The sequence below is a fragment of the Microvirga solisilvae genome (assembly GCF_022808595.1).
GTDB classification, from domain to species: Bacteria; Pseudomonadota; Alphaproteobacteria; order Rhizobiales; family Beijerinckiaceae; genus Microvirga; species Microvirga solisilvae.
Genome location: NZ_JAKUCN010000003.1, coordinates 1 through 55,933, shown reverse-complemented (window position 1 = coordinate 55,933; position 55,933 = coordinate 1). Strand labels below are relative to the sequence as shown.

The following is a 55,933-nucleotide window of genomic DNA, read 5'->3' as shown; positions in this document are numbered from 1 at the left end:
GCGGCCCTGGCGCGTTTCATGTTCCGGGCCGATGCGGCGCTGCAGCTCGTGTCGACCTTGAGCGGCGGGCAATTGCTGCGCGCGGGGCTCGCCTGCGTGCTCGGCGGATCGACCCCGCCGCCTTTCCTCATCCTCGACGAACCGACGAACCACTTGGATATCGAGTCGATCGAGGCCGTGGAAGCCGGACTGCGCGCCTATGACGGCGCCATTCTGGTCGTCAGCCACGACGAAGCCTTCCTTCAAGCGATCGGAATTTCGCGCCGGCTGGATCTGCCCGGCAAGCACGTTTGACGGGCATGCGGCTATGGAATTTCGGGCTTTTCCCGGGGTGCGCGCACCACCGTCACCGAACAAGGCGCCTCGGCCACCACCTGCGACGAGACGCTGCCGAGATAGCGCCGGAGCGCCGAGGCGGCCCGGGCGCCGATGACGATATGGTCCACATGGTTGTGGCGCGCGTAATCGATGATGGCGGCAGCGGGATCGGTTGCCTCCAGCACGCTGTAGGTGACCCGCTCCTTCGGAACGTCGAGGGCCGCTCCCCAATGCTTGAGCTGAACGAGCCGCTGCACGTGGAGGCTTCTGCCCTCTTCGTCCTCCAGAACGTCGACGGCGATGCGCGAGAGCTTGAGCACGTTCACGCAGGAGAGGCGCGCTTGGCTGTCAGTGGACAGGATGCGTTCGATGAGCACGCGCTGCGCCTCCACCAGATCCTCGTTGCCGGGGGAGAGATCGATGGCGGCGAGAACGATCGGGGCGCGGGAGAGCTGGCCGACGATATTGGGCGTCTCGAGCGGCTTGGCGTTGCGCGCCTTCAGCCAGCGGCGGAAGGTCTGCAATCCGCTGTCGCGCTCAAGGCGCTGGGCCCGCTCGGTAAGCCTCACCTGCTCCGGATGTTCAAGATCGAGCGCGAGCTGCGCGGCGGTCGCGTAGCGGTCGTTCGGGTCGACCTCCAGGCAGCGCAGGATGATCTCCTGCAGCCAGGGCGGGCATTCGGGATTGAGGGCGCGCGGCGGGACCGGATCGCGCCACAGGCGGCGACGGATCTGGCCGCCCTTGGGCGTGCCGAAGGGGCGCTCGCCGGTGACGAAGAAATACAGCATCACGCCGAGGGCGAAGAGATCGCTGCGTGGATCGGCGCGGTCCTCCAGCACCTGCTCCGGCGCCATGTAGGGCGTGGTGCCGAAGGGCTCGCGGAATTCCTCCGCTAAAAGATCGGGCAATTGCTCGTGCCGTGAGAAGCCGAAATCGACGAGCACCGCCTCGCCGGTCTCGCGAAACATGATGTTGCTCGGCTTCACGTCGAGATGAATGACCTTCTGCAGATGCAGTTCGTGCAGGGCGCGCGCCACCTTCGCGCCGATGGCCACCACTTCCTGCCAGGGCAGCGGCACATCCTTCAGGCGCGCTTTCAGCGACTGTCCCTGGATGCGCTCCATCACGATATAGGCCTGCGGATCGAGCGGGCCCGCAGCAATGAAGCGGGGCACGTGCCGGCCCGACAGGCGCGGCATGATCATCTGCTCGGTCTCGAAGCAGACGATGGGAATCGGATCGTCGCTGTCGATGAGCATCGGGAACTTCATCACCAGAGCATCGGACCCGAAAGTGGATCCCGGTTTCGGGATCGATCCGATGCTCTCTTTTTCAGCCGTTTCGTCTCCCTCGCGCGTCACCGACCAGATCTGCGCCATGCCGCCGGTGTTCAAATGCTCGACGAGCGTGAAGCCGTCGATCACCATGCCGGGTTCGAGGCGAAGCCGCATGCTCAGCGGCCCTCTTCGAGGCGCTGGGCGAGGATGTCGGGCAGGCCCGCCTCGCGCACCTTGCGCGCCGCCGTCATGTTGTCATAGGGCACGCGGAAATAGCGCAGGCTCTGCTGCGCCGTGTCGTAAACGGCATAGTTCGCGGCTGGAACACTGTCGCGCGGCTGCCCCACCGCGCCGATCACGGCAAGCCATGTCCGGGTGGGAAGCAGTGGGATTTCGTTGTCCGAGACGGGCGAGAACGAGCCCACCTTCGCCGTGGTGCTCATGTGGTAGAGCATGGGCACATGCACGTGGCCGCAGAAGGTGATGTGCGCCTCGATCCGGCTGAAATGGCGTGTCGCCTCGATCACGTCGGTGATGTAGTGCCAGCCCCGCGGCGCGAAGCCGTTGGCATGCACGTAGAGAACGTTGCCCTCTTCATGGATGAGAGGCAGATCAGCCAGGAAAGCGCGCTGCTCCATGCCGAGCTGCCCGCGCGTCCAGCGGATCGCCTCGCGCGCAATCGGGTTCATGTCCTCGTCGGAGCCGTCGATGGCGTCGTCGTGATTGCCCATGAGCGCGACGGCGCCCTCGTCGACGAGCGTGCGGACCGTATCGACCACCCAGGCGGGATCCGCGCCATAGCCGACATAATCGCCAAGCAGGATGAACCGGTCGACGCTCAGCGCGCGCGCATGGGCCAGAACCGCGGAAAAGGCCTCGCGATTGCCGTGAATGTCGGTGAGGAGGGCAATGAGCATGCGCGCACTAAACCCCCAACCGCCATCTCCCGCAAGTCGCCATTGAGCGATAACCAATGCCCAATGGCGACTTCTCAGCGCCTAGAAGATGATGACGTCGAGATGGGAGAAGGCCTTGTTCTTGCCGATATTGGCAAAGCTCACCTGACCGCCGGACTTGTTGCCGTTGGAATCGTACCAGAGATCGCCGGTGGTCTTGTTGTAACCGACGAAGTCGTTGCCATCGAGCGCCTTCGCGCCCAGCACGAAGAACGATTTGCTCAAGGTGCCCGTTTTCGTCAGCGCCTTGAAGACCGCGTTCTCCAGGCGGATCGTGTCGTCCTTCGCTACCCAGTCCTTGATCAGGTCCTTGTTGGCGCTGCTCGGTGCGGTGTTGAACACGAACGAGTCCTTGCCTGCACCGCCATAGAGAATATCGTTGCCCTTGCCGCCGTTGATCATGTCATTGCCGGCGTTGCCTCTCAGGGTGTTCACTCCGGTGTTGCCGGTCAACGTATCGCTTGCACCGCTACCGGAGATGTTTTCGATGCCGATGAGCGTGTCCTTGCCTTCCGCCAGGGTTGTGGCGATTCCGGATGTGAGATTGACACTGACCGCACTGGCATAGACGGCGGTATCGATCCCGGCCCCGCCATTCAGCGTATCATCGCCATCGCCGCCTCTGAGTACATCGTTTCCGCCATTGCCGGAGAGAATGTTGGCGCCGGCATTGCCCGTGAAATAATCTGCACCCGAGCCGCCGGAGAGGTTCTCGATATCGATCAGGGTATCGAAGCCGTAGCCGCCTGTATGCTGGGGGCCTGCGATGGAAAGATCGACAACGGCAGCGGCAGAGCCGCTATATTGAGCGGTATCCACATGATTGCCGCCATTGAGAATATCGTCGCCGAGCCCGCCTTCGAGCGTATCGTTGCCGGTTACACCATACAGAAAATTGTCTGCGCCATTGCCGATCAGCAGATCTTTTCCATCCCAGGCAATGATATTTTCGACGTTCCGGATCGAGAACTGTTGGCCATCGGTGATCTGTAGGCCTGTGATGTTCAGGTTGATGGTGAGGTTGCCGCCTCTCCAAAACTCCAGCGTGTCGATGCCGCCGCCGCCATCGATGAACTTGCTGCCGCCTTCCGAGACGAAGCGTTCGTCGCCGCTCCCGCCGTAAGCCGTATCGTCACCGAGACCAAGAATCACCTGCCCCGAATACTTGCCATCCCGGCTGTCATACAGATCGTTGCCCCCTCCCAGATAGATGGAGCCGCCCATGATCGAACCACGATTGATGATCTTGTCGTTGCCATTGGACGATATCAACGCCCAGCTACTGGCTGCAATGACACCAGTATTGATGACTTCGATTGCGCCATCACTGGAGATGCCAGTAATACCGCTGATCGTTCCTGTATTGATGATTTTGTTTCCGCTGCTCTTGGCAAAAATGCCGAAGTTATCGCTCCTGAGCGTGCCGTCATTGTGGATCACATTCTGCCCAGTTCCATCGATATAAACCGAGGCCACTGCCCCATAAAGCGAGCCGGTTTTTCCGATATAGACGTTGGAACTCGAGCCATTTAGCATGACCCCCCGCCCTGCTGATCCTGGCCCATTGGCGATCACGGAACCCATGATCGTAATTTCGGAGTTGTTGGTTACATTGACCCCGTGAGCCCCCGTTCCGCTCGCCTGAATGATCGCCCCTTCACCAAGATAGAGACTGTCAAAGTTTCCTAGATTGACCCCGTGATCATCGGCGGCGGTCTTCGGTGCGGGCTGGTTGGCGACGGTGTAGACGTAGTTGGTCATAGGAGGCTTTCTCAGATCACGATCTTGCTGATGCTATAACGTAGCGTAATACTAGCCTGGATAAAGAACTGTCGATAGGCCGGAGGCTGTAATTCGGCTTGCGGCATTCTGTCGTGTGCTTCGGCGCACACTTTACGGCTCACATGGAACGAACCTGATCATCTCTCGGCTGTGAGATGCCGAAAGACCATGGAAGTGACAGACTTCTAAGGCTCGCGTTCTGCTCGAAACGACGCGATTCGACGGATCCGTTTCAACCCGGCCGCCTCGTCAGTAACAGGGCGACACCGAAGCCGATCATGGTCAGGCCCGAGAGCCTGTTCAGCCAGCCGAATACGTTCCTGTTGCGCGACAGGCGATTGAGCCGATGCCCGAGCGTCGCGTAGAGAAAAACCGAGACGACCTCGAAGACGAGGAAGATCGCGCCCACAATGGCAAAGCCCAGCCAGTAGGAACCGGGCTCGATGAATTGCGGAAGGAAGGCGGTGAAGATCAGGATCGCCTTCGGATTGCCAATAGCGGTCCAGAATTCCTGCATCGCCAGCGCCTTCAGGGGCCGCTCACCGGCCGATGCCGATGGCGTGTCAATGGATGCGCTGCCGCGCAGAATCTTGATGCCGATCCACACCAGATAAGCTGCGCCCAGCCATTTCAGCACTGTGAAGGCCATCTCGGATGCGGCGAGCACGGCACCGACGCCGAGCGCGGTGAGCGCGATCATGATGGCGAACGCCACGAGACGGCCCGATGAGGCCATCACGGCAACCCGCACGCCCTCCTGCAATCCGTATGTGAGGGACAACAGATTGTTGGGCCCGAATGCCATGTTCAGCGCGAAGCATGCGGGAATGAAGAGAAGCAGGGTGCTCCAAGACATTACGAATCATCCGTCACGACGGATTATCCCCGCAGTGCTTCGAGCACCTTGCCGCCAGGACGTCCGCGCGGCTCGAGACCGATGCGGCGCTCCACGTCCTTGATGGCTTCGCGAGTCTTCGAGCCGATCTTGCCGTCGGGCTCGCCCACATCGTAGCCGCGCGCGGTAAGAAGCTGCTGCAGCTCGCGGCGCTGGGCGCGCGAGAGCGGCGGATCGTCGGTCGGCCACGCGGTGCGGATGCCAGGCAGACCTTTGAGCCTGTCGCCGAGAAGCGCGATGGCAAGGCCGTAGGATTCAGCTGCGTTGTACGAATAGACCGCGTCGAAATTCTTCGTGACGACGAAGGCGGGGCCGTTGATCCCGGCGGGAATAAGAATGCCCGCGGGATAATTGCCCTGTAGCGGACGTCCGTCGAGACGGGTCACGCCCATGGCGGCCCATGTGGTCAGCGGCTTCTTGTTCTTTCGGCCCGCGAGGTTCGCGTTGAAGTTCGCCGGCAGGCGCACTTCGTAGCCCCAGGGCAGACCGTTCGTCCAACCGGCTTTCTTCAGGAAGTTCGCGGTCGAATGCACCGCATCCGGCACGGAATTCATGATGTCGCGTCGCCCGTCGCCATCACCGTCGACAGCAAGACGCTGGAAGGTGGAGGGCATGAACTGCGTGTGACCAAAAGCGCCCGCCCAGGAGCCGCGCAAGTTCGCGGGGTTGATGTCCCCATCCTGCACGATCTTGAGCGTCGCCATCAGCTCGCCCTTGAAGTAGTCGTTGCGGCGCGGCGCGTAGCAGACGAGCGTCGTCAGCGACTGCACCAGAGGCCGCCCGCCGATATCCTTGCCGAAATTCGATTCCACGCCCCACACGCCCGCGATTGCGTGGCGATCGACACCGAAGCGCGCTTCCGCCGAGGCCAGCGCCTGGCCCCATTGGCGCATGGCAGTCTTGCCGTCCTGCACACGCTCATCGTCCACCAGAGCCGCGAGATAGTCCCAGATCGGCGTCTTGAACTCCGGCTGGTTGCTCATGAGGTCGAGGATCGCGAGATCCGGCGCGATGCCGCTGGTCGCGGCGTCGAAAGCCTGGCCGGAAATGCCCTTGGCGGCGGCCTGGGAGCGAAGGCTCGACAGGCACGAACGGAAATCGGCTTGGGCGGAGGCCGGTGCGGCCGTCGCCATGGCAACGAGGCTGAGGAGCGCGGGAACGATGATGCGTTTCATGCCGGCGACCTTGCAGGCAATTTGGTTAATCTTATGGAAACGGGGCGGGTGCTCACGCACTCGTTATAGCCAGCCGCCAACCTCTCCTCCTTGAGGTTTCTCTGTCCTCATCCTGAGGAGGATTGCATAAGCAATCCGTCTCGAAGGAGGCTCCAGCGCACACTCGAACCTCCTTCGAGACGCAGCCTCTGGCTGCTCCTCAGGATGAGGGCGGAGGTTTTGAGAGGGCAATCTCGCCTCAGCCGAGTTCAGGATCCGGCAGGTTCGTCTGAATCCACCGATCGCTGACATGAATGTCGGTGGTCTCGAGGCGGCCTGGGCCGAGATTGACGAATTTGTGCGGGATGTTCGCCGGCCCGAACACCACTTGCCCGGTCTCGCATTCGAAGCGCTCGTCACCGACGGTGAACAGCGCCCGCCCCTCGCGGATGATGAAGATCTCGTCATAGGGATGGACATGCCATTTCGGCCCGCCGCCGACTTCCTCGGTCGTGTAGAAAAGCACGGTCGCGCCGGTGCCTAGCGTGTGGCCTTCCACCTGGCCCTTCCAGAAGAGATCGGGATGGGTCGCCCAATCGGCGCGGTTGAGAACCCGAGGCTTGCCTGTTGTCATCGTTCATTCCTGGGATGCGATGGAGCTGATCGTCTCATCGTGGGTGGTTATTGCAAGCGGCATTGGTTGGACGATGGCGCTGTGGGTTCCTGAAGATGTAAATGACCGGAACAGGCCTGGCTACGACGGGGGACAAGGCGTGTCATCCCGGGGCTGCGGAGCAGAACCCGGGATCGCATGACGCGTATGGCGTTGGTTTCCCCTCTCCCGGGTGGGAGAGGGGCAGGGGTGAGGGAATGCCATATCCGGAAAGGGCACAACCCTCACCCGGAGCTGCGCTCCGACCTCTCCCGCCCGGGAGAGGTATTCCAGCGCCATATCCTGCTCACGATCCCGGCTCGGCTCACGCCGTCCGGGATGACGCCCTGTGTGATATGTTCATCTTTTGTTCTTGACTTTGGTCCTAACCTTGGCTATATGGGGGGTGTCCTAGCTCGATGAGGGGCGCGCTCGCGAGGCGTCGCATGTGTCGGAGCCGGGAACGGTCCTGGTTCGGTCTCGCAAGCCGGGCCGGGAGGCCCATCGTTGCAAGACACGATGAACGCCTAAAAGAACCGTGCGCGAGGGGCCGTCAGGTTCTTCTCACAATCACAAGCGAACCGGACGGCCTCTCGCGCCTCCCTCACCCCATACCCTCGGGCCATCCACGCCGCGAGGATGCTCCCCCACGCCTTTGCCCGCTCTTTGACATCTCACAGACGTGCCAATTCCTGGACAGCAACCATCGCTCGACCACCCTCCGCCCTCATCCTGAGGAGCAGCCGTGAGGCTGCGTCTCGAAGGAGGCTCCAGAGCGCACCGAAACATCCTTCGAGACGGCGCTCACGCGCCTCCTCAGGATGAAGACAGAGGGTTCAAGGATAGGCAGGCGAAAGAGCTCAAGCCCAGGCGCGCTCGGAGAGCTTCTTCTCGAAGCTGTCGATGGCGGAAGCCTTCTCCATGGTCAGCCCGATGCCGTCGAGGCCGTTGAGCATGCAATGCTTCTTGAACGCATCGATGTCGAAGGTGATCTTGCCGCCGTCGGGACCACGGATTTCCTGCGCTTCGAGATCGATGGTGAGCGTGGCGTTGGCACCGCGGCTCGCATCGTCGAACAGCTTTTCGAGATCTTCCGGGGAGACCTTGATCGGCAGAATGCCGTTCTGGAAGCAGTTGTTATAGAAGATGTCGGCGAAGCTCGTGGAGATCACGCAGCGGATGCCGAAATCGAGCAGCGCCCAGGGCGCATGCTCACGCGAGGAGCCACAGCCGAAATTGTCGCCGGCGATCAGGATCTTGGCGTTCTTATAGGCGGGCTGGTTGAGCACGAAATCCGGATTCTCCGAACCGTCCTCGCGATAGCGCATCTCCGAGAAGAGACCCTTGCCCAAGCCGGTGCGCTTGATGGTCTTCAGGTACTGCTTGGGGATGATCATATCGGTATCGATATTGATGATCCGCAGCGGCGCCGCGACGCTTTCCAGCACGGTGAACTTGTCCATGGTCGTCAACTTCCTTCAGTCGTCAGGCTGCCTCATATCAAAGGCTTGGCGACAGGACCAGCCTCACGATGGTCGCGGGCGGCAAGATTTTTTCGTTCGCCCGCTCTTTCGCGCAACTTATGAGCTTAAGAGGCCGCAGCCTCGATGGCTTCCATGTCCTCGTCCGAGAGGCCGAAATGGTGGCCGATCTCGTGGACCAGCACATGGGTGACGAGATGCCCGAGGCTCTCCTCGTGCTCGGCCCAGTAATCGAGGATCGGGCGGCGGTAGAGCCAGACCATGTTGGGAAACTGGCCCGTCTGCATCATCGCGCCGCCTTGCGCGAGACCGATGCCGCGAAAGAGGCCCAGCAGATCGAAAGGCGTCTCGCATTCCATCTCGCGCAGGGTCTCGTCGTCGGGGAAGTCCTCGACGCGGATGACGACGCCCTCGCAGAGCGCGCGGAATTCCGCAGGCAAGCCCGCGTAGGATTTCTCCGCAATCGCTTCGATGTCGGCCAGCGTGGGAGCGTGAAGAGAGGCCCAATCGGTCATGGGGTCAGAGAATGCCGAGCTGAATCAGAAGCCACAAGCCGAGGATGACGACGCCCACCAGCGACAGCCCGCGCCCGATGCGTCGGCCCCAGAGCTCGATGGGATCGGTTTCGCCCCCATCCGATGCGCCCTCGGCATCGCGTGCCGCAAAATGATCCTGCGCCTGACGGCTCATGCGGGCGAGCGCCGACGATCCGGCGGTCTCAGAATCGCGACGGACCCGTTCCAGGGCCTCGCGGCTTTCGCGTTCGCGCTCCTGCTCGTTCATGGAAAGGCTCCTTCAAGGGTTAAACACTGCTCAACCATAAGCGCCGTTTCGGGTTCAAGCCAACGGAACGCCTGCCATGCTCAGCCGTTAACAGCCCCGAATAGCTAACTCTTGGTGAGGCAACAATGCGTAAAATTCTTGGTATCCTGGCTTTAGCTGGGCTGACGGTTCTTGGCGCCGGTACGGCCTCCGCTCAAGGCGTCGGTGTTCATATCGGCCCCGGTGGCGTTCACGTGACGCAGCAGCGTCCGGCCTATCGCGAACGCGTCGTCGAACGCCGCTACGTTCGCCCGGCACGCACCCGCACCGTGTGCCGCACGGAATATCGTGAGCGCATGCGTCCCAGCGGTGTCGTGGTGCGCCGTCCCGTCGAGGTCTGCCGTCAGGTCGTGGCAGGTGGCCGCCGGGTCTATGTGGACTAAGCGCTTCCGCTCATAAGCGTAAAAAAGGCGGTGGCCCACAAGGCCGCCGCTTTTCGCACTCGGGCTATGATGCCGGAGGGGTCAGCTCATAGATCCCATAGCCTCGACCCGGCGGATCACGAAGGGGGCGCAATCCCCACCCGCGACGGCGCAGGTTGTCGGCCAGATCTCCCCAGAACTCATCCTTGAGAATGACAGCATGCGTGACGCGATGGCGCTTGGCGATCTCACTCACGGCTTCATCTCGGTTCTTTCCTTGGCTCGGTAACGTCCAGCGCCGGTGATCTTCTATGGAGCTTGGGGTTTTGAGGCCGACAATATCGAACAGGGAAAAGGGCGTAGCCCAGGCGAAATATCCGGCGTCATGAATGAGAATACGCGCCTCTGGTCTCAAGTGCTCCCTGGACCATTGTGCCGCCGCGTCGAGTTCTCTCGTCAACTGGCGTCCTTCCACCACATGCGGCCATCTCTGAAAACCGATAGCGATATAGACCACGGCCATTGCACCAAAAGCCAAACGCAAGACTGCGCTATCCCGCGCAGCGATGGTCCAGCCCAACAGGCCGAAAGGCAGAAGCGGGTAGAGATAGCGATAATGGTTATGAAACAAGCCGCCTGGAAAGGTCACGGCGTAAGTGAGAAAAATCGCCGCTAAGGAGAGCAAGGCGGGAAGAGCCACCGGCACCCGCTTCATGAACGGCGACGCGAACAAAAACGCGCCGATTCCTGAACTGGCCGTCAAAGTGAGCGCAACCGCCAGCTTGTGTTGCAACGGATTGGCTTGCTCCGCGAAGAACGCACGCTTGGCAGATGCAGTCAGCGGCACCACGGATCCAGTCGCTATCCAAGACCACATCAACCAGGGCATAGCGGCAAGCGTGGCAAGCACAATGTCGATAAGGATGCGATCCAGCATACGGCGCTGTTTCCAGGCGCGCCATGTCAGGAGAGCGCCCGACAAAACCGCGAGTTCAGGCCGTATGAAGGGCATCGTGCCGCAGAGAAGCGGCAAAAGAATGCGCGAGCCGCAGAGCGACAGAACCAGAGCCCAGGTGACAGCAGCCATGGCGAGACCGGTCTCAAGTCCATTGAACAGATGGTAAGGCGCTTCGGCGGCGAGCAGGCCCAAGCCGACAATTCCCACGGCAACCCAGCGTGGTGGTTGCAGCTGCAGGGCTAAGCGCGCAAGCCCGATACCGTAGAGAATGGCGGCTCCGAGGTTGAGAAGATAGCTGGCGAGCGGAAGATCGATGAAGAAGCCGAGCCAGGCGACGAAAGCAAGATGCACTGGGCTTGTCGCACCGATTAAGGCCGGCACACCAAAATTCGGGTCTGCACCTTCATGAAGAACGCGTGCGTTATGGAGCGTGATATACGCGTCATCGAGCGGGAAAACGACGGGCCAACCTAGGAAAAGCCCTATGAGGCCGACGACGGCGATGCATGCCGCAGTCACCCACTCGAATGTGCGGTGCATCTGCCCATTATCCACGGCATTCCCTCAGCCCATGCAAAGACGGCGGCCCGCTTGGAGCCGCCGTCTCATTGTCGTCGTGTTCACTGAAAACTTTGTTACGCCCAGGTTCGGATATCGACGAAGCGGCCCGCGATCGCGGCCGCCGCCGCCATGGCGGGCGAGACGAGATGCGTGCGGCCCTTGAAGCCCTGACGGCCTTCGAAGTTGCGGTTCGAGGTCGATGCGCAGCGCTCGCCGGGAGCAAGACGATCCGCGTTCATGGCCAGGCACATGGAGCAGCCGGGCTCGCGCCAGTCGAAGCCAGCCGCCTTGAAGATCTTGTCGAGACCTTCGGCCTCGGCCTGCATCTTCACGATGCCGGAACCGGGCACGATCATGGCGTTGACCGCTTGATGCACCTGCTTGCCCTCGACCACCTTCGCTACCGCGCGCAGGTCTTCGATACGGCCGTTGGTGCAGGAGCCGATGAACACGCGGTCGAGCGTGATGTCGGTGATCTTCGTGCCGGGCTTCAGGCCCATATATTCAAGCGCACGCCATTTGGAGACGCGCTTGTTTTCGTCCTGAATGTCATCCGGATTCGGAACGATGCCAGCGACCGAGATCACGTCCTCGGGAGACGTGCCCCAGGTAACGATGGGCGGAAGATTGGCGGCATCGAGCTTAAGTTCAGTGTCGAAGAACGCGCCTTCATCCGTGCGCAGGGAGTCCCAATAGCGCACGGCCGCATCCCAGGCCTCGCCCTTCGGCGACTTGGGGCGATCCTTCAGATAGGCATAGGTCTTCTCGTCGGGCGCGATCATGCCGGCGCGGGCGCCGCCCTCGATCGCCATGTTGCAGACCGTCATGCGGCCTTCCATGGAGAGCGCGCGGATGGCCTCGCCCGCATATTCCATCACGTGGCCGGTGCCGCCGGCGGTGCCGGTCTCGCCGATGATCGAGAGAATGATGTCCTTCGCGGTGACGCCGGCGGGCAGCTTGCCGTCGACGGTGACGCGGAAGTTCTTCGCCTTCTTCTGGATCAGTGTCTGCGTGGCGAGCACATGCTCGACCTCGGACGTGCCGATGCCATGGGCGAGCGAACCGAAGGCGCCGTGGGTCGAGGTGTGGCTGTCGCCGCAGACGATGGTCATGCCCGGCAGGGTGAAGCCCTGCTCCGGGCCCACCACGTGGACGATGCCCTGACGGGTATCGAGCTCGTTATAATACTCGACGCCGAAATCCTTGGCGTTCTGCGCGAGCGTCGCCACCTGGGTGGCGGATTCGGGATCCTCGATGCCGTGCGAACGGTCGGAGGTAGGCACGTTATGATCCACCACGGCCAGCGTCTTGTGCGGCTGGCGCACCTTGCGACCGGCCACGCGCAGGCCCTCGAAGGCCTGGGGGCTGGTCACCTCATGAACAAGGTGGCGGTCGATATAGAGAAGGCACGTCCCGTCAGCCTGCTGATCGACGACGTGGTCGTCCCAGATCTTGTCATAGAGGGTACGGGCTTTGGCCATGGGTGTCTTCCAACAGTGAAAAGGTCTTCAGTTTTTAACGGCACGCGGAAGGCAAGAAAAGATGCCCTGAGCGCGCAGTGCCTTGAAAGGATCGCATAGCTGATCGGCCGAAATGCGCAATAAAATTCTTCTTGTCGGGTTAATCAGCTGGCTGATCCCATAAACAAAAAGCGCGGCTTGAAAGCCGCGCTTTTCGAAACTGGAATGTAAGGCGAGCCTTACTCGGCGGCTTCGCGGCGCTCAGCGCGCTCGGCGATACGAGCCGACTTACCGCGACGGTCGCGCAGGTAGTACAGCTTGGCGCGACGGACGGCACCGCGGCGCACGACCTTGATGGACTCGACGTTCGGCGAATAGACCGGGAACACGCGCTCCACGCCCTCACCGTAGGAAATCTTGCGGACCGTGAAGCTCTCCTGGATGCCGCCGCCGGAACGGGCGATGCAGACGCCTTCATAGGCCTGCACGCGGCTACGCTCGCCTTCCTTGACCTTCACGTTGACGATCACGGTATCGCCGGGCTGGAAGTCGGGAATGGTCTTGCCGAGCTTCTCGATCTGCTCTTTCTCGAGCTGCTGAATGATGTTCATGTCTTACTCCTGCCGTTGCATGGTCTTAGGTATCCCCAAGCCAGCTGGATTTCGGCGTCCTGTTTTAAGTTAAGGCCGCGCCTATACAGGAGTTTTGGGGGGTTGTCGAGCGCAGCCCGAGCCTATGATGCTCATTCCGTGGCCGCTGGGGCTATGGCGGCGAACAGGTACCGGTCGAACCAGCCGGGAAACGCCCTGACGAGGTCCTTTGGCCCTTCCAACCTCATGCCCGACCGCTGAGCCTCGGAGAAACCCATATCGCCCCGCCACCACGCCGCCAGGGCGGACAGGCGGGCGCGCACGCAGATCGGCTCCGGGAAGCCGGGATTCTGCGTACACAAAGCGGTTTCTGCTACTTTCAAGAGCAGGAAATGCGGCTGCCGGTATCCCTCGATCTCGAAGCGCAGGACCAAAGGGTCCTTCGGCAGAGCCGCGTGCCGGACACGCCGCCGCATGTCCATGAGCAGGGGTTCAAGATCGAGATCCTCGGCCTCGGAATGCCGTGGCAGCCATCTTTGCCCCCAGGTGCCGAGGGCGCTGACCAGGGACATCAGCTCCCGGCCTGCTTCGGTCAGCTCGTATTCCGGACCTTGCCCACCCTCGATGCGTGTGACGGCTCCCGCACGGGCCAGTTCCTGCAATCGTTCCGAGAGCATGGTGCGGGAGATGCGCGGAAGGCCGCGTCGGATGTCGTTGAAGCGCCGGCTGCCGCAGAGAAGCTCTCGCACGATGAGCAAGGTCCAGCGCCCGCCGATGACTTCGTGGGCACGCGCAACGGAACAGAACTGGCCATAGCTCGACATGCTTTTGGGCTATCACGGGGCGTCCCGCCGGAGAAGTCCAGATTTTGGACCTGACAGGGCCGCCGTACGTCCTTAACGAAGGATCGTTGAGCATCATCCACGGGAAGCGCAAGCCATGAAAGACACGCAGCAGAGCATCCTCGATCGTATCGGCAATACTTCCCTGCTGGCCTTACGAAAGATCGTGCCGTCAAGCGGTGCCCGCATCTTCCTGAAGCTCGAAAACGAGAACCCCACCGGCAGCATGAAGGATCGCATGGCCCTTGCCATGATCGAAGCGGCGGAGGCGGATGGACGCTTGGCCGCGAGCGGATCCGTGGTCGAGTATACCGGCGGCAGCACCGGCGTCTCCCTGTCTCTCGTCTGCGCGGTGAAAGGGTATCCGCTCCACATCGTCACGTCGGATGCGTTTGCCCGTGAGAAGCTCGATCACATGAAGATCCTGGGCGCGACACTCCAGGTGATCCCGAGCGATTCAGGACGCATGACGGAAAAGCTCACCAAGGACATGATCGCGGCCGCCGACATCATTGCCCAAGACACCGGCGCTTTCTGGACCGACCAGATGAAGAACCGGGATCAGCTGGCGGCCTATCACAGGATGGCGGATGAGATCTGGGCTCAAACCAATGGGCGGATCGACGGCTTCGTGCAGAGCGTGGGCACGGCAGCCTCCCTTCGCGGCGTCGCCGAAGGTTTGCGCCGCTATGATGAGCGCATCGCGATTGTCGCCGTCGAGCCCGCCGAATCCGCGGTTCTCTCGGGCGGTCCTTCGGGCGCGCACAAGATCGACGGCATCGGCGCGGGCTATGTGGTGCCGCTCTGGCAGCGGAGCATCGCCGACGACATTGAGCGGGTCTCGACCGAGGACGCGACGGCGATGGCCTTTCGGCTGGCGCGGGAGGAAGGCCTGTTTGCCGGAACGTCGACAGGCGCCAACGTGATTGCGGCCTTGCGCCTTGCCGAACGTCTCGGTCCTCAAGCCACCATCGTCACGGTGATGTGCGATACAGGAATGAAATATCTCAGAACCTTCGGCGCGAAGCTCGAAGAGAACTTTGAACGCTGAAGGTAGCTTAGCGCTCCAACAGATCCGGTCTTCTCTCGCGCGTGATCCGCTCGGATTCCTCGCGCCGCCAGCGTTCAATGTGGGCGTGGTTGCCGTTGAGCAGAACCTCGGGAATGGTGCGGCCCTCCCATTCGCGGGGGCGCGTGTAATGCGGGTATTCGAGGCGGTTCGTCTCGAAGCTCTCCTCGGTGCCGGAGGCTTCCTTGCCCATGACGCCGAGGAGCAGGCGCACGCAGGCATCGAGCACGATCATCGCCGCCATCTCGCCGCCGGAGAGCACGTAATCACCGATGGACACTTCCTGGAGTCCGCGCGCCTCGATGACGCGTTCGTCCACGCCCTCGAACCGACCGCAGACGATGATCACACCGGGACCGGCCGCGAGTTCGCGAGCATATGACTGAGTGAGAGGCTTACCGCGCGGGCTCATGAGCAATTTCGGGCGCGGGTCGTCAGCCGGAGCCGCGGCGTCGATGGCAGCGCCGAGCACATCGCAGCGGAGCACCATGCCGGGGCCGCCGCCCGCAGGTGTATCGTCAACGGTGCGATGACGGCCGAGGCCGTGATCGCGGATGTTCTTCGCTTCCAACGACCACACGCCGCGAGACAGCGCATCGCCCGCCAGCGAGATGCCGAGCGGACCTGGAAACATTTCGGGATAAAGCGTGAGGATGGTGGCGGAAAAACTCACGCGCGATCCTCGCCGGGTTCGGGCTTTCCAATCTCGAAGAGATCATCCGGGATTGCTGCGATCACGCGCTTCCCCGCGATATCGACAGTTGGGACGAAAGCCTTCGTGAACGGGAGCAACGCGGTCGGGCCTTTTTGCACGGGCGCGATTTCGAGAAGGTCGCCGCCACCGTAATTGGGCACGGCCATAATGGTGCCGATGGTTTCGCCGGCTTCGTTGTGAACACTCAGCCCGATCAGATCGGCGAGCAGGAATTCGTCTTCCTCGTCAGGCGGCGGAAGCTTGTCGCGCTCCACGTAGAGCTGCACGCGGTTGAGCACCTCGGAGGCCTCGCGCGTCGTCACGCCGTCGACCACCGCGATCAGAATATCGGGCGCGCCGCCGGGAGCCCGACGGACATTCTTGAGGGAATAGGTTTTGCCGTTGGAAGCAACGAGCGGCTTGTAATCGGCAATCGCCTGCGGATCGCCGGTATGGGATTTCAGCCGCACCTCGCCTTTGAGGCCGTGCGAGCGGCCGAACTCGCCAATGAGGATGAAGTCGTTTCTTTCTCCCAGAGCTGAGCGGCCATCCTCCCCCCGGATATCGGGTGTTCCCGATATCCGCTTATCCTGGCGCAAATCGGAAGCATCCGACTTGCGCGGGGGAGGGTCGGACCGCAGGTCCGGGGTGGGGTGGGAGCGCGACCCAGCAGAATGCGGTGTTTCCACCCCACCCCGCCGCTGCTCACGCAGCGTCGACCCTCCCGCTCGAGGGGAGGATGGGTTGCGCTCCCTTGTCATAGTGCTTAGGCAGCCTCGCCTTCGCCAGCCGAAGCGGCCTTGGCTTCAGCGCGCTCGGTCGCCTTCTTGCCCGGGACAGCCTTCTGCGGGTTGTTGCGGGCCGTACGCTTCAGGAGGCCAGCGGCATCGAGGAAGCGCAGGACGCGGTCGGTCGGCTGGGCGCCCTTGGCGAGCCAAGCCTTGATCTTCTCGATCTCGAGGGTCACGCGGGTCGCGTCATCCTTCGGCTTCATCGGGTCGTAGGTGCCGACCTTCTCGATGAAACGGCCATCGCGCGGGGAGCGCGAGTCGGCAACAACGATGCGGTAGTAGGGACGCTTCTTCGCACCACCACGGGTAAGACGGATCTTGAGGGACATGGTTTTCTCCTAAGTAGCTTCTAGTTTTTCAGACCGCCAGCCGTGCTGATCGCTTCATGATGGCGGATGACTTCCTTGACGATGAAGGCCAAGAACTTTTCAGCGAAGTCGGGATCGAGCTTCGCAGTCTCTGCAAGGGAGCGCAGACGTTTGATCTGCGTTGCCTCGCGGATGGGATCGGCAGGCGGCAGGCTGTGCTGTGCTTTGAGCTCGCCTACTTTCTGCGTGTATTTGAAACGCTCTGCCAGCGTGTGAACGAGCACCGCATCGAGATTGTCGATGGAGTCGCGCAGGCGCTGCAATTCAGCGCTCGCTTCGCTCGTATGGTGCATCACAGCTGACATCGTCGCTTACTTCTTCTTCCCGAACGGGAACCCGCCGATGCCGGGCAGACCCGGCATCTTCGGTCCAAGGCCCGGTAGGCCGGGAACACCCTTCGGCATGGGCGGAAGGCCGCCCGCACCCGTGCCCGGGAAATCGGGGAGCTTGCCGCCCATCTGCTTCTGCAGCGCCTCGATCTGCTCCGGCGTCGGCTGGGGCATACCGCCGCCGAGACCGAACATCTTGCCGAGCTGGCCGGCCATGCCCTTGCCTTTGCCGCCGCCCATCATCTTCATCATGTCGGCCATCTGGCGGTGCATCTTGAGGAGCTTGTTGATCTCCTCGACCTTCGCGCCGGCACCGGCAGCAATGCGCTTCTTGCGCGAGGCCTTCAGGATATCCGGATTGCGGCGCTCGGCGGGCGTCATGGAATCGATGATGGCGCGCTGGCGCTTGATGACTCGGTCATCAAGATTGGCGTTCTCGAGCTGTGACTTCATCTTGGCGACGCCGGGCAGCATGCCCATGAGACCACCAAGACCACCGAGCTTTTCCATCTGGGAGAGCTGATCGCGCAGATCTTCCAGGTCGAACTTGCCCTTGCGCATCTTCTCGGCCATGCGCTGGGCCTGCGCGGCATCGAAGTTTTCGGCGGCCTTCTCGACCAGCGAGACGATGTCGCCCATGCCGAGGATGCGGTTGGCGACGCGGCTTGGATGGAATTCCTCCAGCGCATCGACCTTTTCGCCCGTACCGATGAGCTTGATCGGCTTGCCGGTGACGGCGCGCATCGACAGCGAGGCACCGCCGCGCGCATCACCGTCCATACGGGTCAGCACGATGCCGGTGACGCCGAGGCGCTCGTCGAAGGCGCGCGCGGTGTTGACCGCGTCCTGACCGGTAAGCGCATCGGCGACGAGCAGAACCTCGTGCGGGTTGGTGGCGGCGCGCACATCGGCTGCTTCCACCATCAGCGCCTCGTCCACAGTGACGCGGCCCGCGGTGTCGAGCATCACCACGTCGTAACCGCCGAGGCGCGCAGCCTCCATGGCGCGCTGCGCGATCTGCACCGCCGACTGGCCCGCCACGATGGGAAGCGTATCCACGCCCACCTGCTTGCCGAGCACGGCGAGCTGCTCCATCGCCGCCGGACGGCGCGTATCGAGCGAGGCCATGAGAACCTTGCGGTTCTCGCGATCGGTGAGGCGCTTGGCAATCTTGGCGGTGGTGGTCGTCTTACCCGAACCCTGCAGGCCGACCATCAGGATGCCGACGGGCGGAACCGCGTTGAGGCTGATGACCTCCGCGTCCGAGCCCAGCATTTCCACGAGCTGGTCGTGGACGATCTTCACCACCTGCTGGCCGGGGGAGACCGACTTGATGACTTCCGCACCGACCGCGCGGGCGCGCACCTTGTCCGTGAAGGAACGCACGACTTCGAGCGCCACGTCGGCCTCAAGCAGCGCGCGGCGGACTTCGCGAAGGGCGGCGTTCACATCCTCTTCCGTCAGCGCGCCGCGGCGCGTGAGGGTGTTCAGGATGTTGGAAAGTTTATCGGAAAGGCCTTCGAACATGATCACTCAATTCCTTTTGCAATGAGTGGTACATCGCGATCCGCGATGGCCTTTTCAAACTGGTTGATCGCCGCCTCGAACTTATCGCGGCAGCCGGGATTGCAGAAGCCGACCACCTCGCCGCGATAGAGGGTGAGCGAATCCGCCGTGATCGGCTTTCCCGACCACGGGCAGGTCTCGTTGACCGCGTCCTCGATGCGCAATGTGTCTTTCGACATCCGTCACCATTCCCAACGCGAAACCCAAATGAAAGCGCGCCCGAGGGCGCATCGCGCTGTCGGACGTTGACCTCCAGCCTCTCGGGCTGGTCGGCGGCTCATAAGGGCTCGCTCTACAGATTTGCGGTCAGGCGATAGAGGAAAGGGGGCGCAGAGTCAAGAAAAGAGCGGAAAAGCCTCAGCTTTCCGGGTCTTGCCTGTCAAACCGGCCATCACCATGCTTAAAGGCTCCGCTTGCAGAAAAGACCCCGATGAACCGCCGCACTCTCCTCAAAGCCTTAGGTTTTCCTGCCGTCGCCGCCACCGGTATCTTCGGCTGGATGGCTGCCGCCCGCGCCACGAACCGCTATTACCAGGGTCCCGTGAGCGACCATTTCGACGGGGTCCGGTTCTTTTCGCCCAATCAGCCGCAGGACAAAGGTTTTGCCGAATTGCTGCGCTGGCAGCTCGGTGGCGGGCGCAAGGACTGGCCCGAGAGCTTTCCCAGCCCTTTTCAGGATAAGCCCCCGGCTGAAGTGGCAGGCCTGCGCGCGGTGCTCATCGGCCATGCCTCCTTCCTGATCCAGGTAGCGGGGCTCAACATTCTCACCGATCCGGTCTTCTCGGAACGGGCGAGCCCGGTCTCGTTCTCAGGGCCGAAGCGGGTCAATGCGCCTGGTATCCGTTTCGAGGATCTGCCGCCGATCCATGCGGTGCTGATCACTCATAACCATTACGACCATCTCGACATCGAAACCTTAGGCCGCCTCTGGCAGACGCATAAGCCGCGCGTCATCGCGCCGCTGGGCAACGATGCGGTCATCAACGCCGCGCACCCGGACATCTCCGTCGAGACGCGGGACTGGGGCGGTTCGGTCGATATTGGACGCGGCGTCACCGTGCATGTGGAGCCTGCCTACCACTGGTCCGCGCGCGGCATCAACGACCGGCGCATGGCGCTGTGGTGCGCCTTCGTCCTCACCACCCCTGAGGGCACGATCTACCACATCGGCGATACGGGTTTCGGCGACGGCAAGATCTTTCATGCGGTGCGCGAGCGCTTCGGCGCGATCCGCCTCGCACATCTGCCCATAGGGGCCTACGAGCCGCGCTGGTTCATGGAGCCGCAGCACATGAACCCGGAGGATGCGGTGAAGGTGTTCAACATCATCGAGCCGCAGCAAGCGCTCGGCCATCATTGGGGCACGTTCCGCCTGACCAACGAGGGTGTCGACGAACCACCGGTGGAGCTGGCGACGGCGTTGCAGGCGGCGGAGATTGCACCGGAGCGGTTCAAGCCCTTGCGGCCGGGCGAGGCGTGGAGCGCGTCGAGCCTGTCCCTTTGACGAGGTGCAACCCCGTCAGTCCACGTCGAGCAGACACCAGGTCTCCGTCGCCTCGGTGATCTTTTGCGATGCGAAGCTGAAGGTCGATTTCCGGAGCACGCGAGGAACACCTATCGCGGAATCTTCGTCCTCGGCCTGATCGGCATATTCCGGGCAATTGTCCCTGGTCACCGGGAGGCCGGTATCGCGCCAGAAGACAAATCCTGATGGGGAAACATCGGACATGTCCATCTCGAAAATCCCCGGAATTTCCTGCGCGACCTTCCGCTCTTTCAAATCCAGGATCTGCACACGCGGCAGATGAATATCATTCGGATCGAAGATCTTGAGCGCAAGTGAATGTCCACTCAACGCGACGACGTTCAAACCGGCTGGGGCGGGCTCGTCAAGCACCCAATCCTCAGGTCCGGTCTGGAAGACGCAGAGAGGTTTCTTGGCCGAGAGAACCGCTTTTCTCACGAGGATGCGCTCAAACCCGTCATCCCGTGTCTCCGTCACAACAAGATAATCGGAATTCGAATGACAGCTTACCCGGCCATTCTTGCTGAAAATGGACGCGGCTTTCTTGGCCACGGCAGTTCCAACTCTTTTGGCCACTGAAGGTTTGGGTGCCTCGGCGAAAGCGGGCGAAACTATTTCGACCAGCACTAAAAGGATCGCTGCGGGCGAGAGTAATTTCAGCATGATATTTCCATTGAAATGGCTGGGCGCTGCTTGAATGCCTCTCAAGCCCTGGCAGCAGGATGAGCCATGGTGGGCGTAAGGGTCGGAATCTGCTCCACGAGATCACTGGGCCGATCCACAAGGCAGGCCACCCCGGATTCCAGAAGCTCCTGGCGTGATCCGTAGCCCCAGGTCACGCCGATGCTGGCGATGCCGTTGGCCCGCGCACCGATAGCATCGTGCTCCCGGTCGCCGATCATGACGGCCTGGGCCGGATCGAAGCGTTCTTGATCGAGAATGTGTCGGATGAGATCACGCTTGTCGGCATTGCGGTTGTCGAGCTCGGAGCCGTAAATTTCTTGAAAGAACCGCGTCAGGCCGAAATGCTCGATAATGCGCCGCGCGTAGACATGAGGCTTGGAGGTCGCGACAAAGAGGCGAAGATCGGCCTTCTGCAGGGTTTCGAGAACAGCAGGAATCCCGGGATAGACCTCGTTCTCGAACAGTCCGACCTCGCTGAAGCGCTCGCGGTAGAGCCGCAAGGCCTCGACCGCCTCCTCCGCATCGCCCAGAAGCTTCGTGAAGCTTGCGAGCAAAGGTGGGCCGATCATCCAGGTCAGCTCTTCCGTGTCAGGCACGGGGCGTCCCAGCCGGTCGAGAGCATACTGAATGCAGCGGGTGATGCCCGTCTTCGGGTCCGTCAGCGTCCCGTCGAGATCGAAGAGAGCGATGCGATTCAGTCCGCCCAGCTCACGCATTTCATCTCCGTGCTGTCGACGACTTTCAGGGAGGCGAAGTCGAATGTCGCCTTTTGCAGAAGGACGATCTGGCTCTCGGAGGATTCTGCGCCAATCTCTTCCGCGTAATCGGGGCAGTTTTCCTTGGTCGGCTCGGTCTTTGAGCCGACCCAGAAATCGAACCCTTTCTCCGAGGCCTCTTCACCGATCTCGAAGACATCCTCGATGTCCTGAAGGACGGACTGCTTGTCGAGATCGTAGATCCTGACCCGCGGCACCTGCGTTCCATTGGTGTCGCTGATCTCGAGTGCCAGATGGCGCCCGCTCAAGGCCACGAACGAAAAGCCGTAGGGCTTGCTTTCCTTCGGCCTGAAATCCTTCGGCTGGGGCGAGAAGGCGCATGCGATCCGGGTGGAGGAAGCCGTCTTTTTCCGCACGAGGAAATCCGCGAACCCATCGTCCCGGCTCCGCTCGACGACGAGATAATCGGAGCTTTCATGGCATCCTGTTTCGGCCCGCGCGGCGGAACCGGCGGCAAGCGCTTCTGCGAGGATCAGAAGGGCTATTGCTGACGAAACGGCTTTTCGCATGATGTTTCCCGTCAAAGGTGTGAGCCGACAAAGGCTCGACTCATCGCGGGAAACTATTCGCAACAGAGTGACGGGTCCAGAGGTCCGTCACTTCGGCTGCACGTAGATGTTCACCTCGAAATTGGTGTCCTGCGCATCCGTGAAATCGCTCACATATTCCTCGATGAAGGCGTCCTTGGCGACGATTTCCTTGATGTCGAGATAGGCAGTGATCGTCTCGTAGGTGCCGTCGATCTCGTCATAGGCATCCTTGTGCACGAAGCGGAAGGCCTTGCCCTCCGGCGTCTTGCCGAACTTGACCTCGGGGGTCAGCTCGGTCTTGCCCTCGGGTGCCTGCGCGATCGGGATCATGGCCTCGAACTTGAAGCCGTTGTCGTCGGTGTCGACGAAGATCGCGATCGGGCGGCCTGCAGGCGCGATACCCGCCTTCTTCAGCTCGCCATCGAGCTTGCTCATCGCATTCTTGAGGCTGGTGAAGGCTTCGTCCCAGGTGCTCGTGCCGGTGAACATGACCGTGGGCTTGGCAGTGAGCACGCCTTCTTCCACGCCGGTCGGATCGTTCGGATTAGGAAAGAGCGTGGTCCGCGCCGTCTGCTCGGCAGGCACCGGGGTCACGGGCGCAGGCGTACTCGGCGCGGGCTGTGCGGTCGCAGGCTGCGGCGGCTGGGCGGGCGTCTCAGGCGTTGCCGGGGCTGCAGGGGATTGGGCAGCAGGAGCCGGATCGGCTTGCGGAGTCGATGCCGGAGGCGTTGCGGGCTCCGAAGGTGCTGCCGGGGCGGGAGCCGTTTGCACAGGCGCGGGGCTTGCCGGAGCAGGACTGATCGGAGGGGGTGTCTGCGCGACAACCACGCTTGAGCACAGGGCAAGCAGAAGAACGAGAGGGGAAGAGCGCAGCCGCATGGGAGAGTGCCTTGAGCCTCGAATCACGAGAGGGTGACGAGCGGGAGCATAAGGGGCTTTTGGTTCCGTCGCGAGGGATTGCAGCCCTTCTGTGGAGGACGGATGGAAGCAGGGTTAAAGCCCCTCTCGCGATTTTCCGCATTTTGAGCCATATACGGCCCATGAGCGCCTTATCGAACCACCGTTTCCTCAAGATGAACGGTCTCGGCAACGAGATCACCGTGCTGGACCTGCGCGGCTCCCCCCATGTGGTGAGCCCGGCTGAGGCACGCGCCATCGCGGCTGATCCGCGCTCGCATTTCGACCAGCTGATGGTGCTGCACGACCCGGTCTCGCCCGGCACGGACGCCTTCATGCGCATCTACAACACGGACGGTTCGGAATCCGGCGCCTGCGGCAACGGCACCCGCTGCGTGGCCTGGGCCATGCTCGCCGATCCGCAGATGAGCCGCCCGGCCTATGAGGGCCTGACCCTCGAAACCAAGGCCGGCCTTCTGCCCGTGACACGCGTCTCCGACACGGTGTTTACCGTGGATATGGGCCCGCCGCGCCTGGCCTGGAACGAGATTCCCTTGCGCGATCTCGAGCCGGATACCCGCGCGATCCGGGTCGAGACGCGCATTCCGGACCATCCGGAACTGCAGAACCCTTCGGCTGTGAGCATGGGCAACCCGCATGCGATCTTCTGGGTCGAGAATGCGCAAGTCTACGATCTCGCGGCTGTGGGCTCGCGCTTCGAGCACGACCCGGTTTTTCCGGAACGCGCCAACATCTCCTTTGCTCAGGTCGTCAGCCCGGGCCACGTCATCCTCCGCGTCTGGGAGCGCGGAGCGGGCGCGACCCTCGCCTGCGGTTCTGCGGCCTGCGCCACCGTGGTGGCGGGCGCTCGCAAAGGTTTGACGAACCGCAAGGCCACGATCTCGCTTCCTGGCGGCGACCTTGTGATCGAATGGCGCGAGGGTGACGATCACGTGCTCATGACCGGCGAGACGCAGCTCGAGCACGAAGGTTTCTTCTCCCCTGCCCTGTTCGCGGGAGCGGCCTGATGAGCGTCGAGGTCGTCACCTTCGGATGCCGCCTCAACATCTATGAATCCGAGGCCATGCAGCGCCACGCGGAGGATGCGGGACTCGGCGAGGTCATCATCGTCAATACCTGCGCGGTGACATCCGAGGCGACGCGCCAGGCGCGTCAGTCGATCCGCAGAATTGCCCGCGAGAAGCCCGATGCCCGCATCATCGTGACGGGCTGCGCCGCGCAGGTGGAGCCCGAGACATTCGCTTCCATGCCGGAGGTTTCCCAGGTTCTCGGCAACCACGAGAAGATGAAGGCCGAAACCTGGAGCGCTATGCGTGATTTCGGCGTGGGCCTCACGGAAAAAGTTCTCGTCAACGACATCATGGCGGTGAAGGAAACCGCCATGCACCTGATCGACGGCCTGCGCGGTCACACGCGCGGCTTCCTGCAGGTGCAGAACGGCTGCGATCACCGCTGCACCTTCTGTATCATTCCGTATGGCCGCGGAAATTCCCGCTCCGTGCCCATGGGCGCAGTGGTCAGCCAAGTGCGCACCCTCGTGGAACACGGCTCGCGCGAAGTGGTGCTCACCGGCGTCGACATCACGAGCTACGGCAAGGACCTGCCCGGAGAGCCGAAGCTCGGCTCGCTGGTAAAAAGCATCTTACGCCATGTGCCGGAGCTGGAGCGCCTTCGCATCTCCTCCATCGACTCGGTGGAAGCCGATGACGACCTGCTCGATGTCATCGCCAGCGAAAGCCGTCTGATGCCGCATCTGCATCTCTCGCTGCAGGCAGGCGACGACATGATCCTCAAGCGCATGAAGCGCCGCCACCTGCGCGACGACGCGATTGCCTTCTGCGAGCAGGTGAAGCGCCTTCGCCCCGACATGGTCTTCGGCGCCGACATCATCGCAGGCTTCCCGACGGAAACCGAAGAGATGTTCGCGCGCTCCCTCGACATCGTCGAGGAGTGCAGCCTCACCCATCTCCACGTCTTTCCCTTCTCACCCCGCCCCGGCACGCCCGCCGCGCGCATGCCTCAAGTGTCGCGTGACGTGGTGAAGGACCGTGCTCGCCGCCTGCGCGAGAAGGGCGAAGCCGCTTTGCTGAAACATCTCGACAAAGAGGTGGGCGCACAGCGCAACGTGCTGATCGAAGCCAACCAGGTCGGTCGCACGGAAGGCTTTACTCTCGTACGCTTCGCAGGCGAGGTGACGCAGGGCACCATCGTGTCGACCACGATTGCGGGGCATGACGGCAAGGATCTGCTGGCGGCTTAAAAGCAGCGTCATCCCGGACGAAGCGCATCGAAGATCCGGGATCGCGTGACGAGTATGGCGCTCTATTCTGCAGACGATCCCGGATCGGCTGCGCCGTCCGGGATGACGCCACAAAGCTTCACCCGCTCGCGCATATGCTCCGGCACCGGTGCCTCCACCACGATCGGATCCTTCTTCGGATAAAGCGGTATCGTGATGTTGCGGGCATGGAGATGCAGCCCCGGACCATGAAAACGCGGAGCGGTGCCGTAGATCGGATCGCCCAGGATCGGGAAATTCATGGCGGCGCAATGGACACGCAGCTGATGGGTACGGCCTGTAATGGGGCGCAGTTCGAGAAGGGTGAAGCGTCCTTCACCCTCCCCACGGATCTCGGGTTTTCCCGAGATCCGCTCATGACTGCCCATGTCGGGAACACCCGACATGGGTGGGGGAGGGTCGGAGTGCGTCAGCGATCCGGGGTGGGGTGGTGGCGCGACACTGGCAGATGCGGAGTTTCCCACCCCCTCCCGCGCCTGTGGCGCGACCTCCCCCCTCAAGGGGGAGGTGGAGCGCCCGAGCACTTTCCACTTCGTCAGGGATGGCTGGCCCTTGGGATCGACCTTCATCCACCAGCCGCGATCGGGCGATTTCGGCGCAAGCGGCAGATCAATCTCGCCCTCGTCGTCATGAGGCCCGCCCTCGACCACGGCCCAATAGACCTTGTCGACCTCGTTCTTGCGGAAAAGTTCGTTGAGACGGGCAATCGCCTTCGGGTGGCGGCCGAGCACGAGGCAGCCGGAGGTGTCCTTGTCCAGACGATGCGCCGCTTCCGGACGCCTCGGCAGGCCGAAGCGCAGAGCGTCCAGGTGATGAAACAAGGTCTCCCCGCCCTTGGGGCCGGGATGCACCGGCAGACCGGCAGGCTTGTCGATCACGAGCATCAGGGCATCGCGATACAGCAAACGAGTGACTATCTCTTCCGCATTCATGCTGCCTCGGCTATCGAGGCAGACGCGTTAAATCAAGCACCAGCATTCACGAGGCAAGCAGCGCATGGCCGAAAACAAGCCCGGATTCCTCTCCCGCCTTTTCGGGCGCAAGGAAGCGGAGGTTGCCCCTCAGACGCCGCAGGCCGGCGGCGAGCCGGAGGCCATGCCCTCTCCGCCCGCGACCGGTGCGGATGATCTCACGGCTGCTCCGCCGACGGTTACCACGGCCTCGCCCGACACGCCCGAGGAGAACAAGACGGCGCCTGAGCTTGCCGGAGCCGATCTGCAGCCCGTGGAAGGCCTTGAGCCGGAGGGAACCAGCCCGCAGGAGCCGCTGCCGCAAATCCTCACCGAGGCTGGGCCTCAACTGCGCCCCGACATCACTGCCGCGGACATTCCCGTGTCCGAGCCTGCTCCCGCCGAGGTGGTTCCGCCGGCCTCTGCCCAGCCGAGAGGCTGGTGGCAGCGCCTGACGGAGGGGATGCGCCGCACCTCGACCTCGCTCTCCGACAGCGTCACCGGCCTCTTCACCAAGCGCAAGCTCGACGCGACGACCCTGGAAGAGCTGGAGGACGCGCTGATCCAGGCCGATCTCGGCGTGCCGACCGCCATGCGCATCACGGAGGCGATCTCGGCCGGGCGCTACAACAAGGAGATCTCGCCGCAGGAGGTGAAGACCATTCTCGCGAGCGAAGTGGAGAAGGCTCTCTCGCCCGTGGCGAAGGCGCTCGAGGTCGATCGCTCCAAGAAGCCTTTCGTGATCCTCATGGTCGGCGTGAATGGCGCCGGCAAGACCACCACCATCGGCAAGCTCTCCCAGAAATTCCGCCAACAGGGCCTGAAGGTGATGCTCGCCGCAGGTGACACCTTCCGCGCCGCCGCCATCGAGCAGCTGAAAGTGTGGGGCGAACGGGTCGGCGCGCCGGTTCTCGCCCGCGAGCAGGGCGCGGATGCGGCGGGCCTGGCCTTCGACGCGCTCCAGGAGGCCAAGGCCAACGGCACGGATGTGCTGCTCATCGACACGGCGGGCCGCCTGCAGAACAAGGCCGGCCTCATGGCCGAGCTCGAAAAGATCGTGCGCGTGATCAGGAAGTTCGACGAGAGCGCACCGCATGCCACGCTCCTCGTGCTCGACGCGACCGTGGGCCAGAACGCCGTGAGCCAGGTGGAGCTGTTCCAGAAGGCCGCGGGCGTGACGGGTCTCGTGATGACCAAGCTCGACGGCACGGCGCGCGGCGGCATTCTGGTGGCGCTTGCTGCCAAATTCGGCCTGCCCGTCCATTTCATCGGCGTCGGCGAAGGGGTGGAGGACCTTGAGCCTTTCACCGCAGGGGATTTCGCCAAAGCCATTGCCGGGTTAGAAGCAACCGCATGACCGATGAAACCATGACCGGCGAAAAGCGCCTTCCGCCTCTTCTCAAGCTCGCCCTCGAAATGGGGCCGCTGGCCTTGTTCTTCATCGCCAATGCCTATGCGGACCGGTTCGGCTTCGCGGAAAGCCAGCGCATCTTCGTGGCGACCGCGCTCTTCATCGGCGCCACCTTGATCGCGCTCGGCGTATCCTATTCGCTGCTGCGCAAGCTGCCCATCATGCCGCTGGTCTCAGGAATCGTGGTGGTGGTATTCGGCGGGTTGACCCTGTTCCTGCAGGACGAGACCTTCATCAAGCTCAAACCCACCATCGTGAACACGATGTTCGGCGCGATCCTTCTCGGCGGCTTCTATTTCCGCAAGCCCCTGCTCCAGATCGTCCTCGACAGCGTGTTCGAGCTCGACGAGGAGGGCTGGCACAAGCTGACACTTCGCTGGGCAATCTTCTTCTTCGTGCTTGCCGCCATCAACGAGATCGTGTGGCGCACGCAGACCACGGATTTCTGGGTGAGCTTCAAGGTTTTCGGCATCATGCCGATCACAATCGCCTTCGCCCTCGCGCAGACGCCGTTGATCCTGCGCCATGAGGTGAAGAAGGCGGAAGAGGCTTAAACCGGCTTCATCAACACCATATTGCGGGTGACGCCGGGCAAGGGCTCGTGCGTCACCGCGACCCAGAGCTCCTGCTCGCCTGCCTCCTGAACCGTTTCGGCCGAGGCGAGCAGCTCGCAATCCGTATTCTTGGTCGCCTGCTCGATCCGCGAGGCGATGTTCACCGTCTCGCCGACCACGGTGAACTCGAGGCGGCTCTCATCCCCCACCACGCCGCAGAATACTTCGCCCGTGTGAATGCCGATGCCCACACGCACCGGCGGATCGAACTGGCGCTTGACGTTCCAGCGCTCGATCAGGCGCAGCAGCGTTCGTCCACAGGCGAGCGCGCGCCTCGCATCGTCTTCGCCCGCACCCGGCACGCCGAACAGGATGAGCGCGCCGTCGCCCGTGAACTTGTCGATGACGCCGCCATGGCGGCTCGCGGCGCGCAACACGCGGCGGCGGAACGAGGTGATGAAGATGGCAAGCTGGCCTGGGTCCATGATCTCGCCGAACGATGTGGAAGCACGCATGTCCACGAACATGACCGTGACGCGGGCGCGCCGCCCCTGCCGCAAGGATGCGAAGGCCTGCTCGGTGAGAACGGGCGCGAGCTCCCGCGGCAGATAGCGGGTGAGATTGACGCGCATGGTGGTTTCGCGCACGGCCCGCTCCAGCAGAACACGGCCCTGGCGCGCCACGAGAATGAGGATCAACGCCAGCGACAGGATCATGGCGAGGCGAACCAGATTCGCCTGTTCCGAGAACACGGCGTTGATCTGGGACAGGTCCTCCCGCCGCTCGTCCGGCGTCAGCGCATCGCCGCCGAAGGCGAGAAACGACAGGCCTGCCACATAGATCATCGCCACGAGGATCTGCAGGCGCGGCTGATAATGGATGGCGACCGCGGCGAGCGTGATGGGAACCACCCAGGTGACCGGAAAGACCGCGAACAACCCGCCGGGAACGCCCAAACCCCAATGGGAATAGGCCAGGTTGCCGAGCACCAGAAGCGCATCGAGCACGGCTGTGAAGACGGGAAGCTGCGCGACCGCGATGCGCTTCGAGGCCAACCACGCGCTCAGCCAGCCCGAGGCGCCGAACAGCGCCAGCGTCAGCTCCGCTGCCGCGATCTGCTTGAGCGCCATGCGGTTCTCAAGTTCGATCCCATAGGTCACGAGCAGGACCGAGACGAGCATGATCCCGGCAACGACCACACGCACCATGCCGGCGCGCTGCAAGGCCCCCGTATCCGCCTCGCGGATCAGCCGGGACGTGACATCGCTCAATTCCCGCGACCGCCGCCGGTTGCGGAAGGAGGTCCAGGCGGATTGAAGACGGGAGGAGCGATCCACGGGGTTCTTTTCGTCCGGTTTCAAGTTTATCGATGGTACGGGCCCGACGGACAGCTTTGCGCGTCAATTCAGGCCAAAGATTGCCGCTGAAGGAATAAATGGCTCATGACCGAGACCTCTCAAGCCATCGCTATTTATGTTGATGCTGATGCCTGCCCGGTGAAGAACGAGGTCTATAAGGTCGCCGAGCGCCACCGGGTGAAGGTTTTCGTAGTGGCGAATGCCTTTCTCAATGTTCCGCAAAGCCCGTTGATCGAACGCGTGGTGGTGAGTTCCGGTTTCGATGCGGCGGACGATTGGATCGCCGAGCGGGCCGGGCGCGGCGCCATCGTGATCACCGCCGACATTCCGCTGGCCCATCGCTGCGTGAGCGCAGGCGCGGACGTGATCGGCCCCACGGGCAAGCCATTCACGGAAGCCTCCATCGGCATGGCGCTCGCCACGCGCAATCTCATGGAAGACCTGCGCGCCATGGGCGATGTCACAGGCGGGCCGAAACCGTTCTCTCAGAAAGATCGCTCAGCCTTTCTCTCGGCGTTGGATGTCGCGATCAACCGTCTCAAGCGCGCGGGATTTGGCGCAGTTTCTCTTTAAAGCCTTCGAGGTTCTCAGGCGTCAGCGGGCCGATATGCTTGTGGCGGATCGTGCCGTCGGGGCCCACGATGAAGGTTTCCGGCACGCCGTAGACGCCCCAGTCGATGGAGGCACGGCCGTTCGGGTCGACGCCGACAGCGGCATAGGGATTGCCGAGCGCGCCGAGGAAGCGGCGGGCATTGTCGGGATTGTCCTTCTGGTTGATGCCGACGAGCCGCACGGACGGATCCTTCGCGAGTTCCACGAGGAGTGGATGCTCCTGGCGGCAGGGTGCGCACCAGGACGCGAAGACATTCACGATGGTGACGCGGCCCTTCAGGCTCTCATTGGAGAAACCCGGCACGGGTTTGCCGTCGGCCATCAGACCCTCGAGCGGCGCGAGATTGAAGACGGGCACCGGCTTATTGAGGAGTACCGAGGGAAGCTCCGCCGGGTTGCGGCCCGAGGTGAGCTGCACGAAGAACAGGATCGCCAGAACGAGGAAAACGACGCCCGGCAGGATGAAGATCAGCCGCGAGCGCGGCGCACTTGCCTCAGCCACGGCGCGACCTCCGTCCGACGCCGCGCGATTCGAGTTCGGCAAGCGCGCGCAGCTGCGCGCGATGATCGATGACGGCGCGCACAACGAGGCCTGCGATCACCAGAGCCGTGAGGATGTAGGAAAAGGCGATGAAGAACGTGTGCGTCATCAGGCGGCCTGTGCGTCGAGGCGCTCGGCCTCAAGAATCGTCAGCGTGCGCACCCGGCGGCGCAGGATTTCCGTGCGCATGCCCGACAGGTGTAAGCCCACGCCGATGATGGTGAAGGCCACGGCCATGATCAGCAGCGGCACGAGCATGGAGGTGTGGATCGTCGGCCCGCCGAGCCGGAACACGGAGGCCGGCTGGTGCAGGGTGTTCCACCAATCGACGGAGAATTTCACGATCGGCACGTTCACCGCGCCGACGAGGGTGAGGATCGACACGGCGCGCGCGGCGCGGTTCGGCTCCTCGATGGCGCGCCAGAGCGCTAGAATGCCGAGATAGATGAGCAGCATCACCAGCATGGAGGTGAGCCGCGCATCCCATTGCCAATAGGTGCCCCACATGGGCTTGCCCCAGAGCGAGCCGGTGACGAGGCAGATCAGGGTGAAAGCCGCACCGATGGGCGCTGCCGCCTTCTGCGACACATCCGCCAGGGGATGGCGCCACACGAGAGTGCCCAAGGCCGAGCTCGCCATGATCATATAGAAGAACAGGGACAGCCAGGCCGCCGGCACGTGGATATACATGATCTTCACGGTCTCGCCCTGCTGGTAATCGGCGGGCGCGACGAACCAGACCATGTAGAGGCCGATGCCAAGCAGCAGCACGGCCAGGCCCGTGACCCAGGGCAGAAGGGTGCCGCTGAGGCTCATGAAGCGGGTGGGATTGGCAAGCTCACGGATCATACGCACGATGTAGCGGCCCTTGCGCGCGCCTGCAACGAAGAGTGCATTTCACGCCGAATAACGATTTCGCCAGGATCGCGGTTCTTTTAGCGGCGAAGGGCGCGGAGCGGCACTCCGGTATTGTCCTTAAACGGACCGATGTTGGCCCTGCCTTTCAATCGCCACGGGAGAGGGTATGGTTCCTGCATCTTTGTTGCGGAGCAAGCCATGCGCCTTCCGGCCTTCAGCCTCGTCGTCTTCGGCCTTTTCGGGACCGCTCATGCGCAGGAGATCTCGCTTCGCCTGCCCGTGGCCTGCGAGGTCGGGCGCACCTGCTTCGTCCAGCATTACGTGGATCACATCAGGGAGTCAGGCATCGCCGATTATCGCTGCGGGACTATGACCTATGACGGGCATAACGGCACGGATATCCGCGTGCCGACCACCGCCGCCATGAAGGCCGGGGTCGATGTGGTGGCCGCCGCTGACGGCACGGTTCTGCGCACCCGCGACGGCATGGAAGATGTTTCCATCACCGGCCGAGGCCCTGAAAGTGTCGAAAATGTCGAATGCGGCAACGGTGCTCTCGTTGATCACGGCAATGGCTGGCAGACCCAATATTGCCACATGGCCAAAGGCAGTCTTCGCGTGAAATCGGGCGATATGCTGAAGGCGGGCGACAAGATCGGACAGATCGGCCTGTCCGGCGCGACCGAGTTTCCGCACCTCCACTTCACTCTTCGCAAGGACGACAAGGTGGTCGATCCCTTCGTCTCGGGTCCACCCACCAAATCCTGCGATTCCCGAGGCACTTCCATGCTGTGGGAAGAGACCTTAAGGCCGCAGCTCGCCTATCAGGCGGGCAGCGTACTGAACAAGGGCTTCGCCCCAGGGCCTGTAAGCATGGAAGCCATCGAAGCGGGCACGGCGGAGCGGAATATCCCGACCACCGCCTCCCCTGCCCTCGTGGCCTATGTGCGCGCCATCGGCCTCAAAGGCGGCGACGTGCAGATTCTGACCGTGTTCGACCCGAACGGAAAAGCGATGGCGCAGAACAAGGCTCCACCGCTCGACCGCGACAAGGCGCAATGGATGATGTTCGCAGGCTTCAGGCCGCCACCGGGCGGCTTTCCGCCCGGCCTCTACCGCGCAACCTACCGTGTGGAGCGCGAGGGCAAAGCCGCCATTGAGCAGGCCTTCGGGATCAACTTGAGGCCTTAAGCCAGGCGATAGCGTTCGATCTCTTCGAATCCGTGAGCCTGATAGAGGCGCACGGCGCCTGACGGATTATCCGCCTGCACCTTGAGATCGACGAAGGATTCCCCGCGCGACTTGAATACGCGAAAGGCTTCCAGCAGCAGCGCTGAACCCAGGCCTTGCCCGCGGCAGGCGGGATCGACCGCTAAGTCCTTGATGAAAGCGCTGGTCCAGCATTGCGCGACCCCGACCACATCGGCGCTCTCGTTCGTGGCAATGAAGCAGAGCGCCGGGTCGTATTCCGAATCGTCCTGCAGACTCGGCCACCAGATGCCGAGTGGTTCCACATAGCCACCGCCCCGGGCATAGGCTTTGACGAGAAGCGCGTGAACCTTCTGCGCATGCTCCTCAGGCACGAACGGTACGAGGCGAATACCCTGCGGCCAGACCGGCTGCGGCACCGGCTCTTCCAAAGAGCGGCGCATGCGCAATACGAGACGTCCGCTCATCGTTTCTTATTCTCCCGACCGCAGGGCTGCCGCAGCGCCCACTGTGCCGACAACAGCGGCAATGAGCGACAGCGCGACGAGGATGAGGAATGGCGTCGCGAACGGCACGGTCCCACCCACGGCCGCATTGGCCGCCGAGACGCCGAAGATCAGCGTCGGGATCATGAAGGGCAGCACCAAGATCGCGAGGATCAGCCCGCCGCGCCGCAAGCTCGCGGTGAGCGCCGCGCCGACCGCGCCGATGAATGTGAGCGCGGGCGTGCCGACCAGAAGCGTCGCCACCATGGCGAGCATACCCTCCGGCGAGAGCGCAACGAGTAGGCCGAAGAGCGGCGTCGCGATGGCGAGTGGCAAAGCCGTCGTAAGCCAATAGGCTACGACCTTGGCGAGCACGATCAGCTCAAGAGGCGCAGGCGAGAGACGCAGGATGTCGAGGGAGCCATCCTCCTGATCCGCCTGGAACAGGCGGTCGAGGCCGATGAGGGTCGCGAGCAGGGCAGCGATCCAGAGAATCGCCGGGCCGATCCGCGATAGGAGATTGAGATCGGGACCGAGGGCGAAGGGAATCAGGGTCACGATCATCAGGAAGAAGATGAGGCCCATGACGCCGGAGCCGCCGACGCGGGCGGCGAGCTTCAGGTCACGGATCAGGAGCGCACGGAAGGAGCGGATCATTCTCCGTCTCCCTGATGCGAGAGAGACGCTTGGGCACGCTCGATCCTGATTTCCTTCGGTGCGGACAGGAACAGGGGCGAGTGGGTCGTGGCGGCGATCATGCCACCTTGCGCTCGATGATTCTCCAGAAGCTCTCGCAGGGTCTCCTGAGAGGTGGTGTCCAGCGCCGAGGTCGGCTCGTCGAGGAGCCAGAGGGGTCGGTGGGCCACGAGGAGACGGGCGAGCGCCACCCGGTGCCGCTGCCCCGCCGAGAGATAGCCCACCGGCAGGCGGGCTGCATGGGCGAGGCCGACGGCTTCAAGGGCCCCTCTGGCTGAAAGCGCGGGGTTTCCGAGGAAATCGCGGGCGAAATCCAGATTTTCCTGGGCGGTCAGCGCGCTCTTGAGGGCATCGCGATGGCCCACGTAGTGGAGGCTTTCGGACAGGGTGCGCTCGCCCGCGCCCTCCCAGAGGATTTTGCCGCTGGCGGGATGGAGGCGCCCGGCCAGAAGCTCCAGCAGGGTCGATTTGCCGGCCCCGTTGCGGCCGGTAATCACAAGCGCTTCACCGGCCTGAAGGGTGAAAGACACCCCCTCGAAGATCCGGCGGCCGCCCCGCTCGCAGGCCAAATTGTTAACGCTCAGACGCAAACTGTGAGACCCCTGCCCTCTTTGCACCCCAGAATGGTTCTAAACCGTGTAGCCGGACGGTTCGAAATGATCTATAGCACCCCTGGCTGCGCCGCGCGCCAAGGCGTCCAATCCGCCTCGCGCGCTTATCCCCTGTCCGGGCGCCCCCGGAGCGGCGCGCGCATTTCGCGCCTTCGGCCGAACAAACTGTTCGTTCGTAACCCAATGCACGCGAGGATTCGCCGTGACGCTCAATAACAGCTTCAATGCCCGCCAGACCCTTAAAGTCGGCGACAAGACCTACACCTATTACTCCCTCGTCGAGGCCGAGAAAAACGGCCTGACGGGTGCCTCCAAGCTTCCCTTCTCCATGAAGGTGCTGCTCGAGAACCTGCTCCGCTACGAGGACGGCCGCACGGTCACCAAGGCCGACATCGAGGCCGTGGCCGCATGGCTGAACAACAAGGGCAAGGACGAGAAGGAAATCGCCTATCGTCCCGCCCGCGTGCTGATGCAGGACTTCACCGGCGTTCCCGCCGTGGTCGACCTCGCCGCCATGCGCGACGCCATGAAGAACCTCGGCGGCGACCCGCGCAAGATCAACCCGCTCGTGCCCGTGGATCTGGTCATCGACCACTCGGTGATCGTGGACGAGTTCGGCACCCCGAAGGCCTTCGACCGCAACGTGGAGCTGGAATACCAGCGCAACGGCGAGCGCTACCGCTTCCTCAAGTGGGGCCAGACCGCATTCGAGAACTTCTCGGTCGTTCCCCCCGGCACCGGCATCTGCCACCAGGTGAACCTGGAATTCCTGTCCCAGACCGTGTGGACCCGCAAGGATGTCGCCACGGGTGAGGAAGTGGCCTATCCGGACACCCTCGTCGGCACCGATTCGCACACCACCATGGTCAACGGCCTTGCCGTTCTCGGATGGGGCGTGGGCGGCATCGAGGCCGAGGCCGCCATGCTCGGCCAGCCGGTTTCCATGCTCATCCCCGAAGTCATCGGCTTCAAGCTCACGGGCAAGCTGAAGGAAGGCGTGACCGCGACCGACCTCGTGCTCACCGTCACCCAGATGCTGCGCAAGAAGGGCGTGGTCGGCAAGTTCGTGGAATTCTACGGCCCCGGCCTCACCGACATGTCGGTTGCCGACCGTTCGACCATCGGCAACATGGCTCCCGAATACGGCGCCACCTGCGGCTTCTTCCCCGTCGACCAGAAGACCATCGATTACCTGCGCACCACCAGCCGCACGGATGAGCGCGTGGCTCTCGTCGAGGCTTACGCCAAGGCGCAGGGCATGTGGCTTAACCCCGACATGGCCGACCCGGTCTTCACCGACACCCTCGAGCTCGACCTCGGCGACGTGGTTCCCTCGCTCGCAGGTCCCAAGCGTCCGCAGGACCGCGTGACCCTCGACACCTCCAAGCCCGAATTCCTCGGCGCCATGGAGAAGGAATTCCGCAAGGCCGGCGACATCAGCCAGCGCTTCAAGGTCGAGGATTCCAACTTCGATCTCGGCCACGGCGATGTGGTGATCGCGGCGATCACGTCGTGCACCAACACCTCGAACCCGAGCGTGATGATCGGCGCGGGCCTTCTCGCCCGCAACGCCGTCGCCAAGGGCCTGAAGTCCAAGCCGTGGGTGAAGACCTCGCTCGCGCCCGGATCGCAGATCGTCGAGGAATACTTCAAGAAGGCAGGCCTCCAGGGCGACCTGGATGCGCTGGGCTTCAACCTCGTCGGCTTCGGCTGCACCACCTGCATCGGCAACTCGGGTCCCCTGCCGGAGAATGTGTCGAAGGCGATCAACGACAATGACCTCGTGGCCGTATCGGTGCTCTCGGGCAACCGCAACTTCGAAGGCCGCGTGAACCCGGACGTGCGCGCGAACTACCTCGCCTCGCCTCCGCTGGTGGTGGCCTACGCTCTCGCCGGCTCCATGCTGGTGGACCTCACGAAGGATCCGCTCGGCACGGGTTCGGACGGCAAACCGGTGTACCTCAAGGACATCTGGCCGTCCTCGGCCGAGGTGCAGGAGTTCATCGACCGCACGATCACGAGCGAGCTGTTCAAGACCCGCTATTCCGACGTGTTCGCCGGTGACGCCAACTGGAAGAAGGTGACCTTCGAGCCGGGCCTGACCTACGAGTGGGACATGGGTTCGACCTATGTGCAGAACCCGCCTTACTTCGAGGGCATGACCAAGGAGCCGAAGCCCGTCACGGACATCGTGAACGCGCGCATCCTCGGCCTCTTCCAGGACTCGATCACCACCGACCACATCTCGCCCGCAGGCAACATTCGCGCCGCTTCGCCGGCCGGTGAATACCTACAGTCGCATCAGGTGCGCGTTGCCGACTTCAACCAGTACGGCACCCGTCGCGGCAACCACGAGGTCATGATGCGCGGCACCTTCGCCAATATCCGCATCAAGAACCAGATGGTGAAGGACGATGCTGGCAACGTGGTCGAAGGCGGCTACACCATCCACCAGCCCTCCGGCGAGCGGATGTTCATCTACGATGCCGCCATGCGCTACAAGGACGAGGGCGTTCCGCTCGTCATCCTCGCAGGCAAGGAATACGGCACCGGCTCGTCCCGCGACTGGGCGGCCAAGGGCACGAACCTCCTCGGCGTGCGCGCCGTGATCGCCGAGAGCTTCGAGCGCATCCACCGTTCGAACCTCGTCGGCATGGGCGTTGCGCCTTACGTGTTCCAGGGCGACACCTCCTGGGCGTCGCTTGGCCTGAAGGGCGATGAAACCATCACCCTCAAGGGCCTCGCCGGCGACCTGAAGCCGCGCCAGATCACGGACATGGAAATCACCTACGCCGACGGCTCGGTGAAGCGCGTTCCCGTGCTCTGCCGCATCGATACGCTCGAGGAAGTCGAATACTTCCGCAACGGCGGCATCCTGCACTACGTGCTGCGCCAGCTCGCGGCCTAAGGGCTGCGTAAGCCAATAAACAAAAACGCCCGCTCTTCACATGAGGAGCGGGCGTTTTGCATTCTAAGCCCGGACGAGATGATCTCGCCCGGACTTTTCGTTAAATCACGACGAAGTCTGCGGCGGTGAGACCCTTGTTCTTGCCGACATTGGCAAAGAAATATTGCCCACCCGACTTGTTGGCGTTGGCATCGTACCAAACGTCGCCGGTCAGCTTGTTGTAGCCGATATAGTCGTCCTTATCGGCTGCCTTAGCGCCGACGGTAAAGAACGACTTGCTGAGCGTGCCCGTCTTCTTCAGCGCCTTGAAGATCGCGTTCTCCAGGTAGATCGTATCGTCCTTCGCTACGAAGTCGTAGATCCAGTCCTTGTTGCGCGAGCTGTGCAGGGCTGTGTTGAACACGAAGATGTCGCGCCCCGTGCCGCCATAGAGCTTATCGTTGCCATAGCCGCCATTTATCTTGTCATTGCCGCCATAGGCCTTGATCGTATTGGCGGCGGCATTGCCGGTGATCACGTTGCTCGCGCCATTGCCGGCCAGGCTGATAGCCGAGGAGCCTGAAGCAGTGAGGTTCTCGAGGAAACTCGCCAGGGTATAGCTGATGTAGGTTACGACCGTATCGACGCCCGAGGAATCGATGATGCTGTCGAGCGCGCTGTCCACGTAATAGGTATCGTTGCCGACGCCACCGTTCATCACGTCATTGCCGGTCCCGCCGTCGAGAACATCGTTGCCGGCGTCACCGATCAGCCGGTCGTTGCCTCCGGCGCCTCTAAGCACGTCGTTCCATCTCGTGCCACCATACTGGTCGTTTCCGGCCGTTCCGTTGTAAACCACAGGCCCGCTACGAGGGTCGACGATCTGGCCCCAAACGTTCAAATCGCCGTCGGCTTCCTGGCTTTGCCAAGTGGCCATCAAACGGCCATCGGCCATTGTTGTGAGGCCGCCTTTGAAAGGACCGTTCTTAACCGTAGCGATGATTGTATCGGGACCTGAACGCGTGCCATGGGCATCGAATGTGGTCATTCGAAGGTCCAGTTTTTCTGCGACGCCAGCCGAGTTATCCAAGAATGTAACCGCGAAGCCGCCATCCGCTGTTGCAGCAACGACGGGCAGCATTTGCCGCCCGGCCGTCGTCGTGTTGACGACGAACTCCCCACCAGAGGGTGTACCGTCTTCGTTGAAGATCTGGGCCTTGACGCACATTTCCGAGCCATCGCCGGTCCGATTACCGATATGCTCCCAGACAACGACGAAGCGGCCATCCTTGAGCAGCGTTGCCGAGGGCTGCAGCTTGGCATCTCTGGAACTGGGCACAACGAAATCGTCTACACCTGGAGTCGGTCTGCCTTCGGCGTCGATGATCCGCGCTCTCACGGTATAAGGGGACGCATCATCGGGGCTATTGCTCTCGTCTGCATAAATGATGACCTGGCGCCCATTTTTCAGCCCAAGACTAATGGAGCCCGATTGGTTCCCGGCCGTCGTTCCATTGACGTAAACCTCGTCTCGGATCTTTTCCAAGCTGGCATTGTAGGTCTGCGACTTGATCCCGCGACCGGAGCCATCCCCGTTGAAATAATCCGTATAAGAAATGGCGAATCCCCCATTCGCCAAAGCGGTGACCGAGGGAGCGACCTGATCCATCGCCGCTGGATCTGCAGCGCTGCCATTCACCCGGAAGTCATAATCGACAGGAGTGCCATCCATCTTGAAGACGCGGGCGCGAATGCCGAGGCCCTGCTCTCCGCCTGCTCCGCTGCCATCGGTCCAGGCCACAACGAAGCGCCCATCGTTCAGGACCGCAATCGAAGGGCTGAATTTCGTGCCGCCGGTGGTCGAATTGACAGTGAATTCCCCGCCTTGCTTGGTCCCATCCGCGTTCAGGATCTGACCTCGTATGCTCTCGGTAACCCCGGTTTCTGCACTGCCCTGAATATCCCGCCAGATCACGACTGATGTTCCATTGGGAAGCGTGACAACCTTCGGTATCGTCTGAAAACCGGCACCGGTGGTGTTGATCTGAAACTGGGAACCCCAGAGAACGGGCGTAGCCATGAGCAATTCCTTTTAATACTGATCTCGGGACGATCTCGCTTAGGGGATTCGCCGCGTGCATTGTTTTAATGACGTGATAACGTTCGGTAAACAGTGCTTGGTCTATGCACTCGTTCACAAAGCTGTTTGCGACAATCTGCGCCGCTTCATCTCTGCGTGAGGCTCCGTGAGGACGAGGCTCGACGGTTGAGGCAAGCTCAAAATCTCTGATTTTCGAAGGAAATAAGCGCGCAGCACAGCCTGCACATCCGCGATATGAGCAGCGTCGCGAGACGGATTGAGTTCAGCGGTGGCATTTTCCGCTGAACTCAGCAGACTTCTTCAGAATACGATGAAATCGGCGTGGGTGAGGCCTTTGTTCTTGCCGACATTGGCGAAGACGATCTGACCGCCCGACTTGTTGGCGTTGGCATCGTACCAAACGTCGCCGGTCAGCTTGTTGTAGCCGATATAGTCGTCCTTATCGGCTGCCTTAGCGCCGACGGTAAAGAACGACTTGCTGAGCGTGCCCGTCTTCTTCAGCGCCTTGAAGATCGCGTTCTCCAACTTGATCGTGTCGTCCTTCGTCACCCAGTCGAGGATCAGATCCTTGTTCTTCGAGGCGCTCAGCGCCGTGTTGAACACAAAGATATCTTTGCCCTTGCCACCATACAGCTTGTCGTTGCCAAAGCCGCCATTGATCGTGTTGGCGGCAGCATTGCCCTTGATCACATTGGCGAGCGTGTTGCCGGTCAGGCTGATCGCAGAGGAGCCGGCCGCCGTGAGGTTTTCGACATAATTCGCGAGCGTATAACTGGCATAGGTAACGACATGATCCGCAGTGCCGCCGCTGGAGCTTTCCACCACAACGTCTCGAGAGTTATCAACGTAATACGTGTCATTGCCGGCTCCGCCCTGCATGCGGTCGATGCCTTTGCCGCCATCGATGATGTTTGCGTAGAGATTGCCCGTGATCGTGTTGTTGAGGCTGTTGCCGGTGCCGCGGATGGCGGTGCCGGTCAGGATCAGATGGTGGCCGCCCTTGGTGAGGGCCGCATTGGCATTGGCGGAGATTGTCACGACATCATCGGAGGACAGCTGTAGTGTCCCCAATGCGTTGTACTGGGCCAACGAGAGTGTGAGCTTGTTGTCGATCGCATCCAGCACATCGATGCCTCTTGCCGAGAGAGCCGTCACCTGTTCGGCCGTAAGGCCCCCCAGAACCGTGCTCGTATCTCTCAATGTCAGCCGGTCGACACCCTTGGCTTCTGCCTCAGCAATCTGTGGGTCCGTGAGAGCATTCAGCTCCGCATTGGTGACGGAAAGAGTGACCGCATCCTCCGCGCTCAGCGCCATGGCACCCATGGCATTGTACTGAGCCAGCGACAGAGACAGGACGTTGTCTGTGGCGTTGATGAGGTTCACGCCCCGGGCCGCCAATCCCGCCATGCTGGCAGCACTGAGCGACGACAGTGATTGCCCGGAAGTGCTGAGAGCGACGGTATCGATGCCTTTTCCGGCAACCGCGGCGATCTCGGCATTGCTCAGAGTCGAGAGTTCGAGCGCGCTGAGATCCAGGGTGACGTGATCACCGGCAGTCAGGGCGATCGTGCCCAGCGCCCTGAATTGGTCGAGGGACAGGGTCAGCTTGTCGTCCATGGCATCGAGCGCATCGATACCCTTGTTTCCGAACGCGATCAGGTTCTCGGCGGTGAGGCCCGCAAAGTTCGAGCTGGTATCCATCAAGGTCACGACATCGTCGGCTGCGAAACGGATTCTCGAGTCGGCGAGAGCAAGAGCTATTTCGACATCGAAGACACTTTGTCCCCATATGTTGACTCCACCGATCTTGTTGGTGGTGGAATCGATCACATCCAGGCCTTTGGTCGACAGGATGGGGATGTGCTCTGGAAGGACTCCGATGCCCAACTTTGTGTCGGCTTCCAGTGTTACGAGATCGGCGTCATCGAAACTCAGATTGGCTTCCGGCGCGGTCGCGATGATGGTGGCTATACCGCCAGTTATCCGGAACGTTCCATCAGAAGCGCTAAGGATATCGACTCCCTTGGCCACAAGCTCGACCAGCTGCGGCTTGGTCGTCAGCCCCTCCATGACTGCATCGGTATCGACGAGCGCGACCTTGTCGGCGGCTGTCAGCTTGATGCCGTTCAGTGCATCGAGCTGGGTAAGGGTCAACCGCAGCACATCATCCGTGGCGTCGAAGGAAATGACGCCGCTTGCAGCCATGCCGGCGATCTGAACCGGGCTCAAGGCGCTGATATTCGTCGAAACGTCGACGATGGCAATCTGGGTTCCGGCAGGAGGAGCCTCGGTGAGCGCAAAATACTCGGCAATGGTCAAAGTCATGAGAGCCATCAATTTTCCCCTTAGCGGCTTCAAAGAATTTCTTTTCTGAAACGATATTCCGTAGCGTCGCTTGAAGCCGATATATTATAAATTTCCGTTAGCGCAAAAAACTTATCGTGATCGCAACCGCATCGACCTTGGCTTTGAAGGATAAGCCTTCCTCAATTGAGGACTAAACTTGAGAAGCGTCGATAAACGAACCGGGAAGCGGCGTCTGACCTATGATGCGGCGTGAGTCTTCAAGCCGATTCGTCCGCGACGCACGGGATCGCCGGGCCGCTGCGCACGACGCCCGATGTAGTCTCTGCCGGGATTATTCGTTCGCAGATAGGCGTGCAGCCGCCGCAGAACCTGCGGGTCGTCGGCAATGACCATGAGCACAACCACCATATCGCCTTGGTTGCATTGATCCGGCGTGGGCACTCGCCCGCCTTCGATCCACTCTCTTGCGGTTGCAGGCTCGCAAAGGGCCCAACCGACATAGCCGGCGATGATGCCGGCTCGGATGGCAAACCCATAATGCCCACGCTGAACCTGTCCCGCGATCGACCCTATAAGCCGGTCGGCTCGATAGGAGCCAAAGGGCTGGCGTGCCGCCGCATATCTTGCAGCAAGTCCAAGCGCTGCATTCTGGTCGGGGATCTGCTCTACGGAGATAAGATCCAACACGTTGTTTCCCATAGCCATCATTCCGCCTGGCCTGTTGGCGTGATGCCCCTTGCCTGGAAGTCTCCCGGCATGCGTCGTTTTGGCTCGTGATCCATGTCCCTCTTTTTGCTTAAAGAACCTGCGCTTGGCTAGGCCCTGTTTCGCGTCCGTTAACGGCTCGTTAACCATGATCCTGCGAAGCTCTTTTCATTGCCTCTCAAGCCTTTGCCGAAACCATGAGCGACCTTCTCGTCAGTATCCGCCACGCCAAGCCGGACGATGCTCCGGCCCTCTCGAAGGTGTTCGACGCCGCCTGGCGCGAAGCCTATCTCGGCATAATTCCCGGCATAACGCTCGACAAGATGTTCGCCCGGCGTGGCGAGCACTGGTGGCGCTCCACGGTCACCCGGGGACGTCCGTTGGTGGTGCTCGATATCGGACAGGGCATCGCGGGTTACGCTTCTTACGGCCGTTGCCGGGACCGGTCGCTGCCGGCAGACGGGGAGATCGACGAGATCTATCTCCTGCCCGAATACCAGGGCATCGGGCTCGGCCGACGCCTGTTCAAGGCCGTTCTGAACGACCTGCGCCATGCGGACATGTCGCGTGTGGCGGTGTGGGCGCTCGCGGAGAACGAGCGGGCCTGCGCCTTCTACGAGGGGCTCGGCGGACGCAGCGTCGCCCATGTGCAGGAGCGCATCGGCGGCACTCCTCTGGCTAAAGTGGCCTATCTCTTTCGCTGAAAACCGCTTTTTGGTTCTTGTTGCGCGAGCTCTCTCCGGCTAGGAAGCGCCAAAGCCTCCAGGAGCCTCCCAAGGCCCGAGGGCTTCATTTTGCTGCATTGGTGGGTGAAACAGAACCGTCTTCACCCAGCCAATGCCTCAAGCCTTGTTCCGGAGAACAGTTCTATGCGCCTTGATGCGATCCCGATTGGAAAGAACCCGCCTGAGGACGTGAACGTCGTCATCGAAGTGCCGCTCGGCGGCGAGCCCATCAAATACGAGATGGACAAGGAGTCGGGTGCCCTCTTCGTCGACCGCTTCCTGTACACCGCCATGCGTTACCCCGGAAACTACGGCTTCATCCCCCACACCCTGTCGGGCGACGGCGACCCATGCGACGTGCTGGTTGCCAACACCCGCGCCATCGCGCCCGGCGCCGTCATGAACGTGCGTCCCGTCGGCGTTCTCGTGATGGAGGATGATGGCGGCCAGGATGAGAAGATCATTGCTGTTCCGTCCAGCAAGCTCACCCAGCGCTATGACCGGGTGCAGAACTACAAGGACCTGCCCGAGATCACCTTGAAGCAGATCGAGCATTTCTTCGAGCACTACAAGGATCTGGAACCCGGCAAGTGGGCCAAGATCATCCGCTGGGGCGATGCTGCGGAAGCACGCCGCCTCATCATGGAGGCCGTCGAGCGCGCCAAGAAGTAAGCGCCGTACCAATAGAATAGGCTGGAGTTTCCTCCAGCCCTTCATAGTCGAAGGCCCGGCACAGATGTGAGCCGGGCCTTTTCTTTTGGGACTTCCTTAGAAGATGATGAAGTCTTTGTAGGTCAAAGCCAGATTCTTGGTGATGCTCGCGAACTGGATTGCAGCGGCCTTGCCCGAACCATCCGGATCGTAGAAGAGCGCGCCCTGCGACTTGAGATAGAGGATACGGTCGTCTGATTGCTTGAAGGCATTGCCTACGACGAACGCACCGCTCTTCAAAGTGCCCTTGGAGATCTTGAAGGCTGCGGAGGACAATTTGATCGTGTCGTAGCGTGGATTGAAATCGGCGATGTTGTCCAGATTTGTCCTCACATTGGGACGCACATCAAAAATGAACGTATCGTACCCGGCCCCGCCGTACAGCGCATCCTTACCGTTGCCGCCGTAGAGCAGATCGTTGCCGTCACCACCAAACAGCGTGTCGTTGCCGTTACCGCCATAGAGCGTATCGTTCCCTGTGCCGATCAGCCCAGCACCGCTGCTTCCATCGCCGCCCAGGACATAATCGTTGCCGTCATCGCCGTAGAGCATGTCGTTGCCTTTGCGGCCAAAAACACTGTCATTGCCGCCACGGCCATAGACGCGATCGTTGCCATATTCGCCAACGACCTGCTGGCTGGCATTCGTCCCATAGCGAACGACATTTGCGGTCTCGGTCATGTCATTGATGAGATTGAGCACAAAATCCCGCGTGGCGGTGCCCACCATGGCGCCATCGTTGAGATTCTTGATGCCGTCGGTCACTGTGATCTTGAGCGTGAAGGCGAATGAAACGCCGCTCGTGAGAGACTCGAAATTCAGCTTTCCGTCTTCCTTGACGCGGATGGTGCGACCGTCTTCATCGAGCTTGAAGTACGGGTTATCCTGTAAGGTATAGGTCAGCGCATCGCCATCGGCGTCCGTCGCGGCTAGCGTTGCGACCGCCGTATCCTTGGTTGCATTCTCCTTGACGCCACTGCTGTTGACCCAACTGTTCGATGCCATCGACAGGCTCAGATTGGTCGGAACGGCGGAATTGGTGAGCGCGTAGAGAACATCGTCGGTCGTGGCGTCGGTGGCGCCGGTGAATTTGAGCACACGGATGCCCTTGAGCATGTCGGTGCCACCCGCTCCTTCGATGGTATGGGTCGCGTCATCCGGATCCGGAATCTTGTGCGTGACCGTGTAGCTGGTGTCCTCGTCGCCGGTCGTCACGCTGATGGTGTAACTGTCCCTGGAGCCCGAGAATACGGCCATGTCGTTGCCGGCGCCGCCTTCCAGGATGTCGCTGCCATCGCCGCCCCAGAGAGTGTCGTTGCCGTTGCCGCCGATCAGCTTGTCGAGGCCGATGCCGCCGATGAGGCTGTCGGCGCCTTCGCCGCCGTCCAGGGTGTCGTTGCCTTCACGGCCATCGAGAACGTCAGCGCCGCTCCAGCCATGCAGCTTGTTGTTGCCATTGCTGCCGCTGATCGTATCGGCATTGCTGCCGCCTTGGACGTTTTCAATGTTCTTCAGGACATCCATACCCGAGCCTGAAGTGTTTTGGGGTCCAGTTTCGTTCAGATCGACCTTGACTGCATTCGAACCAAAATAGGTGACGGTGTCTTCGCCGTCGCCGCCATCGAGCGTGTCGTTGCCCTGGCCGCCATCGAGTGTGTCGGCGCCAAGGCCGCCCTCGAGAAGGTTGTCGGCAGCGCTGCCTGTGATGGAATCGTTGTGCTGACCGCCGACGATGTTTTCGATGTTGGTCAGCGTGTCGCTGTTATGTCCGCCGCCGATGTTTTGCTGGGTCGTGGTTCTCAGATCCACGGTAATGTCGCTGGTGGCATCGGAATAATCGACCGTATCGACACCGGCGCCGCCATCGATGGTGTCGTTGCCCGCGCCGCCGGAGAAGGTTTCCGACCCGGAGCTGCCATAGGCCTTGTCGTTGCCGCTGCCGAGCACGATCTTGCCGATCACGCTGCCGCCGGCGCCATCATAGATGTCGTCGCCCGCACCAAGGTCGATGGCGACGCCTCCGGGTGTGGTGGTGCGGATGATGCCGGTATTCACAACCCGGTCATTGCCGCCGCCGCCGATCACGGCCTTGCCCGTGGTGCTGATCATGCCGGAGTTGTAGACCTCAAGACGGCCGGTGCCGGACATCTTGATGCCCGTCTCGCCCATGATCGAGCCCTGGTTCATCACCTGGCCTTCACCGCCCGCAGAGAAGTTGATGCCGGCACCCGTGCCGCCCCAGATCAGGCCGCCCGTGTTGAAGACCTTGTTTGCATTGGCCGTTGTGCCCGTCGACGTGAACTCGATGGCGTCATTCTCACCGCGAATCGTGCTGCCGGGAAGGATGTTGATGTCCTGAATGCCCGAAGCATGGATCGCATCCTGCCCTGCGGTAAGATTCGTGACCGACACGCCGAAATACGTGATGTCGTTGGTGGTGAGGTTGACTTGTCCGGCCGGGGGAGGGCTCGACGGATCGTAGAACACGGGCATCGCGATATTCCGGAATCATATGAAAGGGACGGTATTTGATATGTTATTTCATATGATAGCGGAAGGGCCTCTGCTGCATATTTTCGCCACACCTTTGCAAATTTGCGGTGGCTGGCCTGCTGAGATCCAGGTCTCGTAAGAAGAAACTGTCGCTTCCCGACCTGGGAAGACAGTTAATGGGGCATGAAGGGTGAGCTTCCGCTAAGGCCTGCCGTAAGGATTCGGTCCGCGCGAACCTGATCCTCTTCTCAAAGAGCTTCGCCTTTCAGAAGCCGTGGCGCTTCGGGACGGCTCAAGCCCGCCGCCTCGCGGATGAAGAAGCGCTTCAGGCCCGGCATCCGGTCGACCAGTCCCAGGCCGAAATCGCGGATCAGGCGAACCGGCAGGACATCGTTCGAGAATAGCCGGTTCAACCCATCCGTGACGATCCCCATGGCGGTGATGTCCGCCCGGCGGGCGTGCTCGTATTGCATGAGCACATCGGCGCCGCCGGGATCCTGACCCAGGCGCATGGCATCGGTGATGATCTCCGCCAGGACCGCCACGTCGTGCAGGCCGAGATTGAGCCCTTGGCCCGCAATGGGATGGATGAGATGCGCCGCGTCGCCCAGCAGGGCCAGGCGCTCGGCCACGAAGGAGCGCGCCACGCCGAAAGCGAGCGGATAGGCCTGCGGCTTGGTCTCGAAGGCGATCTTGCCGAGCTGGAGACCGAAACGCTTTTCGAGTTCCGTCAGAAGATCCTCCGGATGGGATTCAAGCAATGCGGGCACGTTCGCGCTGCGCTCGCTCCAGACGATGGAGGAACGGTGCTGAACAGTGCCGTCGGGACGGACCTCGGCCTTCAGGGGCAGGATGGCGAAGGGGCCGGCCGGCAGGAAATGCTCCACCGCCCTACCCTCGTGATCGCGCTCGTGGGAGATCGTCGCGACGATGCCGGACTGATGATAGGGCCAGAAGATCCAGCCTATTCCCGCCTGTTCGCGCAGGCGCGAGCGCGCGCCATCGGCGGCCACGAGCAGAGCGGCGGAAATCGTCTCGCCGCCCGTCATCACCACATCGGTGCGCGAGCCTTGCACGGAGAAGCCCTTCACCCCCTCCGGCCTCAAGGTCACGCCGGCATCCTTGCATGCCTCGAGCAGAAGCGCTGTCAGATCGCCGGCCGTCACCATATGGGCAAAGACTTCGCCCTCCACGGCCCCCTCGAAGGTGAGATAAGTGGGGCGCACGGGATCCTGCAGGCTCGAATCGGTGATCACCATGTCGAGTATGGGCTGGGCCTTGTCGGCGACCCGGTCCCAGATGCCGAGCGCCTGGAACATCCGCTTGGCGGCAGCAGCGATGGCATAGGAGCGCCGGTCGCCATGGGGATCGCGGGTGAGCGCCGGATCGCACATCACCACGTCGACGCCGTCCGCCAGCGCGCGCTTGAGGGCAAGCGACAGGGACAGGCCGGCCAATCCGCCGCCTGCAATCACGATGCGCGACCGCTCCATGCCTGCTGCACCCATCATCGTCTCCCTAAGGCCAACTTGGAGGCCAACTTGATCGAACCCTATACGTTGGGTTTCAGCGATCCATTGACCAGCGTCAAGCTTGACGTTCGTGCGCCGCTCGCCGATGGATGACGCTTCTTTTGATGAGGATGACCGATCCATGTCCCGCGCCGTGACAGACCTGCTTTCCATTCTCGACCTCGAACAGCTCGAGGTGAACCTGTTTCGCGGCCAGAGCCCGAAGAGCGGCTGGCAACGGGTCTTCGGCGGACAGGTGATCGGCCAGTCGCTGGTCGCCGCCACCCGCACGGTGGACGGACGCCATCCCCACTCGCTCCATTGCTATTTCATGCTGCCGGGCGATCCCAAGATCCCGATCATCTACGACGTGGACCGCATCCGCGACGGCAAGAGCTTCGCGACCCGCCGCGTGGTGGCGACCCAGCACGGCCAGGCGATCTTCGCCATGTCGGCCTCGTTCCAGGTGGATGAAGGCGGCTTCGAGCATCAGGCCGAGATGCCGAAGGTGCCGGGCCCCGATGAGCTTCCCTCCGAGGAAGAGGTGAAGGGCGGCCTGCTGCTCAAGATGCCGGAGCCCATGCGCACCTATTACGAGCGCGAGCGCCCGCTGGAGATTCGCCCCGTGGAGCTTACCCGCTACACCTCGCGCGATCCAGGCGAGCCGCGTTTCCATGTGTGGATCAAGACCACGGGCAGCCTGCCCGACGATCCGGCGATCCACCAATCCGTCCTCGCCTACGCCTCCGACATGACGCTCCTCGACACGTCGCTCATTCCCCATGGCCGCACCGTCTTCGATCCGACCATCCAGGGAGCGAGCCTCGACCACGCCATGTGGTTCCACCGTCCCTTCCGCGCCGATGAATGGCTGCTCTACGCACAGGACACGCCCAACGCTTCGAGCGCCCGTGGCTTCTCCCGCGGCCTGATCTTCAGGCAGGACGGCACGCTCGTTGCCTCGGTCGCCCAGGAAGGCTTGATCCGCGACCGTTCTGCCTAGGAAGGCAGCTGCTTAAAAATTAATCAAACAGGACGTTTTCTGGCCAACCCACCCCTGCCTATGAAAGAGGCAGGGGTGTTGCCTCCTGCTTAGACAGGCTTGGCACGTTCCTTGCATATCCCCTTCCCGACACCGCCCGAGCAGGCGGGTTCAGTTGGAAACCATGGCCCGAAGGTTCGGGTCAGCGTCTCAAAGGGGGCAAGACCCATGAAAATCGTGATGGCGGTCATCAAGCCGTTCAAGCTGGAGGAGGTGCGTGACGCGCTCACCGCTCTGGGCGTGCACGGCCTCACCGTGACCGAGGTGAAGGGATACGGCCGGCAGAAGGGCCATACGGAAATCTATCGTGGCGCCGAATACGCCGTGAGCTTCCTGCCGAAGCTCAAGATCGAGGTCGCCGTAGCGTCCGACCTTGTGCCGAAGGTGATCGACGCGATCACGGCCGCTGCCCGCACGGGCCAGATCGGCGACGGCAAGATCTTCGTCACCTCGCTCGAGAAAGCGGTCCGCATCCGCACGGGCGAGACCGATTCCGACGCCCTTTAATCCTTCTCACTGGTTTTCCGGAGTTCCGATCCGATGAAGTTCCGTTCCATCTTTCCCGCGCTCGGCGCGCTCGCTGTGAGCCTTGCGGCTCTTGAACCCGCTTTGGCGCAAGACGCCGCCCCCACCGTCAACAAGGGTGACACCACCTGGATGCTCATCTCGACGATCCTCGTGATCCTCATGACGATTCCGGGCCTCGCGCTGTTCTATGGCGGCCTCGTGCGCACCAAGAACATGCTCTCCGTTCTCATGCAGGTCTTCGCGGTATTCTCCCTCGTCGCCATCCTCTGGGTGTTCTACGGCTACTCGCTCGCTTTCACCTCCGGCGGCGAAGGCACGCTCGGCGCCATCATCGGCGGCTTCTCGAAGGTGTTCCTGGCCGGCGTGACCGGTGAAACCACCGCCGACACCTTCACCAAAGGCGTCGCGATTCCGGAATTCACCTTCGTTGCCTTCCAGCTGACCTTCGCGTGCATCACGCCCGCCCTGATCGTCGGCGCCTTCGCCGAACGCATCAAGTTCTCGGCCGTGATGCTCTTCACCGCCCTGTGGTTCACCTTCATCTATCTGCCGATCGCGCACATGGTGTGGTTCTCCGAGGGCTATCTCTTCGGCCTCGGCGCTCTCGACTTCGCGGGCGGCACGGTGGTGCACATCAACTCGGGCGTTGCCGGCCTCGTCGGCGCTCTCCTTGTCGGCAAGCGCATCGGCTATGGCCGCGACCTGATGGCGCCGCACTCGCTCACCCTCACCTTCGTCGGCGCCTGCCTTCTGTGGGTGGGTTGGTTCGGCTTCAATGCCGGCTCGAACTTAGAGGCCACGGGCGGTGCCGCTCTCGCGCTCTTGAACACCATCCTCGCTCCGGCCGCTGCCGGCCTTGCCTGGATGGGCGTCGAAGCCATCGGCAAGGGCAAGGCCTCGCTGCTCGGCATCGCATCGGGCGCCGTTGCAGGCCTCGTCGCCATCACGCCGGCTGCCGGTCTTTCCGGCCCGATGGGCTCCATCGTGCTCGGCCTCGTGGCCGGTGCGGCCTGCTACTTCGCGGTGACTTCGCTCAAGAATGCTCTCGGCTATGACGACGCGCTCGACGTGTTCGGCATCCACGGCATCGGCGGCATCATCGGCGCCATCGGCACGGGCATCGTGGCCGCTCCCTCGCTCGGCGGCTACGGCGTCGGCGAGTACAGCATCGGCGGCCAGGTGTGGACGCAGATCATCGCCGTCGTCATCACCCTGGTGTGGACCGGCATCGGCTCCGTGGTGCTCTTCAAGATCGTCGACCTGATCACGGGCCTGCGCGTCACCCAGGATGCCGAGCGCGAAGGTCTCGACCTCGCAGCCCACGGCGAGCGCGCCTACAACTACTAAGCCAAATAAAATCGCATCGGGCGAAATGCCCGATGCGCAACGAAGCCTTCCAGAGGCTCAAAAAGGAAAAGCCCCGACCGCAAGGCCGGGGCTTTTCTTATGATCATTCAAATCGCGTCATCCCGGACGAAGCATAGCGAAGATCCGGGATCGTCTTCAGGAGAAGGCGCCATTCTTGTCATGCGATCCCGGGTTCTGCTGACGCAGCCCCGGGATGACGCTTGCGAAAGATCACCCGTTCTTGATCAGCTGCTGAAGCTTCTTGCGTCTGATCTCGGCCGTCTCCTGGAAATTCGACGTGCCGTAGAAGTCGCCCTTGCTGTCCATCAGGAAGATCGTGGCCGAGTGATCCATGGTGTAGCCGCTGTCGGTGGGCACCTTGCGGTAATAGATCTTGTAGGCCTTCGCCACCGCTGCGATTTCCTCGTTCGTGCCCGTCAAACCGACGATGCGCGGATCGAAGGATGACAGATAGGTCTTCATCAGCTCCGGCGTATCCTGTTCGGGATCGACGCTGATGAACGCCACACGCAGCTTGTCCGAATCCTTCCCTAACGATTCCAGATCCTGCGTGAGATCGTAGAGCGTGGTCGGGCACACTTCCGGGCAATGGGTGAAGCCAAAGAACACGGCGAAGGGCTTGCCCTTCAAATCAGCATCGGTGAACGGCTTGCCTTCGTGCGATGTCAGGCGGAACGGCCCACCGATCGGCACCTTTCCGAGAGCTTGCTGCGTCGCGGGCTGGAAGATGAACAAAGCCGTGGTGAGCAGAATGCCGAGTCCTGCGAGAAACACCACGAGCGGAATGAGAAGCGAGCGTTTGAAGGCCATCCGTTCTCTCCCTTAATGCTTGTGCTCGGCGGCGGCAGGAGCGCCGCCCATGCCGCGCACGGTGTATTCCACATTCACCGTTCCGGCCTTCTCGAACACGAGCGTGCCCTTCACGCTCTGGCCTTCGGCGAGCGGCGTCTTCAGATCCATGAACATGAGATGATAGCTGCCGGGCTTCAGTTCCACAGTGGCTCCGGGCTTGATCTCGAGCCCGCCCGCAACCTGCTTCATGCGCATGACGTCGTTTTCCAACTTCATCTCATGCACCTCGACGCGCGATGCATTGGGGAACGAGCCGCCGATCAGGCGATCCGTCTCCGTTCCGGTGTTGGTGATGCGCACATAGCCGCCGCCCACTTTCGCACCGGCAGGCGTGGCGCGCGACCAGGGCTGCTCGATGGTGAGCGCACCGATCTTCTGCGCGGCTGGCGCGGCATTCGCAGCGGCTGCGATCTTCACGCCCGGCGCGGGCATGGCGAGCTTGTGCGGATCCTCTCCGGCGGCGGGAACCTGCACCCATTCCTCGGTGCCTTTTTCGCATTCCTGCACCACGGGGAAATACACCGTCGCGCCGGGCTGAAACGCATCGGTGAAGCGCGCCTGGAACACGAACTCGTCATAGAAGGCATCGTCGAGCGAACCGGTCCAGACGATGTCGGTGATCCCTTCGGAGACGGTTTCTCCATGCACCTGATAGGCGCGCACGTAAGCGCCTTTCGTGGTCTCGAGCTTCCAGCCTGCTTTCGGCATCGGCTTCACCGCGACGACGCCCTCGGGAATGCGCACGCGCACTTTCAGCGTCGGCTGTCCGTCACAGCCGTGAGGAATGCGCAAGATGGCCTTGTAGGTGGAGTTCGGAGTGGCCTGCGCCGTCTCGAACGAGACATGGGCGAAAGCAGGCGCGGAAATGGCGGTGAAAGCGGCTGCGACCAGCGCACCGCGGATACGAGACGACAACATGAGACATGTCCTGTGAGAATTCGGGTGATCGACGAGAAGCAATCAGCCGAGGCGCGGCGGGGCGCGCGATCCGACAGGAAGAATGGTCGAGGTAACGGGTGAATGCGAAGAGACGACAGGCCCGTGCGCAATGAGCACGACGGCAAGCGGCTGTTCCAGGGAAACAGCTTCGGAAAGCGGACCGCCCGTTCCTGCATGATGGCAGCTGAGGATGCAGCACAGCCCGTCATGGGCCTTGGCCGGATCGTGATCGGGCCGGGCCTGTCCGTCTTGAAGGCAGAGGATGCCCTGGGGCCCGGCTGCTTCAGCCGCATGGGCCGCGCCGCTCAAGGAAACCAGGACCGTCTGCAGCACGAGCGCATAGGCCACCAGCGCCGCGAGAGCGGCGCGCTTCCAGCCGGAAATGGTGTCCTTGCGCGTCATGGCCGGGACACTCCTCCTTCCGGACCTTCGCGTCAACTGCGCAGAAGCCCCGACACGGTTAATAGCCCCTTAACCCGCCCCCTCTAAACTCCCGGCATGTTCGTCTGTCTTTATCCGTTTTTCAGAGTGGTTTGATGCGTTCGGCCCGCCGTTCCTCCTCTTCCGCCTATGACGGCCTTTTCAGCGCGTTGCGGGCTTTTATCGCCCGCCGGACGCAGGAATTGACCGGCCTGTGCCTCGTTGCCGCCGCCGGTGCGGTGGCGGTGGCGCTCGCCACCTGGTCGGTTGATGATCCGAGCCTCAACAACGCCACCGATATTCCCGTCCGCAACATGCTCGGCTGGCCCGGCGCCATCGTGGCGGACCTTCTGATGCAGCTTCTGGGCCTTGGCGCCATCGCGGCGGTGCTGCCTCTGGCGCTGTGGGGCTGGCGCCTCATGAAATCGGGTGAGCTCGGCCGCCTGCAGCTGCGATTCGTCCTCTGGGTCATGGGGGCGAGCGCGGCCACCGCGCTTGCGAGCGCCATGCCCGCCACCGATCGCTGGCCGCTCCCGACAGGCCTCGGCGGCGTCGCGGGAGATGCGATTCTCACCGGTGCCAAGGCCGTCACCGGCCTCTCCAGCGGCTCGGCCAGCGCCGTTCTCGGCTTCCTCTTCGCGGGCATCGCGATCCTGTGCCTAACCGCCGCCTGCGGCATCAGCCCCAACGAGGACCATCACTACGACGAGCCGGAGGAGGAAGAGCGTCCCCGTCCGGCAAAGCGCCGCCAGATCGCCGATCTGGACGATCCCGACGATGGCAGCCACGACGAGCCCGGCTGGGGCATCGTATCCCTGGGGGCCCTCGCCCATGGGGCGATGAGTCTTCGCGCCGCCGCGCGCCGCTGGAGCGAGCGCCGTCATGCGCCCGTCGAGGACGAGGAATACGAAGCCGCCCCCGCTCCTCGCCGCTCGGGCCGCGACGGAGCGGTGCGCCGCGAGCCCGTACTCGACGCGCCTTCGGCCCGTCCGTCGCGGACCGCGCCCGCTCCGGCCTATGACGACGAAGACGATGCTTATGACGATGAGCCCGTGCCGCAGGCCGTGCCCCGTGCCGCCATGCGGCCGGAGCCTGTCTCGGCCCGCGTCGGGCCCGTGCCCACGGCGCCGAAGCCCGGCAAGCGCATGGCCCGCGAGGCACAGCCCTCGCTGCTCGACGAAGAGAATTATCAGCTGCCGCAGCTGAGCCTGCTGGCCGAGCCGAAGAAATCATCCGCGCCGCTCATCTCGGCGGAAGCACTGGAGCAGAACGCCAATCTGCTCGAAGGCACATTGGAGGATTTCGGCGTGCGCGGTGCGATCACCAAGGTGAGCCCCGGCCCTGTAGTGACGTTGTATGAGCTGGAGCCTGCGCCTGGAACGAAGTCGTCGCGGGTGATCTCGCTGGCGGACGACATCGCCCGCTCGATGAGCGCGGTCTCGGCCCGCGTCGCCGTGGTCCAGGGTCGCAACGCCATCGGCATCGAGCTGCCCAACCACAAGCGCGAGACCGTCTACCTGCGCGAGTCGCCGGCACCACCGGCTCGGGCAAGTCGGTGGCGATCAACACCATGATCCTGTCCCTGGTCTACCGCATGACCCCGGCCGAGTGCCGCCTGATCATGGTCGACCCGAAGATGCTCGAGCTCTCGGTCTATGACGGCATCCCGCATCTGCTCACCCCGGTCGTCACCGACCCGAAGAAGGCGGTGATCGCCTTGAAATGGGCGGTGCGCGAGATGGAGGACCGCTATCGCAAGATGTCCAAGCTCGGGGTGCGCAACATCGACGGCTTCAACGCCCGCGTCTCCGAGGCCAAGGCCAGGGGCGAGACCATCACCCGCACGGTGCAGACCGGCTTCGACCGCGAGACCGGCGAGGCGGTGTACGAGGACGAGGTGATGGATCTCGAGCCGTTGCCTTACATCGTGGTGATCGTCGACGAGATGGCTGACCTGATGATGGTGGCGGGCAAGGAGATCGAAGGGGCGATCCAGCGTCTGGCGCAGATGGCCAGAGCGGCGGGCATCCATGTGATCCTGGCGACGCAACGCCCAAGCGTGGACGTGATCACCGGCACGATCAAGGCGAACTTCCCGACCCGCATCTCGTTCCAGGTGACCTCGAAGATCGACTCTCGCACCATTCTCGGCGAGATGGGAGCGGAGCAGCTTCTGGGCCAGGGCGACATGCTGTACATGGCCGGCGGCGGGCGGATCACGCGCGTGCACGGGCCGTTCTGCTCGGACGAGGAAGTGGAGCATGTGGTGGCGCATCTGAAGCGCCAGGGCCGTCCGCAATATCTTGAGGCGGTGACCGCCGACGAGGAGGAGGCGGCCCCCGACACGGCGGTGTTCGACCAGGGCGAGTTCGGGGCTCCGGGCGGAGATTTGTACGACCA

At 62.4% G+C, this 55,933-nt stretch carries 55 protein-coding genes and 1 pseudogene (1 of these 56 cut by a window edge); 17 read left to right on the top strand and 39 right to left on the bottom strand.

Annotation, left to right across the window (positions count from 1 at the left end; genetic code table 11):
• Window positions 1-294: the final stretch of an ABC-F family ATP-binding cassette domain-containing protein gene (locus tag MJ639_RS07530; protein ID WP_243369856.1), read on the top strand. The gene continues 1,299 nt to the left of window position 1, outside the view; 294 of the gene's 1,593 nt are visible here — the last part of the coding sequence; its start codon lies off the left edge, out of view; the stop codon is at window positions 292-294.
• Between the two features lie 11 nt (window positions 295-305).
• On the opposite strand, the gene MJ639_RS07525 is transcribed toward MJ639_RS07530, so the two are convergent.
• From MJ639_RS07525 to MJ639_RS07485, 9 genes are all read right to left on the bottom strand, one after another.
• The gene (locus tag MJ639_RS07525; protein WP_243369854.1) at window positions 306-1,769 is read right to left on the bottom strand and encodes a serine/threonine protein kinase; all 1,464 of its coding nucleotides are present in this window, start codon (window positions 1,767-1,769) and stop codon (window positions 306-308) included.
• 2 nt (window positions 1,770-1,771) lie between these two features.
• On the bottom strand, window positions 1,772-2,512 hold the full coding sequence (locus tag MJ639_RS07520) for a metallophosphoesterase family protein (RefSeq protein ID WP_243369852.1): 741 nt from the start codon (window positions 2,510-2,512) through the stop codon (window positions 1,772-1,774).
• Window positions 2,513-2,593: 81 nt separating this feature from the next.
• Window positions 2,594-4,312 (bottom strand): calcium-binding protein, encoded by a 1,719-nt coding sequence (locus MJ639_RS07515; protein WP_243369850.1) that lies wholly within the window; start codon window positions 4,310-4,312, stop codon window positions 2,594-2,596.
• Window positions 4,313-4,565: 253 nt separating this feature from the next.
• A complete protein-coding gene (locus MJ639_RS07510) occupies window positions 4,566-5,189 on the bottom strand; it encodes a LysE family translocator (RefSeq protein WP_243369848.1) in 624 nt (207 codons plus the stop codon).
• A gap of 23 nt (window positions 5,190-5,212) precedes the next feature.
• Window positions 5,213-6,403, bottom strand: a complete 1,191-nt coding sequence (locus tag MJ639_RS07505; protein ID WP_423790763.1) for a lytic murein transglycosylase — start codon at window positions 6,401-6,403, stop codon at window positions 5,213-5,215.
• 238 nt (window positions 6,404-6,641) lie between these two features.
• Entirely contained in the window at window positions 6,642-7,016 is a 375-nt protein-coding gene (locus MJ639_RS07500; protein ID WP_243369846.1) for a cupin domain-containing protein, read from the bottom strand.
• A gap of 878 nt (window positions 7,017-7,894) precedes the next feature.
• Entirely contained in the window at window positions 7,895-8,497 is a 603-nt protein-coding gene (gene leuD, locus MJ639_RS07495) for a 3-isopropylmalate dehydratase small subunit (protein WP_243369844.1), read from the bottom strand.
• 125 nt (window positions 8,498-8,622) lie between these two features.
• A complete protein-coding gene (locus MJ639_RS07490; protein WP_243369842.1) occupies window positions 8,623-9,030 on the bottom strand; it encodes a metallopeptidase family protein in 408 nt (135 codons plus the stop codon).
• A 4-nt stretch (window positions 9,031-9,034) separates the two neighbouring features.
• Window positions 9,035-9,298 (bottom strand): hypothetical protein, encoded by a 264-nt coding sequence (locus MJ639_RS07485; RefSeq protein WP_243369840.1) that lies wholly within the window; start codon window positions 9,296-9,298, stop codon window positions 9,035-9,037.
• Window positions 9,299-9,423: 125 nt separating this feature from the next.
• On the opposite strand from MJ639_RS07485, the gene MJ639_RS07480 reads away from it, so the two are divergent.
• Window positions 9,424-9,720, top strand: coding sequence for a hypothetical protein (locus MJ639_RS07480; protein ID WP_243369838.1), 297 nt, complete (start codon window positions 9,424-9,426; stop codon window positions 9,718-9,720).
• 64 nt (window positions 9,721-9,784) lie between these two features.
• Here the strand turns inward: MJ639_RS07480 and MJ639_RS07475 are convergent, their stop codons facing one another.
• From MJ639_RS07475 to MJ639_RS07460, 4 genes are all read right to left on the bottom strand, one after another.
• Entirely contained in the window at window positions 9,785-11,197 is a 1,413-nt protein-coding gene (locus MJ639_RS07475; protein ID WP_243369836.1) for a hypothetical protein, read from the bottom strand.
• A 95-nt stretch (window positions 11,198-11,292) separates the two neighbouring features.
• Entirely contained in the window at window positions 11,293-12,699 is a 1,407-nt protein-coding gene (gene leuC, locus MJ639_RS07470; protein ID WP_243369834.1) for a 3-isopropylmalate dehydratase large subunit, read from the bottom strand.
• 218 nt (window positions 12,700-12,917) lie between these two features.
• On the bottom strand, window positions 12,918-13,289 hold the full coding sequence (rplS, locus tag MJ639_RS07465; RefSeq protein WP_243369832.1) for a 50S ribosomal protein L19: 372 nt from the start codon (window positions 13,287-13,289) through the stop codon (window positions 12,918-12,920).
• A 131-nt stretch (window positions 13,290-13,420) separates the two neighbouring features.
• Complete coding sequence (locus tag MJ639_RS07460) at window positions 13,421-14,092, bottom strand: winged helix-turn-helix transcriptional regulator (RefSeq protein WP_243369830.1); 672 nt, start codon at window positions 14,090-14,092, stop codon at window positions 13,421-13,423.
• Window positions 14,093-14,207: 115 nt separating this feature from the next.
• Here MJ639_RS07460 and MJ639_RS07455 point away from each other — a divergent pair, with 115 nt between their 5' ends.
• Entirely contained in the window at window positions 14,208-15,161 is a 954-nt protein-coding gene (locus MJ639_RS07455) for a PLP-dependent cysteine synthase family protein (protein WP_243369828.1), read from the top strand.
• Window positions 15,162-15,168: 7 nt separating this feature from the next.
• On the opposite strand, the gene trmD is transcribed toward MJ639_RS07455, so the two are convergent.
• The 6 genes from trmD to MJ639_RS07425 form a co-directional block, all read right to left on the bottom strand.
• Complete coding sequence (gene trmD, locus MJ639_RS07450; protein WP_341482634.1) at window positions 15,169-15,852, bottom strand: tRNA (guanosine(37)-N1)-methyltransferase TrmD; 684 nt, start codon at window positions 15,850-15,852, stop codon at window positions 15,169-15,171.
• Window positions 15,849-16,514 (bottom strand): ribosome maturation factor RimM, encoded by a 666-nt coding sequence (gene rimM / locus MJ639_RS07445; RefSeq protein WP_423790775.1) that lies wholly within the window; start codon window positions 16,512-16,514, stop codon window positions 15,849-15,851. Before rimM ends, trmD begins: the two co-directional genes overlap by 4 nt.
• A gap of 125 nt (window positions 16,515-16,639) precedes the next feature.
• Window positions 16,640-16,993: a 30S ribosomal protein S16 gene (gene rpsP, locus MJ639_RS07440; RefSeq protein WP_243369826.1), complete on the bottom strand. Its 354-nt coding sequence runs from the start codon at window positions 16,991-16,993 to the stop codon at window positions 16,640-16,642.
• 20 nt (window positions 16,994-17,013) lie between these two features.
• Window positions 17,014-17,337, bottom strand: coding sequence for a chorismate mutase (locus tag MJ639_RS07435; RefSeq protein ID WP_243369824.1), 324 nt, complete (start codon window positions 17,335-17,337; stop codon window positions 17,014-17,016).
• 6 nt (window positions 17,338-17,343) lie between these two features.
• On the bottom strand, window positions 17,344-18,888 hold the full coding sequence (gene ffh / locus MJ639_RS07430) for a signal recognition particle protein (protein ID WP_243369822.1): 1,545 nt from the start codon (window positions 18,886-18,888) through the stop codon (window positions 17,344-17,346).
• A gap of 2 nt (window positions 18,889-18,890) precedes the next feature.
• The gene (locus tag MJ639_RS07425; protein ID WP_243369819.1) at window positions 18,891-19,106 is read right to left on the bottom strand and encodes an eL24 family ribosomal protein; all 216 of its coding nucleotides are present in this window, start codon (window positions 19,104-19,106) and stop codon (window positions 18,891-18,893) included.
• Window positions 19,107-19,357: 251 nt separating this feature from the next.
• On the opposite strand from MJ639_RS07425, the gene MJ639_RS07420 reads away from it, so the two are divergent.
• Window positions 19,358-20,431, top strand: coding sequence for an MBL fold metallo-hydrolase (locus tag MJ639_RS07420; RefSeq protein ID WP_243369817.1), 1,074 nt, complete (start codon window positions 19,358-19,360; stop codon window positions 20,429-20,431).
• Window positions 20,432-20,446: 15 nt separating this feature from the next.
• Here MJ639_RS07420 and MJ639_RS07415 read toward each other — a convergent pair whose 3' ends face one another.
• The 4 genes from MJ639_RS07415 to MJ639_RS07400 all read right to left on the bottom strand — a co-directional run bounded on the left by MJ639_RS07415 (window position 20,447) and on the right by MJ639_RS07400 (window position 23,321).
• On the bottom strand, window positions 20,447-21,160 hold the full coding sequence (locus tag MJ639_RS07415) for a hypothetical protein (protein WP_243369810.1): 714 nt from the start codon (window positions 21,158-21,160) through the stop codon (window positions 20,447-20,449).
• Window positions 21,157-21,852 carry an HAD family hydrolase gene (locus MJ639_RS07410; RefSeq protein WP_243369808.1) on the bottom strand — a complete coding sequence of 232 codons (696 nt, stop codon included), beginning with the start codon at window positions 21,850-21,852 and terminating at the stop codon, window positions 21,157-21,159. The genes MJ639_RS07415 and MJ639_RS07410 overlap by 4 nt, the downstream gene beginning before the upstream one ends.
• Window positions 21,831-22,421 carry a hypothetical protein gene (locus MJ639_RS07405; protein ID WP_243369807.1) on the bottom strand — a complete coding sequence of 197 codons (591 nt, stop codon included), beginning with the start codon at window positions 22,419-22,421 and terminating at the stop codon, window positions 21,831-21,833. The genes MJ639_RS07410 and MJ639_RS07405 overlap by 22 nt, the downstream gene beginning before the upstream one ends.
• 87 nt (window positions 22,422-22,508) lie before the next feature.
• A complete protein-coding gene (locus MJ639_RS07400) occupies window positions 22,509-23,321 on the bottom strand; it encodes a GyrI-like domain-containing protein (RefSeq protein ID WP_243369805.1) in 813 nt (270 codons plus the stop codon).
• A gap of 161 nt (window positions 23,322-23,482) precedes the next feature.
• Between MJ639_RS07400 and dapF the strand changes: the two genes are divergently transcribed.
• Entirely contained in the window at window positions 23,483-24,367 is an 885-nt protein-coding gene (gene dapF / locus MJ639_RS07395; RefSeq protein WP_243369803.1) for a diaminopimelate epimerase, read from the top strand.
• Window positions 24,367-25,620 carry a tRNA (N(6)-L-threonylcarbamoyladenosine(37)-C(2))-methylthiotransferase MtaB gene (mtaB, locus tag MJ639_RS07390; protein ID WP_243369801.1) on the top strand — a complete coding sequence of 418 codons (1,254 nt, stop codon included), beginning with the start codon at window positions 24,367-24,369 and terminating at the stop codon, window positions 25,618-25,620. The genes dapF and mtaB overlap by 1 nt, the downstream gene beginning before the upstream one ends.
• Window positions 25,621-25,682: 62 nt before the next feature.
• Here mtaB and MJ639_RS07385 read toward each other — a convergent pair whose 3' ends face one another.
• On the bottom strand, window positions 25,683-26,591 hold the full coding sequence (locus MJ639_RS07385) for an RluA family pseudouridine synthase (protein WP_243369799.1): 909 nt from the start codon (window positions 26,589-26,591) through the stop codon (window positions 25,683-25,685).
• Window positions 26,592-26,655: 64 nt separating this feature from the next.
• On the opposite strand from MJ639_RS07385, the gene ftsY reads away from it, so the two are divergent.
• Together ftsY and MJ639_RS07375 are read left to right on the top strand one after the other, a co-directional pair.
• On the top strand, window positions 26,656-27,966 hold the full coding sequence (ftsY, locus tag MJ639_RS07380; protein WP_243369797.1) for a signal recognition particle-docking protein FtsY: 1,311 nt from the start codon (window positions 26,656-26,658) through the stop codon (window positions 27,964-27,966).
• Window positions 27,963-28,574 carry a septation protein A gene (locus MJ639_RS07375; protein WP_243369795.1) on the top strand — a complete coding sequence of 204 codons (612 nt, stop codon included), beginning with the start codon at window positions 27,963-27,965 and terminating at the stop codon, window positions 28,572-28,574. Before ftsY ends, MJ639_RS07375 begins: the two co-directional genes overlap by 4 nt.
• Here MJ639_RS07375 and MJ639_RS17870 read toward each other — a convergent pair.
• Window positions 28,571-29,911 (bottom strand): adenylate/guanylate cyclase domain-containing protein, encoded by a 1,341-nt coding sequence (locus MJ639_RS17870; RefSeq protein WP_243369792.1) that lies wholly within the window; start codon window positions 29,909-29,911, stop codon window positions 28,571-28,573. The two genes, MJ639_RS07375 and MJ639_RS17870, sit on opposite strands and share 4 nt — an antisense overlap.
• Window positions 29,912-30,016: 105 nt before the next feature.
• Here MJ639_RS17870 and MJ639_RS07365 point away from each other — a divergent pair, with 105 nt between their 5' ends.
• Window positions 30,017-30,505, top strand: coding sequence for a YaiI/YqxD family protein (locus MJ639_RS07365; RefSeq protein ID WP_243369790.1), 489 nt, complete (start codon window positions 30,017-30,019; stop codon window positions 30,503-30,505).
• On the opposite strand, the gene MJ639_RS07360 is transcribed toward MJ639_RS07365, so the two are convergent.
• Genes MJ639_RS07360 through MJ639_RS07350 form a run of 3 tightly spaced genes read right to left on the bottom strand, consistent with a single transcriptional unit; the run spans window position 30,471 to window position 31,934 of the window.
• Window positions 30,471-31,046, bottom strand: coding sequence for a DsbE family thiol:disulfide interchange protein (locus tag MJ639_RS07360; protein ID WP_243369789.1), 576 nt, complete (start codon window positions 31,044-31,046; stop codon window positions 30,471-30,473). The genes MJ639_RS07365 and MJ639_RS07360 overlap by 35 nt on opposite strands.
• Window positions 31,039-31,194, bottom strand: a complete 156-nt coding sequence (ccmD, locus tag MJ639_RS07355) for a heme exporter protein CcmD (protein WP_243369787.1) — start codon at window positions 31,192-31,194, stop codon at window positions 31,039-31,041. Before ccmD ends, MJ639_RS07360 begins: the two co-directional genes overlap by 8 nt.
• Complete coding sequence (locus tag MJ639_RS07350) at window positions 31,194-31,934, bottom strand: heme ABC transporter permease (protein ID WP_243370857.1); 741 nt, start codon at window positions 31,932-31,934, stop codon at window positions 31,194-31,196. Before MJ639_RS07350 ends, ccmD begins: the two co-directional genes overlap by 1 nt.
• Before the next feature lie 207 nt (window positions 31,935-32,141).
• Here MJ639_RS07350 and MJ639_RS07345 point away from each other — a divergent pair, with 207 nt between their 5' ends.
• Window positions 32,142-33,134, top strand: coding sequence for a M23 family metallopeptidase (locus MJ639_RS07345; RefSeq protein WP_243369785.1), 993 nt, complete (start codon window positions 32,142-32,144; stop codon window positions 33,132-33,134).
• Here the strand turns inward: MJ639_RS07345 and MJ639_RS07340 are convergent.
• Genes MJ639_RS07340 through ccmA form a run of 3 tightly spaced genes read right to left on the bottom strand, consistent with a single transcriptional unit; the run spans window position 33,131 to window position 34,923 of the window.
• On the bottom strand, window positions 33,131-33,619 hold the full coding sequence (locus MJ639_RS07340; RefSeq protein WP_243369783.1) for a GNAT family N-acetyltransferase: 489 nt from the start codon (window positions 33,617-33,619) through the stop codon (window positions 33,131-33,133). The two genes, MJ639_RS07345 and MJ639_RS07340, sit on opposite strands and share 4 nt — an antisense overlap.
• 6 nt (window positions 33,620-33,625) lie before the next feature.
• Entirely contained in the window at window positions 33,626-34,294 is a 669-nt protein-coding gene (gene ccmB / locus MJ639_RS07335) for a heme exporter protein CcmB (RefSeq protein ID WP_243369781.1), read from the bottom strand.
• Entirely contained in the window at window positions 34,291-34,923 is a 633-nt protein-coding gene (gene ccmA / locus MJ639_RS07330) for a heme ABC exporter ATP-binding protein CcmA (RefSeq protein WP_243369779.1), read from the bottom strand. The genes ccmB and ccmA overlap by 4 nt, the downstream gene beginning before the upstream one ends.
• A 223-nt stretch (window positions 34,924-35,146) precedes the next feature.
• Here ccmA and acnA point away from each other — a divergent pair, with 223 nt between their 5' ends.
• Window positions 35,147-37,852, top strand: a complete 2,706-nt coding sequence (gene acnA, locus MJ639_RS07325; protein WP_243369777.1) for an aconitate hydratase AcnA — start codon at window positions 35,147-35,149, stop codon at window positions 37,850-37,852.
• A gap of 100 nt (window positions 37,853-37,952) precedes the next feature.
• On the opposite strand, the gene MJ639_RS07320 is transcribed toward acnA, so the two are convergent.
• From MJ639_RS07320 to MJ639_RS07310, 3 genes are all read right to left on the bottom strand, one after another.
• Window positions 37,953-39,911, bottom strand: a complete 1,959-nt coding sequence (locus MJ639_RS07320; protein ID WP_243369775.1) for a calcium-binding protein — start codon at window positions 39,909-39,911, stop codon at window positions 37,953-37,955.
• A gap of 321 nt (window positions 39,912-40,232) precedes the next feature.
• A complete protein-coding gene (locus MJ639_RS07315) occupies window positions 40,233-42,266 on the bottom strand; it encodes a calcium-binding protein (RefSeq protein WP_243369773.1) in 2,034 nt (677 codons plus the stop codon).
• Between the two features lie 210 nt (window positions 42,267-42,476).
• Window positions 42,477-42,926, bottom strand: a complete 450-nt coding sequence (locus MJ639_RS07310; protein WP_243369772.1) for a hypothetical protein — start codon at window positions 42,924-42,926, stop codon at window positions 42,477-42,479.
• Between the two features lie 215 nt (window positions 42,927-43,141).
• On the opposite strand from MJ639_RS07310, the gene MJ639_RS07305 reads away from it, so the two are divergent.
• Window positions 43,142-43,648 carry a GNAT family N-acetyltransferase gene (locus tag MJ639_RS07305; RefSeq protein WP_243369771.1) on the top strand — a complete coding sequence of 169 codons (507 nt, stop codon included), beginning with the start codon at window positions 43,142-43,144 and terminating at the stop codon, window positions 43,646-43,648.
• A 165-nt stretch (window positions 43,649-43,813) separates the two neighbouring features.
• On the top strand, window positions 43,814-44,341 hold the full coding sequence (ppa, locus tag MJ639_RS07300; RefSeq protein ID WP_243369769.1) for an inorganic diphosphatase: 528 nt from the start codon (window positions 43,814-43,816) through the stop codon (window positions 44,339-44,341).
• Between the two features lie 96 nt (window positions 44,342-44,437).
• Here ppa and MJ639_RS07290 read toward each other — a convergent pair whose 3' ends face one another.
• Window positions 44,438-46,873 (bottom strand): calcium-binding protein, encoded by a 2,436-nt coding sequence (locus tag MJ639_RS07290; RefSeq protein ID WP_279306561.1) that lies wholly within the window; start codon window positions 46,871-46,873, stop codon window positions 44,438-44,440.
• A gap of 248 nt (window positions 46,874-47,121) precedes the next feature.
• Window positions 47,122-48,381, bottom strand: coding sequence for a ubiquinone biosynthesis hydroxylase (locus MJ639_RS07285; RefSeq protein WP_423790774.1), 1,260 nt, complete (start codon window positions 48,379-48,381; stop codon window positions 47,122-47,124).
• 145 nt (window positions 48,382-48,526) lie between these two features.
• Between MJ639_RS07285 and tesB the strand changes: the two genes are divergently transcribed.
• The 3 genes from tesB to MJ639_RS07270 all read left to right on the top strand — a co-directional run bounded on the left by tesB (window position 48,527) and on the right by MJ639_RS07270 (window position 51,301).
• A complete protein-coding gene (gene tesB, locus MJ639_RS07280; protein WP_243369766.1) occupies window positions 48,527-49,387 on the top strand; it encodes an acyl-CoA thioesterase II in 861 nt (286 codons plus the stop codon).
• 207 nt (window positions 49,388-49,594) lie between these two features.
• Window positions 49,595-49,933 (top strand): P-II family nitrogen regulator, encoded by a 339-nt coding sequence (locus MJ639_RS07275; RefSeq protein ID WP_243369764.1) that lies wholly within the window; start codon window positions 49,595-49,597, stop codon window positions 49,931-49,933.
• Window positions 49,934-49,966: 33 nt separating this feature from the next.
• Window positions 49,967-51,301 carry an ammonium transporter gene (locus MJ639_RS07270; RefSeq protein ID WP_243369762.1) on the top strand — a complete coding sequence of 445 codons (1,335 nt, stop codon included), beginning with the start codon at window positions 49,967-49,969 and terminating at the stop codon, window positions 51,299-51,301.
• A gap of 231 nt (window positions 51,302-51,532) precedes the next feature.
• Here MJ639_RS07270 and MJ639_RS07265 read toward each other — a convergent pair whose 3' ends face one another.
• Genes MJ639_RS07265 through MJ639_RS07255 form a run of 3 tightly spaced genes read right to left on the bottom strand, consistent with a single transcriptional unit; the run spans window position 51,533 to window position 53,515 of the window.
• The gene (locus tag MJ639_RS07265) at window positions 51,533-52,132 is read right to left on the bottom strand and encodes an SCO family protein (protein ID WP_243369760.1); all 600 of its coding nucleotides are present in this window, start codon (window positions 52,130-52,132) and stop codon (window positions 51,533-51,535) included.
• Window positions 52,133-52,144: 12 nt separating this feature from the next.
• Window positions 52,145-53,092 carry a DUF1775 domain-containing protein gene (locus tag MJ639_RS07260; RefSeq protein WP_243369758.1) on the bottom strand — a complete coding sequence of 316 codons (948 nt, stop codon included), beginning with the start codon at window positions 53,090-53,092 and terminating at the stop codon, window positions 52,145-52,147.
• A gap of 42 nt (window positions 53,093-53,134) precedes the next feature.
• Window positions 53,135-53,515, bottom strand: a complete 381-nt coding sequence (locus tag MJ639_RS07255) for a hypothetical protein (protein ID WP_243369756.1) — start codon at window positions 53,513-53,515, stop codon at window positions 53,135-53,137.
• A 134-nt stretch (window positions 53,516-53,649) separates the two neighbouring features.
• On the opposite strand from MJ639_RS07255, the pseudogene MJ639_RS07250 reads away from it, so the two are divergent.
• Window positions 53,650-55,933, top strand: a pseudogene (locus tag MJ639_RS07250) (FtsK/SpoIIIE family DNA translocase); the annotation flags it as partial.

Bases quoted from the DNA above. Each gene is read 5' to 3' on its own strand.
- MJ639_RS07525 (WP_243369854.1), bottom strand. From the start codon at position 1,769: ATGCGGCTTCGCCTCGAACCCGGCATGGTGATCGACGGCTTCACGCTC.
- MJ639_RS07520 (WP_243369852.1), bottom strand. From the start codon at position 2,512: ATGCTCATTGCCCTCCTCACCGACATTCACGGCAATCGCGAGGCCTTT.
- MJ639_RS07515 (WP_243369850.1), bottom strand. From the start codon at position 4,312: ATGACCAACTACGTCTACACCGTCGCCAACCAGCCCGCACCGAAGACC.
- MJ639_RS07510 (WP_243369848.1), bottom strand. From the start codon at position 5,189: ATGTCTTGGAGCACCCTGCTTCTCTTCATTCCCGCATGCTTCGCGCTG.
- MJ639_RS07505 (WP_423790763.1), bottom strand. From the start codon at position 6,403: ATGAAACGCATCATCGTTCCCGCGCTCCTCAGCCTCGTTGCCATGGCG.
- MJ639_RS07500 (WP_243369846.1), bottom strand. From the start codon at position 7,016: ATGACAACAGGCAAGCCTCGGGTTCTCAACCGCGCCGATTGGGCGACC.
- leuD (WP_243369844.1), bottom strand. From the start codon at position 8,497: ATGGACAAGTTCACCGTGCTGGAAAGCGTCGCGGCGCCGCTGCGGATC.
- MJ639_RS07490 (WP_243369842.1), bottom strand. From the start codon at position 9,030: ATGACCGATTGGGCCTCTCTTCACGCTCCCACGCTGGCCGACATCGAA.
- MJ639_RS07485 (WP_243369840.1), bottom strand. From the start codon at position 9,298: ATGAACGAGCAGGAGCGCGAACGCGAAAGCCGCGAGGCCCTGGAACGG.
- MJ639_RS07480 (WP_243369838.1), top strand. From the start codon at position 9,424: ATGCGTAAAATTCTTGGTATCCTGGCTTTAGCTGGGCTGACGGTTCTT.
- MJ639_RS07475 (WP_243369836.1), bottom strand. From the start codon at position 11,197: ATGCACCGCACATTCGAGTGGGTGACTGCGGCATGCATCGCCGTCGTC.
- leuC (WP_243369834.1), bottom strand. From the start codon at position 12,699: ATGGCCAAAGCCCGTACCCTCTATGACAAGATCTGGGACGACCACGTC.
- rplS (WP_243369832.1), bottom strand. From the start codon at position 13,289: ATGAACATCATTCAGCAGCTCGAGAAAGAGCAGATCGAGAAGCTCGGC.
- MJ639_RS07460 (WP_243369830.1), bottom strand. From the start codon at position 14,092: ATGTCGAGCTATGGCCAGTTCTGTTCCGTTGCGCGTGCCCACGAAGTC.
- MJ639_RS07455 (WP_243369828.1), top strand. From the start codon at position 14,208: ATGAAAGACACGCAGCAGAGCATCCTCGATCGTATCGGCAATACTTCC.
- rpsP (WP_243369826.1), bottom strand. From the start codon at position 16,993: ATGTCCCTCAAGATCCGTCTTACCCGTGGTGGTGCGAAGAAGCGTCCC.
- MJ639_RS07435 (WP_243369824.1), bottom strand. From the start codon at position 17,337: ATGTCAGCTGTGATGCACCATACGAGCGAAGCGAGCGCTGAATTGCAG.
- ffh (WP_243369822.1), bottom strand. From the start codon at position 18,888: ATGTTCGAAGGCCTTTCCGATAAACTTTCCAACATCCTGAACACCCTC.
- MJ639_RS07425 (WP_243369819.1), bottom strand. From the start codon at position 19,106: ATGTCGAAAGACACATTGCGCATCGAGGACGCGGTCAACGAGACCTGC.
- MJ639_RS07420 (WP_243369817.1), top strand. From the start codon at position 19,358: ATGAACCGCCGCACTCTCCTCAAAGCCTTAGGTTTTCCTGCCGTCGCC.
- MJ639_RS07410 (WP_243369808.1), bottom strand. From the start codon at position 21,852: ATGCGTGAGCTGGGCGGACTGAATCGCATCGCTCTCTTCGATCTCGAC.
- MJ639_RS07405 (WP_243369807.1), bottom strand. From the start codon at position 22,421: ATGCGAAAAGCCGTTTCGTCAGCAATAGCCCTTCTGATCCTCGCAGAA.
- MJ639_RS07400 (WP_243369805.1), bottom strand. From the start codon at position 23,321: ATGCGGCTGCGCTCTTCCCCTCTCGTTCTTCTGCTTGCCCTGTGCTCA.
- dapF (WP_243369803.1), top strand. From the start codon at position 23,483: ATGAGCGCCTTATCGAACCACCGTTTCCTCAAGATGAACGGTCTCGGC.
- mtaB (WP_243369801.1), top strand. From the start codon at position 24,367: ATGAGCGTCGAGGTCGTCACCTTCGGATGCCGCCTCAACATCTATGAA.
- MJ639_RS07385 (WP_243369799.1), bottom strand. From the start codon at position 26,591: ATGAATGCGGAAGAGATAGTCACTCGTTTGCTGTATCGCGATGCCCTG.
- ftsY (WP_243369797.1), top strand. From the start codon at position 26,656: ATGGCCGAAAACAAGCCCGGATTCCTCTCCCGCCTTTTCGGGCGCAAG.
- MJ639_RS07375 (WP_243369795.1), top strand. From the start codon at position 27,963: ATGACCGATGAAACCATGACCGGCGAAAAGCGCCTTCCGCCTCTTCTC.
- MJ639_RS07365 (WP_243369790.1), top strand. From the start codon at position 30,017: ATGACCGAGACCTCTCAAGCCATCGCTATTTATGTTGATGCTGATGCC.
- ccmD (WP_243369787.1), bottom strand. From the start codon at position 31,194: ATGACGCACACGTTCTTCATCGCCTTTTCCTACATCCTCACGGCTCTG.
- MJ639_RS07350 (WP_243370857.1), bottom strand. From the start codon at position 31,934: ATGATCCGTGAGCTTGCCAATCCCACCCGCTTCATGAGCCTCAGCGGC.
- MJ639_RS07345 (WP_243369785.1), top strand. From the start codon at position 32,142: ATGCGCCTTCCGGCCTTCAGCCTCGTCGTCTTCGGCCTTTTCGGGACC.
- MJ639_RS07340 (WP_243369783.1), bottom strand. From the start codon at position 33,619: ATGAGCGGACGTCTCGTATTGCGCATGCGCCGCTCTTTGGAAGAGCCG.
- ccmB (WP_243369781.1), bottom strand. From the start codon at position 34,294: ATGATCCGCTCCTTCCGTGCGCTCCTGATCCGTGACCTGAAGCTCGCC.
- MJ639_RS07320 (WP_243369775.1), bottom strand. From the start codon at position 39,911: ATGGCTACGCCCGTTCTCTGGGGTTCCCAGTTTCAGATCAACACCACC.
- MJ639_RS07315 (WP_243369773.1), bottom strand. From the start codon at position 42,266: ATGGCTCTCATGACTTTGACCATTGCCGAGTATTTTGCGCTCACCGAG.
- MJ639_RS07305 (WP_243369771.1), top strand. From the start codon at position 43,142: ATGAGCGACCTTCTCGTCAGTATCCGCCACGCCAAGCCGGACGATGCT.
- ppa (WP_243369769.1), top strand. From the start codon at position 43,814: ATGCGCCTTGATGCGATCCCGATTGGAAAGAACCCGCCTGAGGACGTG.
- MJ639_RS07290 (WP_279306561.1), bottom strand. From the start codon at position 46,873: ATGCCCGTGTTCTACGATCCGTCGAGCCCTCCCCCGGCCGGACAAGTC.
- MJ639_RS07285 (WP_423790774.1), bottom strand. From the start codon at position 48,381: ATGGGTGCAGCAGGCATGGAGCGGTCGCGCATCGTGATTGCAGGCGGC.
- tesB (WP_243369766.1), top strand. From the start codon at position 48,527: ATGTCCCGCGCCGTGACAGACCTGCTTTCCATTCTCGACCTCGAACAG.
- MJ639_RS07275 (WP_243369764.1), top strand. From the start codon at position 49,595: ATGAAAATCGTGATGGCGGTCATCAAGCCGTTCAAGCTGGAGGAGGTG.
- MJ639_RS07270 (WP_243369762.1), top strand. From the start codon at position 49,967: ATGAAGTTCCGTTCCATCTTTCCCGCGCTCGGCGCGCTCGCTGTGAGC.
- MJ639_RS07265 (WP_243369760.1), bottom strand. From the start codon at position 52,132: ATGGCCTTCAAACGCTCGCTTCTCATTCCGCTCGTGGTGTTTCTCGCA.
- MJ639_RS07260 (WP_243369758.1), bottom strand. From the start codon at position 53,092: ATGTTGTCGTCTCGTATCCGCGGTGCGCTGGTCGCAGCCGCTTTCACC.
- MJ639_RS07255 (WP_243369756.1), bottom strand. From the start codon at position 53,515: ATGACGCGCAAGGACACCATTTCCGGCTGGAAGCGCGCCGCTCTCGCG.